Genomic DNA, 57,671 nt, shown 5'->3' with positions numbered 1-57,671 from the left:
GATCGTTTCCTTCCCACTCATCACAATCTAACAGTAAAACACTTCTATTTAATTGTGCTTCTCGTCGCCAAAGTAACATCAGATTATTTAAATCAGTGGTAATATTTGGAACTGCATTGGCAGATATTACTGCTATTTTTATTTCTGAAATGCTACAAGCAATTTGCGCGATCGCCCTTTTACTCCCCACTTCTTCGCCAATTAATTGTAAAATTGGCGAATTAGAAACGGAATTGTTTAATATACCAGCTAACTTTTCGGCTATTTGTTGTTGCGATGGTACCAAATATTCATTAGCTGATAACGGTTCGATTATTCCTCTAAGGCGATCGTCCAGGTAATCTACTCCTACTAAATAATGCAATATTCGCTCATCAATTCGCAAGGGGCTAGTCATCAGTGTTTTACCCCCACCAACTTCAATCAGTCGCCAGCGGCGTAACGGACTGTGCGGTGCGATCGCACTCCAATGCGCTTGCGGTAAAGCCGACATTGCTAAACTAAAAGTAGGATAGGTTAATTGCGGATCTCCTTGAGCATTAGCGCACAAACTGGCAAAACTCGCATCTAATTCCATACCAGCGCACAATAACAGTAAATCTCGTTCAAAACCCGATAAACCAAATCTACTACAAAGCTGCTCTAACGCAAATGAAGCGTTATCAATCTCTCCATACTCCCCTGCTCCCCCGCTCCCCCGCTCCCCTGCTCCCCTGCTCCCCTGCTCCCCTGCTCCCCCGCTCCCCCGCTCCCCTGCTCCCCCGCTCCGTGCTTCTAACGCCTGACGCACTAAGCTTAAAGCTGTAGAAAGGTAGTTCCAGTTAGCTGCTTGCCAATTAATACTTGCTGTAACATTCATGGAATCACCACCGTAGGGCCGATATACTGCTCATAAGTTGAACTTTCTCGATCGGTATCCACTCGCAAAAGACTTTCTGCACCATCCACCTGCACTCGCGCTAGATATTCTCCTGGTTTAACATCTAAAATTGCAAACACAATTAAATTGGTATCAATATTGCGGGGTTTGGCTGCAAAGATATAAGCTGCTGGGATGAGGAGCGATCGCTCATTCAAAAACAATAACACTCTCTGCTCTCTACCAACTGTTAAATCAATTTGTACTCTCATTTCTGCTGAGTACAATTCATCCCCATTATCCCTCACTCGCAAAACTTCTACATCTGCTGTAATTGTCGGACATAACACAAATGCTACTACATTAGAGCCGACGGCCCGATCGGGTTCAAATAATTTACGTTTTGGTATTGGATGTAACACTTGCAAACTATGTACACCAGCCCGTAAACTACCAGATTCTTCAGTTGATAGAGTTGCCAAATCTAGCCGAATTTCCCTTTCTGCAAGCTTTTGCGGTGTTAATTTAGCATCGCCAATCCTTATTTGAGTCGGTTCTCCCCGTAGCTGTTTACCACGAATAATTAAAGTGCTATTGGCTACTATTGGCTGATTCGCTCCGGCTTCTGTGGTGACTTGCTCGATCGCAGGTTGATTTGGCGTGGTGTAATAATCAATACTGCGAATCGGTAACGATCTGCCGCTAGTTCTTTGACCTTCAATCAATACCGTACTACCTTGGCAAGCAAAGGAAAGCACATAAGGACATTGAAAAAATACAGACCAAATTTTTGACAAATCTTCCGTTGTCATCGGTGTAGGAACAATTGTCACTCGCTCTACTTGTTCGGCAAGGCTAGAATCAGTCAAAAAGCTAAAAGTTGGATTATTTATCGTATCCCGAATCATTTCTGCGGTTAAGATTGGCTGGTCAACAATAGTTCGCACTGCGCTACCTAACAAACGTTGAGGTTCTAACTCTACTTCGTTGCCGTAAAAAGTCATGATGTAATAAAGGTCTAATCCTGCTTGTGCTTGCTTGATTAAATCTCCTTTGGGGCGACGGGTGCGTAAGTCGTTATTCCGCCAAGCTGGATTCGGGGTAGCTTGATATAAATATACGTTAACACCTACCTCTGGTGTCCCGGTTCCAGAAGAGTCGGGGCGAACTGTGGTGACTCTAGCACCAGGAACATCGATTTGGACAGCTGCTTGCAGGATTCTTTGCAGGGTTGCTGTGACAGTAGCGATCGCTAAGTAATTACTCATAATATTTCATTTTTACCCTTTATTTATGACTACCGACAGCCACATATAAATTTTTATTATGATTTTGCTTTCTTGTTAACAAGGATAAAAAAAATTTGATAGATCGGTCAAATTTATAAAATTACAGTTAAGTACAAACTGAGCTTTTTCTGCTCCAAAAGGGATTTTAACCTATCTCAGATAATTAAAAGTTTAACTTGAATATGTAATGACACTGAATAATTTTTGGGTTAGATTAGGGTTCTGAACTCAGATTTCCGAATCTCTCCGTACCCAGCTTAATTCCCAATATTAAGGAAAATTATCTATGGCGAGACTAGATTACTTTGCCCCTGGCGTGTATGTCGAAGAAATTGACAGGGGTAGTCGTCCGATCGAAGGTGTACAGACTAATATTGCTGGCTTTATCGGCTTTACCGAAGCAATACGTAACGGTGCCGAACTCGGCAAACCAATGTTAATCACCAGTTGGAATCAGTACATGGAATACTTTGCCAGGGAAAATTCCGATGGTTTCACAGATTTTAATGCTTATCTACCCTTTGCTGTCAATGGCTGGTTCTTAAACGGAGGGGCGAGGTGTTGGGTAGTTAGTATTGGCACTTCTCTGCCGAAAACAGCTGAGGAAACAATTCAACCTGGTACGGAATCAACTGCTCTGACCATCAGAACTAACGGTAAGCGGGAATCTTTGCAATTTATTCTCAAACCGGAAGAAGCCGAAAATGGGTCTGTTAGTGTAGAGATTCAGGCTTCCGAGCCTAAATCTGACCCAGAAGACCCAAATGTTCCCGCACCAGTACCAGCAGAATTTTTCTCTGTAGTTATCAAACGCGATGGGGAAGAATTGGAAAGGCACGAACACCTGACAATGGATCGGGAAGTTCAGTCAGTTGTGGGGGATTACGTAGTTACCAAGCTGGAAGAATCCCAGTATGTAATGGTAACAGACTTAACGCAAAAAGGTCTTCCTTTAGCCCGACGACCTCAAGATGGTCAGTTTGAAGTCAGTCCTCCCCCAACTTTGCCTACTCAAGAAAATTTAGCCCGGTATGTGCAGGGGGTGCGGGACGATCGCAGCGGTATCCAAGGACTTTTCGAGATTGACGAAGTAACAATGGTAGCTTGTCCCGACTTAATGCGGGCTTATCAAGCAGGCTTGCTCAACGAGGATCAAGTTCACGGTTTAATGGAGTTAATGGTGAGTTTGTGTGAAAATTCGGCTCCCAATCCTCCAAATCGCATGGTAGTTTTGGATACGCCGCCCGATCGTATTAAGCCTCAACAAGTAGTTAATTGGCTAGATGACGACTTCAGCCGTCGCTCCATGTTCGCCGCACTCTACTATCCTTGGATTAAAGTGCCAAATCCCCGCAATGCTGGCAAGCCGATTTTAGTACCTCCTTGCGGTCACATGATGGGCGTTTGGTCGCGCACTGACGAAACGCGGGGTGTCTACAAAGCACCAGCAAACGAAACTCCACGCGGCGTTATCGGTTTATCCTACGATTGCAACTTCCGGGAACAGGAATTATTAAACCCCAAAGGCATTAATTGTATTCGGACTTTCCCGAATCGAGGCATTAAAATTTGGGGAGCTAGAACTTTAGTAGAACCAGAAAAAACTGAGTGGCGTTATATTAGTGTACGCCGCTTGATGAGTTATATTGAAAAGTCGATCGAACTCGGCACACAATGGGTCGTATTCGAGCCAAACGATCAAGATTTATGGGCAAGAGTTCGTCGTACCGTCAGCAACTTTTTAGAAAGACTTTGGCGAGAAGGAGCTTTATTTGGAGCATCGCCCGAACAAGCATTTTTTGTTAAGTGCGATGAAACTCTCAACACTCCTGACACAATGATTCTAGGTCGATTGTATATCGAAGTAGGAGTTTGTCCAGTTCGACCAGCTGAATTTGTGATCTTCCGCATCAGTCAGTGGAATGGACAAGACGAACAATAACCCTATTATTTGCAAACACTAATTAATAGCAAAGAGGTTGAATAATGGCAGATGAATTACTAGTCAGTTGTAGATTTTACTTTGAAGCTGACGGTATAACAGACAAACAAATTCTTGAAGTTTCCGGCTTAAGTGCAGAAAACCCAGCCGCAGGCGGCGACAAAGTTTTAGGTTCAGGTAAAAACGCCATGAACTTACGTCAAGCTGCACCTACAAGAGTCAAATTTACAGCCGTTACTGTCAAAGTTGTAGCTACCACAAATAAAGACCTTTATAAGTGGTATGAAGACTGCAACAAAAATGACGGTGGTAAATCAGATTGGTCATCAAATCGTAAAGCTGCTTCGGTGACAGTTTACGATCAAGCAGGAGACATGAAAGCACGTTGGGAACTGTTAAATGCTTACCCGACAAAATATGAAGGGCCAAAGCTAGAAGCAGGAGCAAACGACGTAGCTAACGAAACTTTAACCTTAGTTCATGAAGGTATCAAACGAGTGCAATAACGACGGAAATAGGTTTGGGCGATCGGCTTATCTCAGATCTTGCACTTCTGGAGGTGGAACCTCCCAGATCCTCGTTCCCAGGTTCAACCTGGGAACGAGAAACAGAGGCTCCGCCTCTTGGTGCAAGATCTGAGTTATTAATCAAGAAATCCAGTAAATCTGTAAATCTTGTAAATCCTGGTTAAAATTCCCCTTTCCAATTACCAATTACCAAAAAGATAAAATGGCAAATTTAATTAACGACTTTCCCGAAATTCTCACAAATAGTCGTTTTTACATTGAACTAAAACTGGATGGTAGCACCGAACCTGTAGATGCTTACTTTCTTGAATGTAAAGGCTTTAAACGCACTCAAGATGTGGTAGAAGTTTGTGAGGTCACACCTCGACGATGGGGGGATGCTAAATCAGGTCAGGTCGTTCGCACAAAGGTTCCCGGAAATGTTAAAACTAACAATATAACTTTGCGTCGAGGCATGACTAAATCCTCAACTTTATGGCAGTGGTTTGAAGCAGTTCAAGAAGGAAATTGGGCTAAACAACGTCGAGATGGTTCTTTAACTATTTACGATCAAGCTGGGAATCCCCAAGCAATATTTCAATTTCAAGGAGCTTGGCCTGTTAGTTACATTGCTTCTGATTTGAATTCCAGTGGTGGGGAATTGCAAATTGAAGAAATGGAAGTAGCTGTTGAAGTATTTACACGGGAAAAGTAAGTTTAGATGTTTCAAACAGAATTTGAGTTTACTTTACCCAAAGGATACCTTGATTCGGAGGGAAATTTGCACCGTAAAGGTGTAATGCGTTTAGCCAGAGCAATGGATGAAATTGTTCCTTTGCGTGACCCTCGCGTGAAATCAAATCCTGCTTATGCTACGGTAATAATTCTTTCTCGCGTAATTACTAAGTTAGGGGCATTAGAAGAAGTTACTCCGGCAACAATTGAGGATCTTTTTGCTTGCGATCTTAACTATCTTCATCAGTTTTATCGGCAAATAAATGAATTAGAAGAGGAAAATGTAGAGTCAGATAAATCTATAAAACCCTCATAATTTATATGGAATACCTAAATGTTTGCTACAGATGCCTGATCCCCCCTAGCCCCCCTTCCCAAGGGGGGAACAAGAGTGAGTTTAAAGTCCCCCTTGGGATTTAAGGGGATCTCCGATTTGTTGCATCCTTTTTTCTATTTGACATTAATGGGTAACTGAAAAAGATAATTACTAATGGGGAGGAATTAGGGTGAAGCTCACCGATTTAGTTAATTCTGTTGGAATCCGCGTCAGGGAGGTGACAAATTTTGTTCGTTACCCGGTGGAAAATGTCTCTCGAATTGCTATGCGCCGCTTCCAAGATGTGTATGAAAACATAGAAGTTGGTCGGGATAAAAAGGAGCAAAATCAAGATATTTCAGGACAATCAACTAATGGTAAACGGTTAGATAATTCTGTAAAATTTAGCGAACCACAGGAGAAAAGCGAACCTAGAGAAACTACAAATGCTATGAAAATAGCGATCGCAGAACGGTTAGCTAAAAGACAAACTTACCGTGTAGATATCGCCCCAATTTTACCAAAAAATCAAGAGATTCGCGGCGGTCGGAGAGGAAGATATCGAATAGATAGTTTGCTCAAAGATGGGGAAAGGGTGCGGTTATATAGTGGAGTGCAAATTGTTAATAATAAGCCAGTTATTATTAAGGAATGTTTGTTACCCGATCGCGAATTCAATAAAAAAGAAGCTAAGGAACGTAAGGAAAGGTTTGAGCAGGTTGCGAGGTTAAATTTAAAGAATGGAGGTGGACAAGATTTTCGGTTGATTAGTCCTTGGGATGCGATCGCTTCTGGTAATGAAAAAGTTTGCTATTTAATCTTTGAGCAAACTATTAGTAATAGCGTAACATTAAGAGATTATTTGGCAAATCATGGCGCAATGTCTGGTAAACAGGTGCGTCAAGTTCTCTATCAAGTGTTGCAAACTCTTTGGTTTCTCCACAGTCAAAAATTGCGTTTTTCTGCGGATGAAATACAGCAAGGTTTACCTCATGGTAATTTAACTTTGGATAGTTTGCTGATTGTGACGAGTAATCAGAATGCGATCGACGATCCCCGGTTTTTTATTTACGTATCAGACTTAGCTTTATGGGAAGATTTGTTTAAACCGCCTACTACTAAAATAGCCAATCATTCACCAGAAAAAGATTTACAAGATTTGGGATATATTAGTTTTTATCTACTATCAGGGGGAACTGTAGATGGTGTTTTTGGTCAACCCCTCGATCCGACAATTGAGCAACATTGGCCCCCTGTTAAAGATGTACCTCTCAAAAGATTTATTCACCGTCTTTTAGGAATAGATAAGCGGTTTGCTAGTGCTTACGAAGCTCGTCAAGCACTGTTACAATTACCACCTGAAGAACAATTTGAGGAACAAAATGCTGCATTAATAGAAAGTTATGAAAAAGCAGAAAACAATAATTGGCAAGTTTTAAAAACGCTATTAATTGCTCTTTTATTAGCATTATTGGCAGGTTTTTTAGGAAGAATTATTTGGCTAACATGGCGTAATTCTGATGAACTTCAGTTACCTCTGATTGGTTCTTCTTCTCAAACTTGCTGTTTTGCTAAGGTGGATAAAGTTCCTAATGGAGAGGTTAGATACGCGACTGAAACTGACGGCACATGGAGTTATATTCTGAATAATGCCAGTTTGAGTTCTTATACTAAAACTTTGGCACAAGAATTGATAAATCGGGAACCGAGATTACAAAATTATAGACAGAGTAATTCAACTGGGGATTTAATTGAGGATGTGCGATCGGGAACAGTAGATTTTGCACTTACTACTTATGTCGATAAATTACCTGATGATTTACAACAGCAAGTAGTAGCTTATGATGGATTACTGGTTTTTGTAGCTTTTAGTAATAGCAAAAGAAAGGAAAATATTCCTAATACTTTAGATGGAAAAATTACCTTAGAACAATTGCGAGAAGTTTACAAAAAGGGTGGAGTTTCTAATTGGTCGCCACCTAAAGGATTTGATAAGATAAAACTTTATCTACCACTTGATAATCCCACAACGATCAAACTAATCGATAAGTTATTTACTGAAGGTGAGTCTTCGCCAGAATTGGAACAATTGAAAGAGAGCAATAGAAATGAAGAAAAGCAAATTAAAGAGAATAGAATGTTTGAGAAAAGAGCGGAAATCGATAAACGCTATTCAATAGGATCTAAGAGGTGGAAGCAAGAAATTGCAGCAATAACTCAAAAAGTGAGCGATCGCAAGAATGATGAAGCTTATATATTGGAGCAAATTTTAAATGACTTTGAAAATAGGAAAACAATTGGAATAGGTTTTGGTCTACTGAGCAGAATTTTTGGTCAATGTTCAGTTTATCCTTTAGCATTGGGAACAAAAGGTCAGGAAATTCAACCGTTAGTTCAACAAATACAAAATAATGTCAAACCTATAGAACCAACAACAGATTTGTGTAATGATAAAGGAAGTTACTGGCCTAACGTTAAAGCTTTCGAGTCAGGAAGTTATCCTTTAATGTATAAGCTGGTAGTAATTTATCCCAAAGATAAAAATCGTTCTGAAGCGGGAAAAAAATTCGCTGAGTTATTAAAAACCGAAGAAGGTCAACTTTTATTACTGGAAGCTGGATTGGTACCATTAGAAAGTAGTTTAATAGATAAAAGATGAATAAAAGTAACAAATCAGAAATTTCTCAATTAGTGGAAAAAGTGATGCTCGATCCGATATTACTAAGGAGATTGAGCAACCGAGTTTATGAATTGATGTTAGAAGATTTACGCAATCAACGCGATCGATCTTGCAACTATAAGGGGTTACTTTAATGTCTAAAAATGGTGTAGTTACTCACGAACTCAACTATGTAACAGCAAATCGCTTTTATGTAGAAATGGAAAGTAATATTACTGCTTCTTTCAGTGAGTGTTCGGGTTTAGGAGTAAAAATCAAACGAGAAGCTCATTTTGAAGGTGGCGTTAACGATCAACAGCGAATAATATTAGGTCAAGCTGAATATACAGATGTAACGCTAAAACGTGGAATAACTGACGATTTTGTATTTTGGGATTGGGTAACAAATATCTTGAGTGGTTCTAAAAAAGAACGTCGAAACGTTAATATTTTATTGTTTAATCAAGCAGGAGAAACTATGCAATGTTGGACTCTGCTTGCTGCGGTTCCTGTTGGTTGGAAAGCACCAGCATTGCAAGCAAATTCCAACACAGTTGCGATCGAAGAATTAACTCTAGCTTATGAAGGATTAAAGATAGCTAAATCTCAAGGTGGTGGTGCTACTAAACTTAATTCAGGTCGCCACGCTTCAGGATATTTCCTCTAAATAATACGGAGAAAATAACCCATGTCTTTAAAACCTCTGGGTTTGCAAAACCCTTTACTTTCACCTAGTTCTTTAGGAGCAAATTTTCAACCATTACAACCGTTGCGTCCTTTGGGTCAGAATTTAAAACCATTAAGTCAGTTTCTCCAATTTTCATTGTTAGAAAGTTCCTATCTTGGTGAAGATGTTGATATGGGAAATTGGGGAGATGAAAAGTTACCATATTTAGCTAATAATCCTTCTGAAACTCAATTGACTGAATCTGCGGGAATTGGCGATCATCGCATCCCATCTACAAAATCAAACTTGCCAGAATCATCAACTAAAAATCTTACCCAAACAAGTGTTAGGCGATCGGAAACTAACAAAAATCAACAATCAAATTCTAATTTACAAGCAACTTCTTTAGAAAGTTCAACAGAAAATATAGCCAATCTTAAACCTTTAGGATTATCGAAACCTTTAGTTCAACAATCAGATTTTATTATTTCTCCTTCTGTAACTGAATCATTAGAAAAACAGCAGACAAATGTTGAAGAAATATCCAATACAGAAGTAGTGAGAGGAAGTTGGCAAAATTTGGATGTGAGTGATGATGTTGGGAATGATGTGAATGATGTGAATGATGTGCGATCGTCCTCAACTTTGCCAACAACCAATCTAACAACATCAACAACCAAAGATACAACTTTGGGAGAAAATCAAGAGAACATTTCTCTGACATCTCTCACCACTAACCAATCAGTCAACGAAAATGCAACTTCACAATCAAATCTAGTTTCACCAAAGTTAGAAACAACAACCACTGAAGATGCAACTTTGGGAAAAAATCAAGAAAACATTTCCCTGACATCTCCCACCACTAACCAATCAGTCAACGAAAATGCAACTTCACAATTAAATCTGCTTTCACCTCAATTAGAAACAGCAACTAATCTAACAACATCAACCACCGAAGATACAACTTTGGGAGAAAATAAAGAAAACATTTCTTTGACATCTCCAATCACTAAACAATCAGTCAACAAAGATGCAACTTCTCCATCAAATCTAGTTTCACCAAAGTTAGAAACAACAACCACCGAAGATACAACTTCGGGAGAAAATCAAGAAAACATTTCCCTGATATCTCTCACCACTAACCAATCAGTCAACGAAAATGCAACTTCACAATCAAATCTGGTTTCAGCAAAGTTAGAAACAACAACCACTGAAGATACAACTTTGGGAGAAAATCAAGAAAACATTTCCCTGACATCTCTCACCACTAACCAATCAGTCAACGAAGATGTAACTTCCCCATCAAATCTGGTTTTACCAAAGTTAGAAACAGCAACCACCGAAGATGCAACTTCGGGAGAAAATCAAGAGAACATTTCTCTGACATCTCCAATCACTAACCAATCAGTCAATGAAGATGTAACTTCACAATCAAATCTGGTTTCACCAAAGTTAGAAACAACAACCACCGAAGATACAACTTTGGGAAAAAATCAAGAGAACATTTCCCTGACATCTCCAATCACTAACCAATCAGTCAACGAAAATGCAACTTCACAATCAAATCTGGTTTCATCAAAGTTAGAAACAACAACAAATCTAACAACATCAACCACCGAAGATGCAACTTCGGGAGAAAATCAAGAAAACATTTCCTTGACATCTCCCACCACTAACCAATCAGTCAACGAAGATGTAACTTCACAATCAAATCTGGTTTCACCAAAGTTAGAAACAACAACCACCGAAGATACAACTTCGGGAGAAAATCAAGAAAACATTTCCCTGACATCTCCCATCACTAAACAATCAGTCAACGAAGATGCAACTTCACAATCAAATCTGGTTTCATCAAAGTTAGAAACAACAACAAATCTAACAACATCAACCACCGAAGATGCAACTTCGGGAGAAAATCAAGAAAACATTTCCTTGACATCTCCCACCACTAACCAATCAGTCAACGAAGATGTAACTTCACAATCAAATCTGGTTTCACCAAAGTTAGAAACAACAACCACCGAAGATACAACTTCGGGAGAAAATCAAGAAAACATTTCCCTGACATCTCCCACCACTAAACAATCAGTCAACGAAAATGCAACTTCTCCATCAAATCTGGTTTCACCAAAGTTAGAAACAACAACCACTGAAGATGCAACTTTGGGAGAAAATCAAGAAAACATTTCCCTGACATCTCCCACCACTAACCAATCAGTCAACGAAAATGCAACTTCTCCATCAAATCTGGTTTCACCAAAGTTAGAAACAACAACCACTGAAGATGCAACTTTGGGAGAAAATCAAGAAAACATTTCCCTGACATCTCCCACCACTAAACAATCAGTCAACGAAAATGCAACTTCTCCATCAAATCTGGTTTCACCAAAGTTAGAAACAACAACCACCGAAGATACAACTTCGGGAGAAAATCAAGAAAACATTTCCCTGACATCTCCAATCACTAAACAATCAGTCAACAAAGATGCAACTTCGGGAGAAAATCAAGAAAACATTTCCTTGACATCTCCCACCACTAACCAATCAGTCAACGAAGATGTAACTTCACAATCAAATCTGGTTTCACCAAAGTTAGAAACAACAACCACCGAAGATGCAACTTCGGGAAAAAATCAAGAGAACATTTCCCTGATATCTCTCACCACTAACCAATCAGTCAACGAAAATGCAACTTCCCCATCAAATCTGGTTTCATCAAAGTTAGAAACAGCAACCAATCTAACAACATCAACCACTGAAGATACAACTTTGGGAGAAAATCAAGAGAACATTTCCCTGACATCTCCAATCACTAACCAATCAGTCAACGAAAATGCAACTTCCCCATCAAATCTGGTTTCACCAAAGTTAGAAACAGCAAATTTTGCATCAGAAATTATTGAGACTACATCAAAAACTACTAATAATATACCCGATTCATGGTCAAACATTTCAGAATTAATCGGTGAAAATACAGATGATAATAGCGAAAATTTGCCACCTCTTAACCCTTTAGGTTATGGTAAACCTCTCAGCAACACAAATAAATTTATATTGCCAAAATTGAGCCTAACTTCTGAAACAGAAGAACAGTCTAATAATACTCAAAAGACTTCGCCAACAGAGAATTTTAACTTTGCTAACGATGTACCAAACTCATGGTCAAACATATCTGAATTATTAGGCGAAAATTTTATAAAACCACCAGAAAGCAACTTGACGGAAGATGAATTTGCACTTGAAACAAATGAACCATACTATACCCTTTCTTCCACCAATATTTCTAACTCTGACTATTCTGAAATTGCCAATACTTCCCTATCAGCAGATCGTCAAGAAACTAACCAACAGCTAACAGCAAACATTTACAGCAAAGATTCATCTATTTCTGAAGAAAAATTAGAAATTCTTGCTCAAAAAGTTTACACATTATTACGACAAAGGTTAGAAATAGAACAGGAGCGTTATGGTAAAAGCTGTGTAGGCTATCCAATTTGGTTAGGCAATCTTACCTCATCATTTGGAACTTCTGCTAAAGTCAAATTAGCTCAAAAATCAACTCCCCGATCGCGCACAGCAGACGAAACTGGTGAAGTCTCCGCAGTCGATAATAAATTACAGACCCTTACCAGAGAAGTCTATTATTTAATTCGACAGAAATTAGAGATAGAAAGAGAACGTCAAGGACGCTACTATGTAGGACGATTAAATAGGTAAAATTTACACAATGTTTTAGGAGAATATATGTTACCAACCAAAACAACACCAATATCAGATAAATCCGGTAATCTCGTCAAAGCAACACTGATTTCAAATGATGGTGTACCAGCGATCGAATTTATGTTCAACCCCAGCGAATTAGTTTTTGAAGGTGTAGTAGAAACCGCCGAAAGTCCCGGAGCACGCACCCAAGAAAAAGGACAACCTAAAGTTAGTTTTTCTCATGTCAAAGCCTACAAAGTTACAATTAATAAAATTTTATTCGACACTTATGAAGAAGGAGAAGACGTTGTTAATAAATACATCAATAGTTTCCGAACAGCAGTTGAATTTGTTAAAGGCAAAGAACGTCCACCCATTTATCAATTTATGTGGGGTAAACAAGTTTACTTGCGGCGTTGCTTTGTAGAAAAACTCAACTACAAACTAACCATGTTTTTGCCTGATGGAACACCAGTACGTGCTGTTATTGATAGCTTAACCCTTAAAGAAGCTGACGAACCCAAAGAAAATGGACCACTAGGCGCTAAACCTCAAGCAAAAACCGATCGCCAAACAGATAGTATGAAAAATCGCAAAATGTCACAATCAAACAATTCCCGACGTTCCATACCTAATTAAACACCAAACAAAAACTAACAGCTTATGACCGGAGTTCATTACCGCGCCCTACCAACATTAGAAATAGATGGCAAAAAAGCGCCTCCTAACTTAATGGAGGACATTTTGGAAATATATGTAGAAGAAAGCTTGCATCAGCCAGCAATGTTTATTTTGGCAATTCAAAACGATTATTTTCCAGGTAGAGCCCAAGATCAAAAATGGCGCTATCAAGATTTATTACAAATTGGTAAACCCGTCAAAATTGGTTTTACTTCCAGTACCACCGAATCAAAAGACTATAACAAAAACAACGAAAATAACCTTATAGAAGCCGAAATTACCGGAATTGAAACCTTTTTTAGCGAAAAATCTCAAGCTCCAGTAATAGTTAAAGGTTACGATGTTAGTCATCGCTTACATCGAGGACGCTACAACCGTTCTTTTCAAAACATGACAGATAGCGACATCGTGAAAAAAATCATTCAAGAAGTAGGCATAAAACCAGGTACAATTGATGCCAGTGGTGTCGCCCATGACTACGCTTTTCAAGAAAATCAAACTAATATGGAATTCATGCGACAACGAGCCGCTAGAATTGGATTTGAACTATTTGTAAAAGATAATAAATTAAACTTTCGTAAACCCAAAGCAGAATCAGAAAAAATCACCTTAAAATGGTTGACAGATTTGCACAGTTTCCGAATTCGAGTTAGTAGTTCCGAGCAAGTTAAATCCGTTGAAGTTCGAGCCTGGGATTACAGCGAAAAAAGAGCAGTTGTATCTACTAAAAACCAAGAACAAGTAATCACCAAAACTCAAAACGGCAAAGGCAGCGATACCAGCAATAAATTCAAAGGACAACCGCCTACACCGAAAATGATTTTGGTCGATCGACCCCTCTTTAACCCCGAAGAAGCTGATACTATGGCACAAGCTTTATGCGATGAATTAGGAGGACAATTTATCTACGCCGATGCCAAAGCAGAAGGAAATACCCAAATTAGACCAGGGCGTGTAGTTCAATTAGAAGACATGGGACAACACAGTGGCGAATACTACGTCACCGAAACTCGTCACTCCTACCAAGAGCGAGTTTACACCACAGAATTCTGCGTGCGTGGTTTGCGAGGAGGTAACTTTTTAACAACACTTTCTCCTCAATCTCATTTACAACCAGGACAAACTTTACTAGTAGGAATTGTCACCGATAATGAAGATCCAAAAGGTTGGGGACGAGTCAAAGTTAAGTTTCCTACACTAACAGAAGAACACGCTAGTAATTGGGCGAGAGTAGTAGCAATTGGCATCGGAAATCAGCGAGGATTTGATTGTTTACCAGAAATAAATGATGAAGTATTAGTAGCATTTGAACATGGCGATATTCATCGTCCTTATGTCATTGGCGCAGTTTGGAATGGTAAAGACGCACCACCAAATTCGGTAGAAAATAACGTTCAAGATGGCAAGGTGCGATTGCGAACATTTCAAACCCGCACCGGACACAAAATGCAGTTTGTAGAAGAAGATAAAAGCTCTAGTAAAGCTGGAGTTTATATTGAAACAAAAGGCGGTCATAAATTACGTATTAATGACAGCGAAAAGTTTGTAGAAATTGAGACATTAGGAGGTCATAAATTACGATTGAATGACAGTGATGGTAGTATTACAATGAGTTCAACTGGCAGTATAAGAATACAAGCTCAAAGCAATATTGATATCACTGCTAATGGCATGATTAATGTCAGAGGTAGCATGATTAAACTTAACTAAAATTACGGAAAATTTATTATGAGTAAACCAGCAGCTAGAATTACCGATCGCGTAGCCCACCCTCTCCCACCCGTCTTGACCGGAGGGCCGGGTAGCCCTACCGTACTAATAGGCGGTTTACCAGCTTGGCGAGGCATACCAGCAGCGGGAGCAGCAGTAATCTTATCAGCAAAAAAAGTCAGCGACGCAGCAATTACCGCAGCAGAAGCAGCCACACTTGCAGCCGCAGGCACGCCAGGACTGCCAGCCGCAAAAACCGCAGAAGAAACCGCAAAATCCACAGCCGCAGCCAGTATGAGCAGTACAATTACTACTAGTGCTGGTGGCGCAGACATTCATAATTGTGCTACTCCTTTACCTATCCCACCACACGGCCCAGGCGTTGTAATTGATGGTAGCAGGACGGTATTAATTAACGGGCTTCCTGCTTGTCGAATGGGAGATACTATTGTTGAAGCACTTGGCCCCCCAAATAAAATTGCAATGGGTTGTTCTACGGTACTGATTGGCGGATAAAAAAGTCTTCTTATACTAGAGAAAGCTGAGAGGAATTAGGCAATGAGCGACAGAGTACAAGTTCAGAAAAACTCATCTGCGCCATCTCAAATGGTATCATCGTCCCAATTTCAAGAACGACCTTTTAGTGATGAGAGATATCAAACTGTCGCTACTGCTGGAACTATTACAGCAGATTCGCCACCACAACCAAACACTATCCGTCCTAGTTTTAATTTGCTGAATATGCCAATATTTGCTCCTTCGTCAGAAGCGAATATGCAGCAAGGAAATATTCAGCGTCAAGAGGAAGAACAAGAGAAACTTCAGCCGCCAGAAAATTCTGATTTTGCTTCTCTAACAGGCAAAAAGGAAGATGATGAAAACCAAGAAGTTCAATTAAAAGAAGAATCAAATAAACCTCTTCCCGGTGCAGAAGAAAAAGAGGAAAATCAAGATGTTCAGTTAAAAGAAGAATCAAATCATTCTTTTTCAGCGGAAACGCCACAAGAAGACACTGAGTTAAAGCCGATTCAAACTAAACTTACTGTTGGTAAACCTGGGGATAAATACGAACACGAAGCTGATAGTATGGCGGCGAAAGTGATGACTATGCCAGACTCAGCGATTCAGCGACAAACGGATAGTCAGGCGGATGAAGTAAAAGAGGAAGATCAGTCTTCTTTGCTAAGTAATTCTATTTCTCGGTTGGTGCAGCGTCAGACAGGAGAAGATTCTGAAGAGTTACAAATGAAGTTGGGATTACAACGATCGCCCAACAGCACAACCCAATCTTCAGCCAGCATAGAAAACCACCTCGCCAATAGCAAGGGGGGAGGTAGTCCGTTACCGGAAGAAGTGCGATCGTTCATGGAACCCCGCTTTGGTGCAGATTTTAGCTCAGTCCGGGTGCATACCGACTCCACTGCCGTCCAAATGAACAAAGATTTGGGGGCGCAAGCATTTGCTCATGGTAGCGATATTTACTTCGGAGCAGGTAAATCTCCGGGTAAAGATGAGTTGACAGCCCATGAGTTGACGCACACAATACAGCAGACAGGTGGGATTCGGCTGAATAAGGAGGTGCTACGCAAGCCTACCCAACACGAAGAAGAGAAAGAACCACTTCAGGCGAAGGAACTTCCCGGTAACACCAGTGAAGTTACTCAAAATAAGCAACAGGAGGTAAGCCCAGGTATAGGGGGGCGTATCCAAGCTAAAGCCGACCCCGGTCAGATTCTAGAACAGCTGAAAAATACACCACCAACCAGTGCGCCTGCGGCATACGGACAAGCGCAAGCTACTTCACCTGGAGCACTAGAGGCACAAAAACAACAACTCCAGCAAAGCTTACCCAAAATTCCCGCACCAACAGGGTTGCCCGCTCAGAAATCTGGGTCTAAAGAAACTAAAGCCAATGGAAAGGCTGTTGCTGGAAATAAGGAAATGCCTGCTGCGGGAGCGAGTAAACAGAAATCTGGTCAAGCTGCAAAGGGGTCTAAAATCCAGGTCAAAGAAGCACCGCCACCTCGACCCATCAAACCTACGCGACTAGCTGGCGGGGATAGTGGAAAACCTGAGCAAGCTGCCAAATCTGACCCGCAGTTGGCTCAGAGCGCTCAAAATGAACTTGCAGGCGTTCGATTGGACAGCGGTCAAATTAGCACGAAGCTAGGGCAGGCTCCAAAGGTTGATATGACGGGTGAGGCTGACCCTTCACAAATGGATGGGGAGCAACGTCAATCCAACGAGCAAGTAAGCAAGAAAAAGGCTGAAGCTGCTAAAGAAATTAACCAAGACTTTGGTGAGAATAATATTTTCCCTGAAGACAGCAAGGAAACACTTCAAGCGAGTAAAGGACTCTCAGCCGCAAAGACTCCTGCGGGCAACAAAGGCAAAGTACCCGCAGTTCCTGGTGAGGTGGCGGGGAATCTCAATCAATCCCTCGCTCCAGCACTGAAAGAACGTATCGGCGCAGAACAGCAAAAATACGCCGTCGGCAAGCAGAAGTTTGATAAGGACACAGCCAAAGCCAAGACAGATTCGGATAAGGAAATTGCCAAGCTGAATCAAGAAACCAGCCAAAAACAACTGAAAGAACAGCAGCTGGCGAAGTCTGAGGTGCAAGCCTCGAAACAGGAGTGGCAGACAGAACTCGGCAAGGCAGAGAAGGATTATCAGGATAAAGCAGGAAAGGCAACTCAAGACCAAAAGAAAAAAATTGACCAGGAGAAACACAAAGGAGAACAAGAAGCTTCCAAGCACGTAGCAGAAGCGGAAAAGAAAGCCGAACAAGAAAAACACAAAGCTGAAAAAGAAGCTGACCAGAAAAAGGGAGAAGCCGAAAAAGAGTCAGGCGGCTTCTCGGGCTGGGTCAAATCGGCAGCTAGCGCTGTCATTGATGGTCTCAAAAAAGCTGTCAACTTTATCTACGATAATCTCCGCAAGGCGGTCAAATTTATCTTCGAGCAAGCGATAAAATTGGCAACGGCTGTTATCGACCTGGCACGTAAGGCAATTGTTGGGTTAATTCAGGGTCTGGGAACGATTCTCAAAGGGCTGGTTAATGTCGTTTTTGCTGCTTTCCCGGAAATAGCTAAGAAAATCAACAGCAAAATTGATAAAGCCATCAAAGCAGCTGTGAAGGCGGTTAACACTGCCGCAGATTTGTTGAAGAAAGGTGTTACCGCTGCTCTGAATTTCCTGGCGAAGGCGTTGGATACGTTGCTGGCAGGTATCCAAGCACTCTACAATGCTGCTTTCGATGCCATTGGCAAAGTTATTGAAGCTCTCAAGAAACTCTTGGAGGGGTTGGCTAACTTGGTGGCGGCGGCGAAGCAGATGCCTGGTAATTTCATGGGGCAATTATCCGAGGAAGTCTTGGGGATGAATCTTACGGAGCCATTGCCTTTTGAGCGTTCTAAGGAAGACTGTGCCAAGTGCAACGCGCCAACTACAGCCAAGGGCGGTGAGGCGGAGGCAAAGGGTGGTGACGACAAGGCAGCACTGTTGAATAAGACTCAGTTTGCAGAAGATGACTTCGCTGTAGACTCTGTTGCAAACTTTGATGTAAACCCTGAACTCGTCGCCTCGCTGAATCTTCAGGAGGGTGAGGAAGTCGAGTTTGGCGAGTCAAACGACCCCGTGAACTCAATGGAGGCAATTAAAGCAGAACTGGCTGGGGGAGAGACAGTGGGCAAGGTACCTGCTGGTGCTGCCCTTGGAAATGAAAAGGCTGGCGGCGGGTGTTGCGATGACGAGCAAACTGCCGAGGCGAAACTCCAAGAATTGATGGCGCAGAAGCCTGAAGGTGCTGAGGCAACCCAGAAACAAGGTAAGCCAGCCCAGCAGGGAGACATCCCCGCCAACATGAAGACCATCGGGCCGCTTTCGGTGGGTCAGCGAGCCAAGTATATGTCCCACCAGATGATACAAGGTGTCAAGCAGTGGTTCTCTGCTAACTGGCCGAAGTTACTGGCAGGTGCCATTGCGGCGCTGGCGGCGTTTATCGGTCTCAATATCCTGACAGGCGGTGCAATTATGGCAGCACTACCAGCGCTCATGCAGGTGGTTGCTGTCGTGATGGGCGGCGTGGCGTTGGCAAATATTGCGGGGCATATCGGCAATTACTTGAGCCAGGGTTGGGCGGGTAACATTGGTGGGGCTGCCAAGAGTCTGGCTCGTGGTTTGGCTGCTGGTGCGGTTGAGTTAGTCTTCGCCCTGCTATTTAATGCTGGTGCTGTCATCAAAGCGCTCAAGAGTGGTTTCAGGGGAACTGTGAAGGCTGCGGCAGGAGCAGTCAAGAACACGGTCAAGACGACTGTCAAGAGTGTCAGGGAGTTGGGTCAGATTGGTCTCAAGGGAGCGAAGACGGCTCTCAAGAATGGCAAAATTATGCTCCAAGGACTTAAAGGCGGCTTCGCCAAGGGTGCGAAGTCACTGGATGACTTGGCAAGGCAGCTTGTGGGCAAGTTACGTTTCAAGAAATTTTCAATTACGAAATCTGGCAAACGAATCCAGCTTTGGGGACACATCAACCCTAAAATCCTGCTGGCTGATGGTACCATCGTCGATGAGGCAGTAGCTCCAGGGTTTCAAGGGGCGAAGTTCGCCGATGCAGTCGTAACAGCATCGGGCAAAAAGGGCATACTCTTATCGGATGACGCTATTACCAGCACAGCACACCTGCCCAATCCCCCCGTTCCAACTACGCGGAGCCTGAAAGATATCAAGAAGTTGCGTGGTAAGGCTCGATGGGAAGCTGGTGAGCAGTTCGTTGAAGAGCTTTACCAGGGTCAAAAACAGCATTTCCGGTTTGAAAATACAGGAGGTCGTCACGTTGATGTCGTACCTAGTAAAACAGGACAAACACATCTGAAAGTTGAGGTAAAGACATACCAGAAGTACCTTGGCAAGGGACAGGTGAACGAAGTTCCTCTCAGCAGCCATATTCAGGAGCAAATCTTAAAAGATGCTTACTTACAAGCAGTAGATCCCCAAAACTATCATCCTAAATGGATATTTACCGATGCTGGTCCCTCTCAGGAGCTTGCAAAAACGCTGGACGATTTTGGTATTCCATATACAGTGTATGACCTAAGTTCGATAAAGTAAGACTCTGAAAAAAATGTGTGATTTATTCCCGAAGCCTGTAGAAAAGAGCCATGCCTTTGGCATCAGGTCGAACTCAGGCGTGTATGAATAGTGTTCGACTGTGGTTTCATTTAAAACAGGAGAGTGTAATGTGCGCGAACTGACTGCGGAAGAAGTTGAGATCAGGACAAAGAGACGAAAGGCTTTCCGAAGCTTTGTAGCTGATATTAAGCCAGCAATCCTAGAATTTGCTGATCTTGCTGGTGTAGAAAATCCACAGACTGCGGTTGAACAGCCAGAAAAATTTCTTAAAGTATTAGAGGCGTTTTTAAAGGCAGAAGATATCAGTGAACTTGAGCAGAAGGATAAGGAATGGTTACATCTCAGGCTCATGTATTTTATCGGGCAGTTATTTCTTCATCGCTACGGTGGAATTTGGTTTTTAAATGAAAACCCAGAGGCAAAGTCATTCCTACGATACGTTGTAGGTTACTTCGAGAGGGGGTCTGTGCCAAAAAATTTATCAGTAGATCTTTTCAGCGTGGTGGAAGATTTTCTTGCACAGCCACCAGAACGTAGTCTGATATTGACTATCAAAGAAGTTGAAGAAGAGATGGGACTCCAACAGAACAGGGAACTGTAGTGCTGATAGGTAATATCATTTATCACTGGACTCAAAGTAGCCAGTTAGAAACTTTAAAGATATGCCAGAACAGGGTTGGAGGCTTAGTTTTGTACCTTTATAAGAGAGTGCTATCGGAAACATGAGTGCAAAAACTGAACGTTATCACCTGGACAGCGAACTGACCCTACACGATCGCACCCACTCCCCCCTAACCGTTCGCGCAGTATCTCTGTCTCTAATAAAGCAAGACGACGAAGTAATTGAGTGCCGTCTCACCTTCCAGGTAAGCCCACAACTCTACCAGCGCATCGAAACCGAGGCATTGTTCAATCTCAAGCCAGAAGTGCGCCGTCCTCTCACGGGTGGCAACTTCCTGCCCTCACCCGACATCGAAATCGAAATCGGTCTACAGCCCAATTTGCTGCCACAACCGATAGAACGCGCCGTAGATGCTAACGAAGCTGCAACCTATATCCTGAATCTGAATCAAGAACAACCCGACAACCCACTGCTATCCACCGAGAGTTGGTTGGCACTATCCGTCAAGCAACAACAGGAGTCCGGCGAGACAGGCTACCGCACCCTCTGGGCTGATATTACTGCATCAGCTTTTGTCCAATCCGCCACTTCCGGTTCCAGCGACCAGATGAATAATGCTCTAGCCAACTTCTTCAAAGAGTCGATAGAAGCCAATCTGCCTGCTGTGACACAAGAAGCCACTTCCCAGATAGTTGAGGAAATGACCAATTACTTCAAACAAGTGGCTGATACCAGTCTGGACGGGTTGACGAAGAGCGTACCAAGCATCTTGCAAGAGGCACTAGAGGCGGGTTTGAAATCCACCCCTACAGAGGGACAATTTTTTGAGGAAATCGTCAATTTTTTTGAAGAGGACGACTGGCCTTTCGTCCAGATTGAAGGAGAACCACTCTTGCAGATGGTTTTCCAAGGCGAGAATGGCAAATGGACTTGCTACGCCAAGGCTAGAGATGACCAGGAGCAATTTGTCTTTTACTCAATTTGCCCCGTCAACGCCCCAGAAAACAAGCGACTAGCTGTAGCAGAATTTCTGACTAGAGCCAATTCTGGCATGATTATCGGCAACTTTGAAATGGATTTTGAAGACGGAGAAATTCGCTATAAAACTAGCATTGATGTAGAAGGCGATCGGCTCAGTTTTGCTTTAATCAAAAGGTTGGTTTATGCCAATGTTACCATGATGGATGAATATTTGCCGGGGATTATGTCTGTTATTTATGGGGAAGCAGAAGCGGGAGAGGCGATCGCCAAAATAGAAACCTAACTCTTCCTTTTTCACCTAAAGTAAATGATAAAATATAAAACCTGCCAAAATAACTAATATGCCCGAAGAATATTATTATCAACAAAACAATTACATCGGTTCAGGATTGGCATTCCCTCTACAAATAAATGTACAGGGTGGCATCCAACTTAGTTCCAACACTCCAAATATTGAAGAATCTATAATCATTATCCTCCGAACTGATTTAGGAGAGCGAGTTTATAGACCAAACTTTGGTTCGCGCCTCTCAGAATTGGTGTTTGAACCAATGAACGTTCAAACTCTCCTATTAATTCGTTTATATGTAGAAGAAGCTTTGGAAATGTGGGAACCGCGTATTACATTAAAAGAGGTAAGGGCCGATCCTGACCCCATTCGAGGTAAAGTAGATATTATTATTGAATATCAACCCAAAGATAGCCCTGATATTCGTAGTTTGGTTTATCCCTTTTATCTATCGCCTGTAGGGGAAAATATCCGTGAATTTTGATTTTTTACCAGAATTACCTAAATCAAATCTGGACGATCGAACTTTTAACGACTTAGTAGAAGAATGTATTCTTCGCATTCCTCGCTATTGTCCAGAATGGACGAATCATAACCCAGGAGATCCGGGAATTACTTTGATTGAATTGTTTGCTTGGTTAACCGACCAAATGTTTATGAGATTCAATCAAGTTCCCCGACGAAATTATGTCGCTTTTTTAGAATTGCTGGGAATTCGTCTCTTACCACCTGCACCTGCTTGGTGCGAACTAACTTTTTATCTCAGCAAAGCTCAGTCTCAAGCAATTGTAATTCCTTATTCAACGGAAGTTGCTACAGTACGGACGGAAACCCAAGAAGCGGTGATATTTAGTACCGATCGCGAATTAATCATTGGCAATCCGAAAATTAGGCATTTTCTCACAGCTATAACTGAAGAAAATATACCACAAAATTTAAGCGATCGCACTCCTTTAAACAATCAATGGTGGAACCTCGAAGAAACACTTTTGTTCGAGCAATCTAGTCCTAGTAATTGTTTTTATTTAATTTTAACAGAAGAAGATTTAGAAAGTCCAATTATTGGAAATGTCATAGCTATTACTTTTAAAGGAGAAGCAGCTAGAACTACAGGAATTAACCCAGAAGATCCGCCTCTAAAATGGGAAGCTTGGAATGGTAGTAATTGGCAATCAACAATTTTGCGCCAGAGAGAAGATGATAAAACTAGAGGTTTTAGTTTTGACAGATTAGCACAACAAGGAACTAATTCCTTGAATGATGGAGCCGATGTCGTGCTACACTTACCCCAACTATGGCCGATCGCAGATTTTGGCACAGGTTATAGCGGTCATTGGATACGCTGCATCTACACATATCCGCGAGAATTACAACCAAGTTATAGCAGTTCTCCCAGTATAATTGGTTTAGCTGTTCGTTCTATTGGAGCAGCAGTTAATGCTAGTGAATGTGTGCGAATTGAAAACGAACTTTTAGGCGTAAGTGATGGTAAACCGGGACAAGCATTTGAATTGCAAGGAAAACCAGTTTTAGAACGTAAAGAAGGCGAATGTATTGCGATTAAACCAATTAATGGCGAACTGGAAATTTGGACAGAAGTTTCCGATTTTGCTGACTCTACTCCTGACGATCGACACTATACCATTGATTCCCAAACTGGTGTAATTCAATTTGGCCCATTGATTCGAGAACCAGCACAAATTAAACAACAAACACAACAGCGATCGCAAATTCAACCAGTAGGAAGAATCGTCAGGCGAGATAATAGCGAAACGCGAAATTTAGCGATCGTACAACCATCATCTTTAACCAGCGAAGCATTAGAACGACAATATGGCAAAGTTCCCCCTCCCGGCGCAGAAATTTATATGGTTGCTTACCGCACCGGAGGCGGTAGTCGTGGTAATGTTCAAGCGGAAAAACTTACCGTTGTTAAACAAGCAATTCCTTACATTAAAAACGTCATCAATTATGAATCAGCAAAGGGAGGAATTGATGCCGAATCATTAGATGAAGCTGTGATCCGAGTACCGCAAATATTGCGAACTCGTGAATGTGCTGTCACTCCCGAAGACTTTGAAAACGTAGCAAAAACAGCATCTAGAACTGTAGCTCGCGCTCACTGTTTGACCGATCCAACTAACGCTATACCAGGAATTGTCCAATTACTAATTATCCCAAAAGTTAGCACTGAAACATTTGATTTTCGGCGCGGGATGAACCCCGATGAATACTTTACGCTTAACAGGGAATTAGAAACAAAAATTCTTGAATATATGCAAGACCGCAAACCTTTAGGAGTACAGGTAAAATTACAAGAACCTGAATATGTGGGAGTAAGTGTTAGAACTGAAGTTACCATAGATCCAAAATATAATAATCCTCGCGCTCAACAAGAAATTCGATCGGCATTGTTAGTTAATTTATACCGCTTTTTAAATCCTCTCACTGGTGGCGTTGATGGCAAAGGTTGGGATTTAGGTCGCCCCTTGTATACTTCCGATATTGTTGCCTTATGTCAAAAAATTTCTGGAGTTAATTATTTAGGATCTGTAGAACTTTTTGAAATCCGTAAGTATGGAGCAAATTGGTTTCTTACAGATGAACCACAATCAATAATTAATCCAGGTTCTTTAGGATTGATTTGTTCTTGGGCAGATGAAGACGATACGCCTAACAACACACTTCGTCAACGACTACAATCTGGTCATGTTATTGAATTATATTAATTAGGTAGTGAGTGAGTAGTGGGTAGTGGGTAATAGGCAAGTCTACCCCAACGACCAACTACCAACGACCAACTACCAACGACCAATTAACAATGACTCAAACAAATTACCGTCCAACTTTAGCTTTAAAACTTGCCTCAATGCAAACCCCCGATGCAGTTGAAACTTCAGCATTGGCAAGTTTTGGGGGAAATAATCAAGAAGAAGCGATCGCTCAAAACCTACTTTTACATCCTGGTGAGCCAGGGGAAATGTTAGTCCAATTAGAAAACCTGGGTTCCCATCCATTAAGATGGAAATTAGTAATTGAGGGAGACTTTCCCGGAACTTGGTGTAATTGGTATCAAGAAGAAGCAGAAGAAATTGCCCCCAACCAAAAAGTAGACAAAGAACTTTCCTTTCAAATTCCAGAAGACTTTTTTGAAAATCAGTTTAGTTTGATGGGTAGGAAAGCACGATTACAAATTAACTATGAAGCTCAAGTTTATGTATATGCAGAAGGAGAAATTCAACAGCAATTAATTGGTTATCGAGTTTTTAATATTTGTGTTCGCCCTCATCATTCTTACCTAAATTTCTTACCTGCGATTTATCGAGAAATAGATTTTATGGGGCGATTTCTGACTATTTTCGAGCAGGCATTCGATCCCGCAGTTCAAACAATAGACGTACTCTGGGCATATTTAGACCCTTTAACAGCACCAGAAGCAATGCTTCCCTTTCTGGCACATTGGGTAGCTTGGAATATGGAACAACGTTGGGATTCTAAACAGCAACGTCGTTTAATTCGCAATGCCGTAACTCTTTATCGTTGGCATGGAACGCGCAGAGGTTTGCGTTATTACTTACATCTTTATACAGGTTTACCTTTAGATGAACATCTTCCCGAATCAGAAAAACATATAAGTATAGAAGAAATTTTTAGCCAAGGTTTCGTTTTAGGAAAAACTCTTATGGGTGAGGATTCTATGTTAGGAGGTGCGCGTCCTTTTCACTTTATTGTAAGGTTGCGTACCAATAATTCAGAGCCAATAGATGAACAATTAGTAAGGGATATTATTGAACGAGAAAAACCAGCTTTCTGTACCTACGATCTTGAGCTTAGAACGTGATTCAACGCGAGTTCGACAAATAAAAAACAGCAAGAGGTAATTTTGCCAGATTCAATATGGTAAAAAAGTCTGAAATAAGCGATCGGATATTACCATCTCAAATTACTTCCCATCGCCCACTCTTTCCAAATTGGTACTTACTCAAAACTTCTAAAATTTCGATTCAACTACTATTATTTTACTTGAATATACTCATCACCTGTTAAATCTTTCGTTCCCAGGTTGAACCTGGGAACGAGTTTTGAGAGGTTCTACCTCCTCTGCCCCAAAAACCTCTAGAACATCGATTCAGTATTGTCGTCGGCGATGAGAAACCGGGTTTCTTTCGCTCGCACAGTCAATATTTCGTTACCCCAAGTCAAAGAAACCCGGTTTCTGGGATTACTGAATTGGTGTTCTAGAACCCTTACGCTTCTCTCAAAGCTTTACGGGCTGCTGAAGAGAATAAAATTATCCATAAACCATCAAAAATCAGGTTAATACCTAACAGTATGCCAACTGCCCAAGTAGAATTTTCCGGCCATTGATGCCAAATCAAAATACCGAGAATAATTCCCAAAATGCCACTCAAAAGCACCCAATCCCAGTGACGTGCCGGACGCAATTCAAAGGCTAAAATTACTTGGAAAATGCTAGAAACCAAAATCGAAATACCCACTACTAAGGTTAAAGCAATCAAACTTGGTAGGGGATTGAACATAATTAACAAACCACCAACAGAATAGATCAAACCACCGAGAAATTTCAGCCAAAAATTCCCGCGAATATTAGTTTGAAAAGCGTAGATTATTTGAAAAATTCCGTTAAGTAACAATAATAGTCCCAAGAAAAGAGTTGCTGCTACAGTAGCAAAAAAAGGACGAGCGATCGCAACTCCGCCCAGAATAATCAAGAAAATACCTAGAGCGATCGTAAAACCCAAAGCTGCTTTCAAACCCCGATCGATTTCCCCACTTGTATCATTCGTCATATTTTTACACCTTAATTTCGCATGGTAGACGACTAGAGATTATCTTACAATTGTTGCTTTTGAACAAGAGGTCAACTAACCAAAAGAAAGAAAAAATCTCCTCTTTCAACTGAGCCTAGAGATCTTGTATACTCAAAGTCAAACTTTTAAAAGCTAAATTAATTTACATTCACCCTATTTTCACAACATTTTAGTAATTTCGATAAAAGACAAATTTATCAGATTTTGTAACTGATCCAGTACAGCAAAATTAAGTATAATGTTTCTCTTGTCCGATCGGGTACGCCAAGTTCCCTTTCTCCCCCTTCTGCTTAATTACAAATAAATGGTAAACATAAGAAAATGAAATAAAGATGAAATTTGCGCCAACATAAGCCAGAACAGGCGAATTATACAAGAGAAAATTTTCTCATTTTCCAGTATGAATTCGCCAAGCTGTATCAGAATCTACTAAAAAGGTATGGTAAATGAGTTATTGTCATTCCAATAGATAATGTGATTCAGGCTACATCATTAACCATGCGCCTAGAGCAATTACAGGCATTTTTGGCGATCGCAGAAACGGGCAGTTTTCAGCAAGCAGCACGAAAATGTAACGTTACCCAATCTACCATCAGTCGCCAGATCCAATCTTTAGAATCAGACTTGGGTGTATCCTTGTTCCACAGGAGTAACCAAGCAAAGTTGACATTAGGCGGAGAAAAACTATTACCCCATGCCACAAAAATCTGCCAAGAATGGCAAAATGCCACTCAAGAATTAGCAGAATTACTAACAGGAAAGCAGCCTGAGCTTTGTGTAGCAGCTATTCCTTCAATATGTGCTTATAATTTACCCCCAGTTTTGCAAAAGTTTTGCCAGGACTACCCAGCGGTACAATTGCGAGTAACTTCTTTAGGAAGCGATCGGGCTTTAAAAGTACTCAAAGATGGTTTAGTAGATGTAGCAATTGTCATGAATAACCGCTTTTTAACTGCTAGTCCAGAATTAATTGTAGATGCACTTTACACCGAACCAATAGAAGTATTAATGGCAGCAGATCATCCCTTAGCCCAATACTCAGAAATACCTTGGCAAGAAATTACTAATTATCCTCAAATAGTATTCAAAATTGGCTATGGAATGCAACGCTTAATCCAAGATCAATTTCAGCGGTTAGATGCTAACTTAAATGCAGTTTTAGAGTTAAATACTTTGGATGCTTTTCGGGGAATGGTACGCCAAGGAAATGCGATCGCCCTCTTGCCAAAAACTGCCCTTTTCGACGCTCACTACGACCCTACATTAGCAGTTAGACCGACCAGCGAACCAACATTAAACCGCCAAGTAGTTTTAGTCACGACTTGCGATCGATTACAAATTCCTCCCATTGCCCATTTTCGCAGTTTAGTTCACAAATTAATTGGCATAGACTCAGCAAATACATTGACACAGGTAGCTTCTTCTAAAACTAAAAATCCCCTGTCTCATGCGATCGCCATATAAGCACAAAAAAACACAATAAAGGCAAAAGACAGAAGGTGTTAATATGATTTTAATTCATGGTTATAAGTCAAAACTTAAACAAATGACCAATGACCAATAACAAATAACAAATAACAATTATGAGTAAAGCTTTTAGAGAACTGTTAAAAAAAATAGGAAGCGGCAATCATACCGGGGAAAATTTAACTCGTGAAGAAGCAGCAGCAGCTACAAAAATGATGCTGTTAGCGGAAGCAACACCAGCACAAATTGGCGCATTTATGATCGCCCACCGCATCAAACGCCCCACAGGAGAAGAACTTGCAGGAATGTTGGATGCTTATGAAGAATTAGGGCCAAAATTACAACCAAAAAAAGGCAGTAATTCCTCAGTAAAAGTACTGGGAATACCGTATGATGGTCGATCGCGCACCGCACCAATCAACTCAATCACCGCCTTAATTTTAACTGCTGCTGGAGTGCCAGTGATTCAGCACGGGGGCGATCGAATGCCCACCAAAGAAGGCATACCATTAATCGAAATTTGGCAAGGTTTAGGAGTAGATTGGACAAAACTTTCCCTAACAGAAACCCAGCAAATATTTGAAAGTACTGGATTAGGATTTATTTACTTACCTAACCATTTTCCCCTAGCAGCTGGATTAGTTCCTTACCGCGATCAAATTGGCAAACGTCCACCTTTTGCCACAATGGAATTAATCTGGTGTCCTTATAATGGAGATGCTCATATTATCTCTGGTTTTGTCCATCCTCCCACCGAAAATATGTTTCGTGGTGCATTGGAAACTAGAGGATTTCCCCAATATTTAACTACAATTAAAGGTTTAGAAGGTAGCTGCGATCTACCGCGCGATCGCACAGCCATTATCGGTATAATTAAACAAAACACAGAATTAGAACGCCTACATTTATCCCACAACGACTACGGTTTTAGTAACATTAACCCTCCACTTTTTCCCACCACCAACGAATTAATTAATCAAATAGAATCAGTATTAAAAGGCGAACCATCAGAAATGATGCAATCTGCTATTTGGAACGGTGGTTTTTACCTTTGGCATTGCGGAATTTGTCCAACAATGGAAGCAGGAATTGCCGTCACAAAAGAAATTATAACTAACAAAAATGCTGCTCAAAAGTTAGAGGAAATTCGCGGTGCGATCGCAGCATTACAACTAGCCTATAAAACCTGAAAAAATATTTTATTCAGCTTCAGGGGGTATTTTACATTGGATATTTCAGCATTAATTTTAGCAGGTGGTCGCAGTAGCAGAATGGGTGAAGATAAAGCACTCATACCTTGGGATGGCATACCCTTATTAACCAGAGTTTCCCAAGTTGCAACCCAATGCTGTCAGCAAGTTTATATTCTCACACCTTGGGCGGAAAAATACCAAAAAATAGTGCCAGAAAATTGTCAATTTATAACAGAAACTCACACCGGACAAGGGCCATTATTAAGTTTAGCGGAAGGACTAGAAAAAATCTCCTCAGAATGGGTATTACTTTTAGGTTGTGACTTACCTTTACTGCAATCTAACATCCTGCAAAATTGGATGGAAAATTTAACGCAAATTCCTGATGAAATTTTAGCTGTAGTACCCCATCAACAAGCGAGATGGGAACCTTTGTGCGCTTTTTATCGCCGTTCTGCTTTACCGAATTTACAGCAGTTCATTCAACAAGGTGGTAACTCATTCCAAAAATGGTTAGAACAGACAAATGTGGCAACTATTCCTGTTAGTCAAGCTTGCCAAGAAATGTTGTGGAATTGCAATACACCAATGGATTTAAAGTTTGAAAAATCTTAATTATTTTTGCCCCCTAGAACGCCGATTCAGTATTGTAGTCGGGGATGAGAAACCGGGTTTCTTTCCCTAGAGCGCCAGTCCAGTAAAAGAGGTTGACAAAAAGGCAGTGATATGGTGTGGTAGAAAAATCGTCCGGCTCAACACCCATCTAGCTATGAGACCACCAATCTGGAATCCGCCCATAGAACTGTCAGTTGAAGAACAAAAAGTGGCTAAACGTATCCGAAAAGCCAAACTGTTCTTATTTCTGAGGCAAAACCGCCACATCCTATTCGATGCTGACTTCCAAGAAAAACTGGCTAATTTGTTGTATAAAGACAGCTCTTCGGGGGAAATGTCCGGTTGCACCAGCACAACTGGCATTGTGCATAATTCTACAAGCGTACACAGGAGTATCTGATGATGAAGCAATCGAAGCAATAGTGATGGATAGAAGATGGCAATTAGTACTTGACTGTCTCGATTGTGAACAAGCACCATTTGGCAAAGGAACATTAGTCAGATTTAGAGCCGGGTTAATTGCTGGTGGTGGCGATCAATCTTTAATAGAAAGAACCATTGAAATAGCTTCAAAAACCCAAGAATATAACGAGCGTTCCTTGAGAGTAGCCTTAGATTCGAGTCCCTTATGGGGAGCAGCTAGAGTGGAAGATACCTATAATTTATTAGGTCATGCCTTGCGAAAAGCCTTATTAATAATTGCCAAAAATACCAACCAAGATTTAGGAGTAGTAGCGCAAGAAGTACCAGCAGAAATTGTCACCAAATCTAGTCTAAAAGCCGCCTTAGATAAAGATTGGGATGACCCAAATGCCAGAGGAGAAGCATTAACCACAATTTTAGAAACACTTAATCAAGTAGAAACTTGGATAACCGAACAATCAGACCTAGATGAATCAACCAAAGAGTTAGTCGAAAAAAATTTGGCTACCGCTAGACTAATCGAAGCACAAGATGTAGAAATCGCAGCAGATGGCAGTCCAAAGTTACGTCAAGGGGTAGCAGTAAACCGCCAAATTTCGATTGAAGACGACCAAATGCGACAAAGAATTATCTATTATTTGTAAATCTTGGCCAGTACGCAATGGTAACTATTTCGATAAAACGGCTTTTAATCTGGACTGGTCAAATCATTTAATTCGCTGCCCTAATGGAATAAGTATCCCCTTTGTTGAAGGAAAAACTGTTCGCTTTCCCCAACAACAATGTCAGATTTGTCCCCTGTATTCTCAATGTACAACTAGTCCTAAAGGTCGCAGTGTTTCGATTCATCCAGAAGAATCTTTCTTACAAGAATTACGCCAACGTCAAACAACTGCTCAAGGCCGGAAAAAATTAAGAGAGCGGGTGAGTGTGGAACATACTTTAGCTCATATTGGTCAGTGGCAAGGTAAAAAAGCTCGTTACTTAGGACAAAGGAAAAATCTCTTCGACTTGCGGCGTATGGCAGTGGTTCATAATCTCCATATTTTGGCACAACTTTTAATTCAATCTCCCCGAATGGTTGTCTAAATAAAACTTTATTTTCTCTGATTTAAATTCAATATTTAATTATAGTTATAGCCTTTTTTAATCTGAAAGAGGCTGATATTTTATCGGTTAATATTAATCCAGCCCTATATTATTTGTCTGCTCATTTGTTGAGCCGGACGATTTTTCTACCACACCATATCACTGCCTTTTTGTCAACCTCTTTTACTGGACTGGCGCTCTAGAGAAGCAGGAGATATTTTGTTACCCCAAGCCAAAGAAACCCGGTTTCTGGGATTACTGAATTGGTGTTCTAGACTAAAGTCCAGGGCTATACAAACAAAACCTGCCTCCGCAGGTTAAGAGTCCGCGCAGGCGGACTTTGTTTGTGTAGCTGCGATTTCAATCGCCCTGCTATTTCAATGATATTCAAACTATCACCGAATCTTTAAATAATTCATTTCCATAACGACGCACTTCTAAAACGCGGTTATTTTCATCTACCATCACCACAGTAGGATAGTAATTTTTTAACTCTTCCTCAGTAAATTGGGCATAAGTCATAATAATTAATCGATCGCCCTTAACACCCAATCTAGCCGCTGCCCCATTTAATTCGATCGCCCCAGAATTAGCTGGCGCACTAATAGCATAGGTAATAAACCTTTCCCCATTCGCAATATTAACCACTTGCACCTGTTCGTAAGGCAAGATTCCCGCAGCATCCAACAGCGTTCGATCGATACTAATACTACCCATATAATCAAGATTTGCTGCTGTCAGAGTGCAATTATGAATTTTGGCTAAAAGAAGCGATCGCTGCATCGATTTAGATTATCTCATTGGTCATTGGTCATTGGTCATTGGTCATTGGTTGTTGGGAAAACTTCTTTCCCAGTCCCTAGTCCCCAGTCCCCAACCCCCAATGACCATTTTATTTACTTCTTATAGGCTTGGACACACTTTTCAACTAAAGGCATTACTTGATCGATGTCTTGCCAACCTAAGATTTGCACAGCTTTCTTTTCTAGATTTTTGTAGGTTTTGAAAAACTCAGCAATCTCATCCAAACGGTGTGGTTGAATATCTTTGAGTGATTTTACATTAACGTAACGGGGGTCTTTCTCTGGTACACAGAGAATTTTTTCATCACGATCGCCACCATCAGTCATTTCTAACATCCCGATCGGTCGCGCCGCAATCACACAACCAGGAAAAGTCGGCTGATCCATAATTACCACACCATCCAGCGGATCGCCATCATCAGCCAGAGTATTTGGCACAAAACCATAATCGTAGGGATACTGAACCGAAGAATACAATACCCGATCCAAAGCAAACGCTTCTAGATCCTTATCAAACTCGTACTTATTCTTACTTCCAGCAGGAATTTCAATCAAAACGTTAATCAAACCAGGTTTCGGTTGGGCGGGAATACGCGATAAGTCCACTGTGTAAAGTCCTCTAAACTACAGCAATTACAGGGGAAGAGATTTGTAACCTAAATCTTAGGATCTCACTCCCCCGTGTAGCATTTTAGGGGAATACCGACACCAGATCTCATCTTCGGTGTATTCCCCTAAATTTTAATCATTAACAGGTTTACTCAAGGGGGCATCTCTGATATCATTCCCTCTGGTTAGGTAATGGATATGTAATTTGCTGCAAAACCTCAACACTGTCTGAAGAGTAGTGTGCAATTACAAAGAAAGGTAAAGTCAGGGTGACTAAAGCAATGACTGTTCCCACAATATCTGCCAACCGTTGAGGCGGTCGTTCAGGGGAAGGAGCAGGGTCACTAGAATTCATAAAGTAATATGTGAACTGAGTTTGTTGGTCAATTCAACTGAAACAATAAGAGAGAAAGTAGAGGAATATAATTCCCCATCTACATTTTACCTAATCTTCACAATCAGGTTGTCTTTTAGGAAACAATCTGCAATTAAATCATGCTTAAGGTTTAAGTTAGATAACTCTCTAATCCCTTTAATACTCAGACTTCTGGTAAAACTCATTCGATTTTAGATTTTCCGATCTTAGATTTCCGATTTCAGACTTGGGGTAGAGACGTTGTATACAACGTCTCTACAAAAAAAATTTGTTTCTAGGTTTTTATACTCAGTAAAATTTACCGACTTGAGTAAGCGGCTAAAGGTTCCTTGATAAATCGAATGTAAAAATGTTTAAAGGTAGACTTGAGGACGCGAGGTAAGCCAAAATCGATCGGCATCATGCGATCGGGCAACCTCCAATCTAGCACCTTTAGATCCTGGGGTTGTAATAGGGGAAAATCGATCGCTGCCAAATTAGAACATAGACCCAAACGCATAGAAGCGGCAAGTGTAGGCACCAGCAAAGGATCGACATTGACAATTTCTGCGATCGCCCGATCCAAAGCAAAAACATCAGAAGAAGCAGCTAAAACCCCCAACTGACGAGGTTCCCCACCACTAGGCCCATTACCTTCATGACCGATAATTCCATCCAAAATCGTTAATTTAGGATTAATAATTCTAGCAGTTTCTACCAACATTTGTCCAAATCTAGCACTATCCTTGCCAGCTTCGGTATGCCACCAAGCTTTCATTTTTCCCGGTACACAACCGAACAAATTTTTTACTCCCATCGTCATAGTTAATTGCACATGAGATTTTAACTTAGGCAAGTTAATTATCACATCTGCATTCATTGCTTCGGGAGAAAGTAACAAGTGATTAAACTGTTCGCTAACAGTTTGGTAACGCTTTCCACTAAATTCAGTAATTGGTAAATTTAGTTCTTCAAGTAATGGCAAATAACCATTAGCTTTTGCCACTCCCAAAGCACTACCAAAAGCGGGACTATCACCTAAAAAAGGTTCGCCTCCTGCTTCGCGTACCATTTGAACTACACAATAAACAATTTCGGGACGAGTTACGCATTCTTTAGTGGGACGAGAACCTGTGAGTAAATTAGGTTTGAGCAAAACGCGATCGCCCTTTTTAACAAAACTCCTCATTCCTCCCAAAGGTTCTAACAGCGCTTCTAACGACTCCCGCAAATTTTTTAAATCATAAGAATTAGCCCTAATTAAACTTACCGTTGGTTGCATAATCACTCCAAAGAAAGGCGAGGGGACTGGGGACTGGGGACTGGGGACTGGGGATTGGGGACTGGGGATTGGGGACAAGGGGACAAGGGGAATTAATTAACTCAAAACTTTCTTCTTGCCTTCTACCTTTCCCAGTCCCCAATCCCTAATCCCTAATCCCCAATCCCTGCATTTTAACGTGCTCCTCTGTTAAGTGCAGTCACCCGTTCGCTATTGGCGAAAATGCCTTCTCCTTGAAGTTGAGACAGAGGTGGTTTAATTTCCACTTTCATAATTTGCGAAGTACTAATCACAACTGTTTGATCGCGTAAATGGAAAATTAACCAAGGTTTAGCTAACAAACCTTCTAATTGTTGTTGAAATTCTTGGGAAGATATCGGTAATTTGAAAGATTCGGAATGACCATCTCGAAACAGAAAATTTACTTGTATAGAACTATCCTGACTGTGCATTTTTTAACTCTCCTACTAAGTCTAAACTGGGACATTTGGGTGAGGGAAAGGAACAGGGAACAGGGAATAGAATTGGCTATCTATTACTTACGGCGATCGTAAACTTGATTAATCTCTGAAAAGCTTAATGTGTAAGTAATCCCAGTCCCCAGTCCCCAGTCCCTAGTCCCCAAAACTTTTAATCAGAACTGTTAGCTGGCATAGCACTCATTTTTTCTAAATCTAATACTTGCGCTAACTCTTCTGCACTCATTAAACCTCGTTCTAAGACAATTTGGCGCAAAGATTTTCCAGTTTCTAAAGATTCTTTAGCGACAGCAGCGGCGTTGAGATAACCGATGTGGGTATTTAAAGCGGTGACTAAAGCTAAACTGCCTTCAGCGTAAGCGAGACATCGATCGCTATTTGCCGTAATCCCCACTAAACATTGTTGCGTCAAAGCGGAAATTGCATTACCCAAAATTTCGATGCTGTGAATCAAATCGTAGGCAATTAACGGCATCATCACATTTAATTCTAATTGTCCAGCTTGGGCAGCAAAAGCGATCGCCGTATCATAACCCATCACCTGAAAACAAACCATCGAAATCATTTCCGCCATCACCGGATTATATTTCCCCGGCATAATCGAAGAACCCGGTTGTACAGGAGGTAATTGAATTTCTTTAAAACCCGTTTTTGGCCCCGAATCCATTAACCTTAAATCATGCGAAATTTTCACCAAATCTTGAGCTAAATTCCGCAATGACCCAGAAACATTAACAAAAGGTGCCATACTTTGCATTGCTGCCATTAAGTGTGGCGCAGTCCTTAAGGGAATATCAATCAACTCCGAGAGAATTTCTGCTACGCGAAACCGATATTGAGAATGAGTATTTAATCCCGTACCCGCTGCACTTCCGCCTAAACCTAGCAAAGCTAAATCTCCTGAAGCAGTTTCGATGCGAACTAAATGATCTGCCAAAATTTGTGCCCAAGCGCGGAAATTTTCTCCCAACCGCACGGGAACCGCATCTTGCAGGTGAGTTCTGCCAGATTTTACTATATCTTGGAATTGTTCGGCTTTGGTGTCCAATGCTGCGATCGCATCTGCCAAAGCAGGAAACAGGATTTTTTCCAATGCCAAAAGTCCGCCAATTCTAATTGCCGTCGGAATCACATCATTGGTAGACTGACCGTAATTCACATGATCGTTAGGACTAATGCGTTTGTAATTACCCTTTTCGTCGCCCAAAAGTTCTAACGCTCGATTTGCCAGCACTTCGTTAATATTCATGTGATGGGAAGTACCTGCACCAGCTTGGTAAATATCCACGACAAACTGATCCCGTAATTTCCCTGATAAAACCTCATCAGCAGCTTGCACGATCGCTTGACTAATTTCCTTTGGTATGCAATTGAGTTCACCATTTGCGATCGCTGTTGCCTTCTTAATGAACACCCCAGCATCGACATAAGTCGCCAAAGGTTTAATTCTGCTAATCGGGAAATTTTCCGTCGCCCGAAGAGTTTGAATTCCATAGTAAGCATCAGCCGGAATTTGCCGTTCCCCCATAGAATCCTTTTCTATGCGATAAGCTGCATTATCTATTTCTGTCATCTTAACTTTGCTGTAAATCCGATTTTTCCACAATACTGCTTTTGAAGGGACTGGGGACTGGGGACTGGGGACTGGGGACTGGACTGGGGACTGGGGGAAGTTTTGAGTTATCACCTTGTCACCTTGTCCCCTTGTCACCTTGTCCCCTTGTCACCTCTGCCTTCCTGCCTCAGTATCGGTGAGATATCTAAGTTAAATCAAGGATTAAACTGGAAAATTCTCTTCAGTATTAATTGGTTTTTCTTGGTTTGGTTGTTGATTCCCCAGCTGTTTTTGGGCATTCTAGAAAAAACAAGCAAATCTGTCGGAAGAGTGATGACAAGTTTTATGAGCCAAACAACCAAACTGGAAGCCCAATTCTTTTTTCAACATGGGTTACGTCTAAGCGAGCAAAGAAACTATGAAGAGGCACTGATTAGCTTTGATACTGCCTTAAGCATAGAGTCTGACTATCATAGCGCACTTTGCCAACGAGGATTTGCGCTAGGAAACTTAGGTCGCCATGAAGAAGCACTAATCAGCTTTAATAGTGCTTTAGCCATTAAACCTGATACTTCTTGGGTATGGCATAACCGGGGGATAGCGCTAGGAAAATTGAATCGTCATGAAGAAGCTTTGAACAGTTTCGACATTGCTTTAGAGTTTAACCCAGATTCAGCTAATACTTGGCATAATCGCGGGATTACCTTGAGCGATCTGGGCAATTATGGAAAAGCTATTATTAGTTTCGAGCAATCTGTGAAATTACAACCGCAAGCTTATTGGGCTTGGTACAATTTAGGGATTGCTTTGGGTAAAGTTGGTCGCTATGAAGAAGCGTTGAATAGCTTCGATCGAGCTTTGGAATTTAATCCCGATGATTTTAATTGTTGGTATAACCGAGGCATTACCTTAAGTCATTTCGGCTACCATGAAAAAGCGATCGTCAGTTTTGATAAAGCTTTGCAAATTAAACCTGATGCTAATCCAGCTTGGTACAACCGAGGTGTAGCTTGTTGGAGAATTGGGAATCATCAAGAAGCAATGGCTTCTTTTGATAAAACTTTTGAGACTCAATTCGATGATTATAAAGCTTGGTTTAATCGAGGTCTGACTTTAGCACAAACAGGTTTATTGGAAGAAGCGATCGCAGCTTACAACAAAGTCCTCGAATTTAAACCTGACGAACACAAAGCTTTATATAACAAAGCTTGCTGTTACGCTCAACAAGGCAAAGTAGAACTAGCAATTGAAAACTTGTTAGCAGCTATGGAATTAAGTTCCGAAGAATATAAAATTAAAGCTCAAGAAGACCCGGACTTTAACAATATTCGCCACGATCGACGTTTTGCAGCGTTAGTGAATACATAATGAAATACTGGAAAAATTTATCCCAAGGATTGCTAGATTTATTTCTACAATCCCAATGTCCCTTATGTGAGCGTCCCACTTCAACCGATTTTTGTACATATTGTGAAAAACAGTTAAACCGCTGTCAAATAACCCAACCCGAAAAGTTTTGGGGAAATGATTTCCCCGTTTTTCCTTGGGGAACTTACAGCGGTTCCCTAAAACGAGCTTTGTGGACTCTAAAATATGAGAAACAACCAAAAATAGCTCAACCTTTGGGTTTTTGGTTAGGGGAAACTTGGTTAAAAACTCGGTTAAAGTCAGCGAAAAATTTGATTGTTGTACCCATTCCCTTACATCCTAATAAATTGCGTAGTCGTGGCTTTAACCAAGCAGAATTATTAGCAGCAAGTTTCTGTCAGGTAACTAATTTACGTTTAGAAAAAGATGGCTTAGAACGGATCTCAGAAACTGAAGCTTTACACAGTAAATTGGCAAATGAAAGAAGAGAAAGTTTACGAGGAGCTTTTCAAATTGGGAAAGCTTTTCGCCAGCGACATCCGAAAGCGGAAGTGTTGTTGTTAGATGATATTTATACGACAGGAGCTACAGCAATAGAAGCAGCTGATACTCTTGGTAAATTTGATATTAAAGTTTGTGGGATTGTGGCGATCGCTACCTCAGCAACCGCTAAACCGCAAAATTTCCATCTCAAATAGAGATATTATGTCACAATTGACAAGCTTATGCTTTTTTCACAAGGTTACTGCGCTTCATCATGATGCAGAATTCTTTAGCTCGTTTTAGCTGCTTTCTAGTCCTACCTGCAACTTTGCTGATTCTGGCAAGTACTGCTCTGACTGTCAAAGCTCAAAAGCAACTTTACAATCCCATTCCTCTACCAGCTAATGGCGAAGTTTCAGATTCCCTCTCCGAAAAAGATATTCCTACAGGGACAGGTGGATTTGCTAGAGACTATAGTCTAGAGTTGAAAGCTGGAGATAACATTGCGATCGATCTTAACTCCGAAAATTTCGACACCATAGTAACCCTAATGAAAAATGGTGTAACTGTGGTAGAAAATGATGATGGCCCCGATGGAACCACTAACTCACTGTTATTTACTCGCATAAAAGATTCAGGAACTTACATCATTCGCGTGCGTGCCTTTGGTGAAACAGCTGGAGGTAGTTTTAAATTAACCGTAACCCGCCTCAAACCAATTTAATTGATATTGGTAAAGCGTTTGATGAGCAACAACTGATTCAAGTTTGGGGAAAGTGCCAAACTGTAAGGAAGCAGCGATTCGAGAAAATCTAAGAGGTTAAGACTATGACTATCTCCAGTGAAAATGTTACTCAAAAGAAAGTCTGGACAGATGCAGAGTTTATGGCATTGTCTAAGGATGGGCATCGCTACGAATTAGTGAATGGTGAGGTTCTGGATATGGGTAATTCAGGAATGGAGCATGGCTATGTTGCTTGTATTTTGACTATTGTGTTAGGGGGGTATATTCGGGCTAATAAACTTGGAGCTATTTGTGACTCCAGCACAGCATTTACCCTCAAAAAGGGAAATAAACGTTCTCCTGATTTTTCCTTTATTGCAAAGAACCGTTTACAGGGGTTAAGTCGTCCTCCTCGTGGTTTTTTCCAAGGTTCTCCCGATCTAGCTGTAGAAATTCTTTCCCCTAGCAACACAATTGAAGAAATCCACGACAAGATTGTGGAATATTTCGAGAATGAAACGCGCTTAGTTTGGGCGATCCATCCTGACGAAAAATATGTGTTAATTTATCATTCTCCCGAACCCGATCGCTTTTTGCGTCCTACCGATCGTCTGGATGGCGAAGAGGTAGTACCGGGGTTTTCAATGGCGGTATCAGAATTGTTTGAAGAATGGGATTTTTAGCAAGAATCCATGCTTGGCAACTTGAGAAAAAAGTTGTTTAGCGATCCATCAGGATTGTTGCTCTAATTCAGCTTCTACTAGAGAGAGGGCGATCGTGGGGCGTTGTCGCCGATCGTGAATCATTTGCCAGAACTCCGAGGAAAGTTGCAGTTTCCATTGTTCTGGGTCAATATTTTCTAATCCTAGTAAAAGGGCGATCGGTTTGCCATTTTGAGTAATCAGAATTTGTTCCTGCTGGGCTGATTGCACATAATCGTGTAGTTGTTCTGAAAGTTGTTCTAGCGTAAGTCGTTTCATCCCACAATATCCTCAGTTGTTTGTCCAGGCGCTTTGTAACGAACCGCTCGAATATAAACGATTTTCTCCTCTTCATCTACATCATAAAAGATGCGATAGTCCCCAACTCGCAACTCCCAAATGGGAGGCACTACTTCAAAATCAGGCACTAAAGGCTCAAGCAGCTTACGATTACGAGTAACAACAGTAGGTTCATAAGTCAGTTGTTGGCGAATAGCTTCTAGGATTGGACGGCGATCGAAGGTACGCAACTCTCTCAATTCTTCAACCGCAAGGTCGGTTACTTCGATAGCATAGTCAGTCATGAAAACAACCTGAAGGAATTTTGCTTTCTAGCGCTGAATTGGATTGGTTAAGCGGGCGGCGGGAATCGAACCCGCATTAATAGCTTGGAAGGCTATAGTTTTACCACTAAACTACGCCCGCATTGGGACTGCTAACTTATCGCTCTAGCTAGGATAACACAATTTTCAGTAACTACACAATTTATCTTCACCTTTTCCCTTTACGCTTTCTTCCGTTCTGTTTTATCCACTACGAAGGTCAATACAGTTTCATCTACACCTTTAAGTTGTAGGGAGCTACCTTTAGTAATTTCGGCTTCATCTAAATAATCGGCGACTGCGGCTGAGACTAAGATGGTATTGGGTTGGGCTAAAGCTTGCAAACGGGAGGCGATGTTCACAGTCGGGCCGATCGCAGTATAATCGGCTCGTTCTTGACTACCAAACATTCCCACTACTGCTGTTCCCTGATGAATGCCGCAACGGAATTGAATTTCGGGGATACCTTGTTCTCGCCAACGTTGGTTAAGTTCACCCAAATAGCGGTGCATTTGTCTGGCGGTAGCGATCGCCCGTTGCACCTGTTCGTTCGGTGTCAACTCTTCTGGCGCACCATACATCGCCAATACTGCATCACCCATAAACTTATCTACAGTACCACCATTGGCGAACACTGCCCTAGTCATATAATCTAAATATTCATTTAATAATTCAGCAACGCGCCGACTCCGTAAAGTATTAGAAAGTTGGGTAAAACCGACAATATCGCTAAATAAAATTGTTACTAATTTTGGTTCGGGACGTAAATCTAAAGACAGTTCTCCTGTTGCTGCTTTATTGACTAAAGTTGGTGGCAAAAAGCGTTTTAATACTGATTCTGTGAGATATTTATTTAACTCTTGCAACTTTTGTTCGTTGACTTTTAGGGCTAATAAATTTCGTACTGCTGCTAAAAGTTCGCGATCGTTAAAAGGTTTAGCTAAATAAATATCTGCGCCTTGTTCTGTGCCTTCAATTCTGGTATCTTCATCAACTTTCGCCGTTAATAAAATAATTGGTGTTGCCTTAATTTCTGGCAAATCTCGAATCCGCCGAATCATATCTAAACCAGAGACGATCGGCATCATTAAATCTGTCACAATTAGTTCGGGATGCCTTTCTATCGTGATACTTAAACCTTCGGCACCATGCCTAGCAGTTAATACTTGAAAACCAGAAGAGCGTAACACTTCCGAAACATAAGACCTTAAATCTGGATTATCATCTACTACTAAGATCGTTGGGGCGGAAAAATTTTCAGGAGAAGCAGGAGAACTTTCTTCTGTTAATTGTTCTGAGCTATTTACTAATCCCTCTGGAGCCTCTAAAATTTCTAAATCTGCTAATTCCACAGCAGCACGACTAGCTTGAATTTGTGTTGGTACTTCTAATACTTGATCTAAAGGTAAATGGGCTGTTCCTGTTTGTAACCAAACTGTAAAAGTACTTCCCGCACCATAAATTGATTCTACAGAAATTTGTCCGCCGTGAAGTTCTACTAACTCTTTAACCAAAGCTAAACCTAAACCGCTACCTTCATAAGAACGGTTAACGGAACCTTCAGCTTGGCGGAAACGTTCAAATAAATGGGGAATTTGTTCGGTGCGAATGCCAATTCCTGTATCTTTTACTTGAATGCGAACATGATCGCCAGCTGGTTCTACTTTAATGGCGATCGCACCACCACCATCAGTAAACTTCATGGCATTAGACAACAGATTATAAATTACTTTATCAAATCTTTCTGGGTCTAAATAAACTTTAGGACAGGAATTAAATTCTGTCACTAACCGCAAAGATTTTTTATCACAATAAGGACGAAAAGATTCAACTATTTGACTTACCATCATTACCACATCGCAGGGACGAAAACTCGCTTGCATTCTTCCGGCATCAATTCTTTGAATATCCAATAATTGATTAACTAAACGCAGTAAACGGCGGGTATTTCTTAAAGCAATGACTGCTTGTTGGTGTGACAGGTCGCTTTTTTGAGCTACTGCTGATTCTAATGGCCCCATCATTAAAGTTAGCGGAGTCCGAAATTCATGGGAAATATTTTGGAAAAACTCGGTTTTTTGTCGGTCTAATTCTAATAATCTTTCTGCTTGTTGACGGGTTTTTTGATATAACCGAGAATGTTGAACTGCGATCGCTGCTTGTGCTGCCACAGCTAACGCTAAATCAATTTCTAGTTGTTGCCATTTTCTGGGAGAGTTTGCTTCCCGAAGAGTAATACTACCAATTAATTGTCCATCACAAATCAAAGGTACCATCATTAACGCCTTTGCCGAAGCCCGTAAAGGCAAATCGAAACCTTGCATTTCCGGCAAGGATTCCAAATTATCAATTACTACAGGTTGTTGAGTTTGAATTAACCGCTGTAATACGGGATTGGCAGCAATTGGTACTACAGATTGCGGCAGTTGAGATGTAGATTTAAAGGTTGATTTTGAGTTATTATAAATTGGGAATTGGGGACTGGGAACTGGGGACTGGGAAGTATGTAATTCTCCGTTTCTTTCCCAATTTTCTATTCCCTTGCTTTGCCTTTTACTGAAATTATTTTCTTCTAATTCGCCAAATTCCACATCGAATACTTGTACCAAATCACCAGCATCATATAATCCGACACATTGAACATATTCATCATCTGGTGTCCAGAGAGAAAGGGCACAACCATCAACATTTAAAGCTTCGCCAAGTTGTTTAGTAATGGCGGAAAAAATATCTTTAGGATCGAGACTATAACGAATGGCATTAGTAATAGTATTGACCAAAGCTTCTCGTTTAGCCATTGCGATCGATCTTTCATAAGCGAGTGCTTGCGCGATCGCCAAAGCAGCTTGATCTGCCACCATAAAAACTAGTTGTACTTCATCATCTTGCCAACGCCGATTTTCTGTACACTGATGCAGCGCCAAAACCGCAGTCAATTCCAATTGACAAATTAATGGTACTACCAAAGAAGAACGAATTCCCGCTTGGGCAAAAGCTGCTGCTCTTTGTTGTTTTTCTGGGTCGTCACCTTGAATCAACTCATCTATTGCCACATCCTCAATGACGTGGACATCAAAAGTTTCCCAGACTGTTTGTGTCAAACTATCCTCTGAAAAGGTAGTGGGTGATGCACCGTTATTATCTGGTGGTTTTTCTCCTACACCTCGCTTGCGATAGACGAAGCATTCATCAGCGATCGCATTATCATGACAAGGACGAATAATACAAATATCTGTCTCCAACATATGTCCAACTGTATTCACAATTGTTTGGAGGATTTGCCGATGATCGGTGCGAGAACGAATAGTATTAGTAACAGTATTAAGTAAAGACTCCTGACGCAGAGTCCGGCACAATTCTTGAGTTCGCGTCTTCAAAACATTATGAGTATCCAAAGCTTGGCGCACTACTATTTGTAACGCCTCCGATTCCCAAGGTTTAGTGACATACTTAAAAACTTTACCGCTATTAATAGCTTCCACCAAATCTTCAACATCAGTATAACCAGTCAAAATAATGCGGATTGTATCTGGATACTGAGTAGCTGTTAAACTCAAAAACTCAGTACCACTCATTCCCGGCATCCGTTGATCGGAAATGATGACTGCCACATCTGCTTCTTTAGCTAAAATTTCCAAAGCCGCTGTCCCTGATGTTGCCTTGAGTACTTTGTAGTCGCGATAAAAGGTGCGATACAGCAGGTCGAGATTATCTGGTTCATCATCAACAACCAGAAGTTTTGGTTTATTTGTGTTTTGGGACTTCATATAATCCTCTCCTGCCACGCAAGACATCCCAGAAGAAAACGGTTTCATCACAGGGTCATTAACTGGTGAAAAATTTTAAAAGCAGCAAATAGCAATTCTGTTTTATTTTTCCCTTCATTAACTCCAATTCACTACTCATCACCAAATATTTTACGATTCATGTAGTGTAAGCACAGTTTCCGTAGAAATACGCTTTACAGAATCGAGTATCCTGACTCAGTTATGAGGTGTCAAGAGTATTTCCTGAAACCGAAAGCCTGAGAATGGAACTTTTTACGAACTATTACCTAAATATTAAGGAGAAAACACATTAACACTGGTAAGCGTTAGGCTATTTTAAAGAAATGCCAAGTTTAGCATTGCTAAGCTCAACTTAGCTTTAAGTGATACACCCTTATGTACGATCCTAATGCAGTTGGCAGTGACAATCACTAATCGTAGTTTATCCAACTTGGGATTGTCAGTGATTAAATTGGCTCTCAGGTACTTGTGGTGGAAAGGAATGCAAGGGGTAGGGGCAATACATGAATTGCCTCTACTGGTGACTGGAATTACTGATAAATCAAGCATTCTATTAGTCAGTCAGGTTTACTTACCACTTTATGTATGTAAGAGCATTAAACTTAAGCATAACCTGTTCCTTGTTAAGAGTTCCCTTCTTGTGCCAAAATGTCCTGCTCGCTTACCGATCGCCAAACGTCAAATAGTAAATCGTTGTGAAGCTCTTGTTCTGGTTCCTCAAAAACTCTCAGCAAGAACCGGAGGTAATTTTGTCTGGTTCTTCTCCTTTCCAAATCCGTGCGGCTAAAACCGAAGATTTAAGCTATTTAGCGGAAATCCTGGCTAATAGCTTTCATTCTCAGGGAGGCATTACTGGTTGGTTTTATCCCCTGTTTCGCTTGGGGATTTATGAAGATTTGCGCCATCGCTTGCAGTCTAGTTCGTCGCGTTATGTTTGTCTGGTGGGGGTCTACAAAGATTCTCGATGCGGCGATAATCAAGACCGACTCTGGGTTGGGCAAGAAGTACGAGGGGATTGTGTGGTGGGAACGGTGGAAATGTCGTTGCGATCGACTAATCCTTGGCAGTTCTATAATTCCTCTGGCTATCCCTATCTGTCTAATTTGGCTGTACAGACTGAGTACCGTCGTCGGGGTGTGGCGAGGCAATTATTGCTCAATTGCGAGCAAATTGCTTTAAATTGGGGCTATCAAGACCTCTATTTGCACGTACTAGAAAACAACCACAAGGCAAGAGGGCTTTATACTCAGTTGGGCTATCGGTTACACCAAATAGATTCTAATTGGGCTTGTTTGTTGTTGAAAAAACCTCGACAATTGTTGCTACATAAGCGTTTAACTGGTGTGGAGGGGCAGAGGAATCTTGAGACAAGGGGACAAGGGGACAAGGGGACAAGGAGACAAGGGGACAAGGGGACAAGGGGATAGGGAGAAGTTTATTAACTTGAAACTTTTTCTTTAACTCTGTACGGGCAATTCCCTAGTCCTCAGTCCCTAAAACCAGGATTTTTCACCCCAAGTGTTGGAGAGCCATTTATCCTTTCTTCTTTCGGTTTTCTGGTGCTAGTACAACTCAGATCTGGCACCAAGAGGCAGAGCCTCTATTTTCGTTCCCAGGTTGAACCTGGGAACGAGGATCTGGGAGGTTCTACCTCCCCTGTGCCAGATCTGAGACAAGACGATCGAGATTATGCTAAAAATTAACTATTGACGGTTGAGCAAATAGGTGATATGGCTGAGGAATACGAAAATCTCACGGCTGCTGAAATTACGGAGCATTTGCAAAATGGTAGCTTACTGACGATTAATCGTTGTAAGCGGAATGGTTTAATCATCTATAAACCTCATCATGCAGAGTTTGCTGGGCCTGGGGCTGCTGTTGGTGGTAATTGTGATTTAGACTGCCAAAGAGTAATTCCTGTGGGCAATCTTTCTTTGATTGTTCCTGAAAATTTTGACGATCGCCAAACTGCTTATAAAATTCGCATTCAATGGCTCCGATTAATGAAAAAGTCTACAGAATATGACGATCCTCTACAACGGGCTGAAAAGTTAATGTTTCAGTTTGAAAACTTTTTTGATTCCCAAACTTTGGAACAATTACCGGATCAAGCTTTTGCTCTGTTGGTAGGTGTTTTCCCTCAGACTATTAGAACAGCGAGGTCTAAGGATAGTTAGGTAAGAGGCAGAGGAGATAATTTAAGATTGAGAGTTTTTTGTTAATTCAAATCTTAAAATTCAAAACTTTCTAAGGTGGTTTTTAGTCTTTGGATCGATCGCTGATTCTCTTCTGGTGTACCTACGGTAATTCGTAATCCTCCGCTAATTTGTCTGATCAAGGTTCCTTGAGATTTTAGTTTCTGAGTTAATGCTGTTAACTTAGCAGTTTGATCTTTGTTAGTTGGAGTGAGGCGGAGATAAATAAAATTAGCAGCACTAGGCCAAATTTTTAAGGCTGGATGTCCTGATAAACTGTTAATTAGTTGTTCTCTTTCTGCCAATATTTGCTCAATTGATGCGAGTATTTCTTGGCGATAATTCAGGGCAAATAAGGCGGCTGCTTGAGAAAAACTGGGCAAATTGTAGGGTAAACGAACTTTTTCTAAAGCGGCTGTTAGTTGGGGATGAGCGATCGCATAACCAACGCGATGAGTTGCTAATCGAAAGGCTTTCGAGAAGGTTCTCAAAATCATCCAATTGGGATGTTTTGCTAATTGAGGCGCGACTGTATTTCGACTAAATTCAAAATAAGCTTCGTCTATTACTACTAATATATTTTCTGGTAAATTCTGCAACCAATCTAATTCTTTTGCTGTTAAAGGATTAGCGGTAGGTGAGTTAGGATGAACGACAAAAATAAGGCGAATCGGTGGGTTTTGGGTTTGCTCAATTGCTTGTTGTGCTGCGTGTAAATCTATTTCAAAGTTAGTCTCGGAACGTCCGACTGTGACTACAGGAATCCCCAATGTTTGAGATATAATTCCATACATGGAAAAGGTAGGATTGGCGATTAAAACTGTACCTTCTCCTTTTAAACAGGTGGCGATTAAAACTGAGCGAATCAGTTCGTCTGAACCGTTGCCAACAGAAATATTATCTAAGGTAATGTCAGAGATTTGGGCGGATTCGTTGACATATTCAGCGCTCGCGTTTTTTAATGCAATATAACTCCCATCAGGATAGCGATTATTCTCAATTACTTGCTGATATGTCCAACTCAGTTTTTCCTTTAATTCGCTAGGCAAATCAAAGGGGCTTTCGTTAGAATCTAAGCGATCTAAGGTAATATCTGATTTGACTGGTTCGCCAGATGTGCCTCCTGGGTGGGGTTGATAAGCAACTAGTTCAGCGAAATCGGAACGAATAAAGCTAAGCATGGAGACTGGAAATTAGAGTTTAGGTTTAAATTTTACCTCTAAACATTGTTCAGTTGGCAGAATGTGGAAATTTCTTGCCAAATTTCTGGTAAAACGTTGGCGAGGGAATGATCGCTGTCTAGTTCAATTAATTTTACCCAAGGGCGGGAGGCGGCGAAGTCTCTACTGGCTTGAATTGGGATAACTTCATCTTTGATACCGTGAATAATTAAGGTAGGAATTTGTCGTTGAATTTTGGTTTCTGGGTATTGATATAAGTCAGTTACAAAGTCGTAACTTAAGGGGAGCGATCGCTTTTCCCCATAATGATAAACTGATAAAAATTTTTGCGATCGCCAATTAGTAACTGTTTGTTCGCCTAAAATAGAAAGCCACAGAGAAAGAAAAGTAAAAGCTGGTGCTAACAGGACTAATTTTTGACATTGTAGTTCAGTTTCGCCTAACCAAGCTGATGCCAATCCCCCAAAACTAGAACCAATTAAAGTTACTGGTGTTGGTGCGGGAGGAAAAGTTGCTACTACTTGACGCAGTTGGCGCGTCATAGTTAAATGAGTAAAGTCGGATTGATTTAAGTCAGGAATTGTTAAGGGAATTTGGATTTGGGAAAAGCGATCGCGCAAGTAATTAGCTTTGACTGAATTAGGACTAGAAGCAAAACCATGTAGGTAAATGTATTCCGAATTCATTTAATTTCAGATTAAGAGAATTAAGAAAAGGAAGCATTAACTCAGTGTAGCAAGAGGCTCCAGCCTCTTTCTTTCGTTCTCAGGTAAACCTGGGAACGAGATTAGGAGATTTGGGAGGTTCTACCTCCCTGGTGACTGCATTTCTGGAAAACCATAATTACGATTTTTCCGCATTTTGATTCGATTTTGTAAATTTTGCGCTACCTGACGACGTTGTTCTGGATTTAATACTTCGCGCATCTCTAAGATACTTTCAAAGCGTAAATTTCCCACTTTTTGTTTTAAGGCTTCAACTTGGCGATGTTTTTGCCGCAAGCTGTCTATGGTAGCATCGCTTCCTAGCATTTGACCTAACTCAAATTGAGCTTGGCGCAAAGCTTTTGTAGATTCAACAATTTGGTTTTTATATTTATCACTAATTGTCTGCATTCTTTGAGCTTGTTCTGCTGTGAGATTCAGTTTTTGAATCCATTTGGGAACATCTTGATTAGAAGAGTTATTAGGTAGGTTGGGATTTGGGGAATTAGTTTGAGAAAGCCAAGGTTTAGGGTGAGCAATGGCAACCGCGCTAATTGATAAGGTTAAAAATGCGATCGCAGAAACACGGCTAAATAACATTATTTTCTATCTCCTTGTAGTAACTAAATTTGTCGCCCTAGTTGGGTAATAAGCCTTTGATTTAGCCAGAGTTAAGTACTCATTTTGCATAGTTTCCACTGTCGTTTCTGACAAATTATTAGTAACGACACCACTCCAATTATTTTCTAAAAAACTTTCTATTTTTACAAGTTCTTTGTGATTTGGTCTTTGAGTTTCATCGGGGAAATAATTGTATTTACTAGCCAAATTATTATTAGGTGATACAGTAGCAGAAGTACTAGTCAAAGGGCTTCTTTCTCGCAAATAATTGCCAGCAAACATTAAGGCTAAACTAGCAGCAATAGCGGGAGGAACTAACCATAATTGACGATGACGAGAAGTATTTTTTGGGGAATGATGATGCAGTTGGGGGGTAGGAGAAGAAGCGATCGCTTGAAAAAGTTTTTCTTCCAATTCTGGATCGGAAGGGGGAATTTCTGGGCGATTTTGCCGCAAAAAATTTACTAAGCGTTGGTCATCATTTGGTAAGTTACTCATAGCTGAACTCCTTGTTTCTGGAGAAATTGCCGCATGGCAGCACGGGCATGAAATAGGCGAGATTTAACAGTTCCCACCGGAATACCCAAGATTTGGGCTACTTCTTTTTGCGGAACTTCCTCTAGGTCATGTAAAACTATGACAGCCCGATGTTCTAAACTTAGCTGTTCTAGGGCACGTCGTACTAAATCCTGGTAATGTAATTGCATCAGGTCAGGCGCTGGCGATTGTGATTGTTTTGGGTCTTGAGTTTCTAATTTGGTATTAAAATTGCGCTGTTGAGCAAATTGCCGTCGCTGATCGCAGGCTACATTCCAAGTAATCCGATAGATCCAGGTCGAAAATTGGGCTGTCTGACGTAGTTGCGGCAGACCTTTCCACGCTCGCAGGAACACTTCTTGCACTAAGTCATCGAGCATGGATGTTCCGCAAAGTTGATAAAGAGTGGATCTGACTCGCTGGTGATAGCGCCGATAAAGTTGGCGAAAGCTTTGTTCATCGCCTTGTAAGCACTTTTCTGTTAAATCCGAGTCGGATATGTCTTCTGTTGGCACACCTACACCTGGCACAAGATAGACCAATGGTTTCTCCCTCACCCGCTTTCATCCTCAGTTTAGACTGAGTAGATGCGATCGAGGTTCAACTGTGGGGGTTGGGGACTGGGGACTGGGGACTGGGGACAAGGGGAGGGAAGAATTTAACACTTAAAGCTGTTCCCTGTTTCCGTTCTTTCGTTCCCAGGTTGAACCTGGGAACGAGATTTGGGAGGTTCTACCTCCTTAACTCTGCAAGATCTGAAGTTATCGCAAAGTTACGAATTCTTCGGCTGTGGAAGGGTGAATTCCTACTGTGGCATCGAAGTCTTTTTTCGTTGCTCCCATTTTAACTGCGATCGCTACACCTTGAATAATTTCAGCAGCATTTTCGCCAACTATATGAGCACCTAAAACTTTGTCGGTACTGCTATCAACTACTAATTTCACCAGAACTTTTTCATCTTTTCCGGTAAAACTATGGTACATGGGACGGAATTGTGCCCGATAAACTTTTACCGCATCTCCATATTTGGCTTTAGCTTCTAATTCATTTAAGCCAACTGTTGCGGCTTCTGGTTGAGAAAATATTGCAGAGGCAACAGTTTCATGGCTAAAAATTCGGGGATTATTGCCAAATTCAGTATCAGCAAAAGCTCGACCTTCGTTAATCGCAACTGGAGTTAAATTAATTCGGTTGGTGCAATCTCCCACTGCGAAAATGTTTGGTTCTGTGGTGCGGCTATATTCGTCAACTCCGATCGCACAATTGACTGTGTAACCATGCAAATTAGGCAAAGTAGGATCGTCACATTGGACTACTTCCACATTCGTATTTTCTAATCCGAGATGTGCTAAATTAGGCGCACGCCCAATGGCAATTAACACGGCATCTACGGTGATTTTTTCTTCAGTATTTTTGGCTTTGTCCAAATAGGTTATTTCTAAACCATCTGACACTTTTTCAATTTTGGGAATATAGGTATTGGTGACAATATTAATTCCATGTTTGGTCATGGCATCCTGAACACCGCTGCGGATTTCTTCATCGAAACCTCTTAAAATGCGATCGGTGCGAATAAACTGAGTCACTTGGCTACCGAGTGCATTCATAATGCAGGAAAATTCTACCCCAATATAACCTGCTCCGATCGCAGCAAACCGCTTTGGTTGTTCCGGCAAAAGAAATATTTCGCGAGAGGTAATACCGTATTCTTTAGCTCCCGGAATATCAAATTTAATTGCTTCTCCACCCACCGCAATTAAAATTTTATCAGCAGTTACTTTGCGTTCACCTATTTCTATGGTATGAGGATCTAATAAGGTGGCATCCCCTTGAATTAATTCAACCCCTGCTTTTTCTAGGAAACTAATGTGTAATTTACTCAGTCTTTTAACTTCGTTATCCACACTGGTGACAAGTTTTTTCCAATCAAAGCTAGGTTGTACTTCACTCCAACCGTAACCAACTGCATCTTCGTAATAATGAGCAAATTTGGAGGCGTAAACCATGAGTTTTTTAGGTACACAACCGCGAATCACGCAGGTACCACCGACGAGATCTCGTTCAGCTATGGCTACTTTTGCACCGTAACTAGCTGCACGTTTGGAAGCTGCTAATCCCCCAGAACCAGCACCAATGACAAAAAGATCGTAATCGTATGACATAAATTGTTATGCTCCCTAAATGAACATTTGTACGAGTTATGATTATGAGTTGGCTAATTGAGTTTAACTTGAGAAAAATGAAATCTCTGAAGATAATTACCCTAAGCTTTATTTTAGGTTGTGTTTTGTCTGTAATGCCTGTTTTTGCCCAACAAAATTCTACTGCTCCTGTTACTCTTGATGGACGACAGTTATTTAAGCTTAGCCAATTAAATGAGTTTGATGCAGAATTACGAGCAAATAATGCTAATCAAATCCTAAATCAGGCTGTGGAATCAGGCAACCCAGCCCAGGTAAAGGTGGAGAAAATCAATAACTTTCCTGTAATTCGGGTAAATGGTACTAATTTAGTTACAGTTACGGATAAAGATGTACCAGTTGGAGTTACCAAAGACGAGCAAGCGGAACGCTGGCAAAATATTTTACAAGCTGCGATTAACCAAGCGCAGAAAGAAAGAACACCGGAATATACTCGTTATGCAGCTTTAGTTTCTCTGGGTTCAATTTTGTTAGCAGTATTTTTAACTTTGTTGTTAGGTTGGTTGTGGAAATTTTGGTTAATTCCGTTATTTCCTGCGCCAGAAAGAGTGAGGGAAACTGCTGCTCCGCCAAAAGTTCATTTGTTAGCAAATCTAGTTTTAAGATTACTACAAATAGGAGTCTGGCTATATAGTTTGGTCTACATTGCTAATTTGTTTCCCAAAACAAGAGTGTGGGGTCAAAAACTCTCGAATATTATAACTTACACTTTAGCGGAACCGATCGTTAATTTAGGAAGTAATTCTTTTTCAGTTATTCAGATTGCTATTCTAATTGGGTTATTTTTGTGTCTTTTATCCTTGACAAAGGTTGTGCGGAATTTGTTGCGATCGCGAGTGCTTCATTTTACCGGAATGAACCAGGGGGATCAAGAGACGATCGCTACGATCGCCAACTACATTTTAGTTTGTTTTGGCACAATATTTTTGTTACAAATTTGGGGATTAGACCTTGGTTCATTAACCATTTTTGCTGGAGTTTTAGGCGTTGGTATTGGTTTAGGTTTACAAGGAATTGCTAGAGAATTTGTCAGTGGTTTAGTAATTATTTTTGAACGACCAATTCAAGTTGGAGATTTTATTAATGTCGGAGAATTTATGGGAACAGTAGAACGGATTAGCGTTAGAAGCACTGAAATTCTCACTTTAGAACGGCTTTCAATAATAGTTCCTAATTCTCATTTTCTAGAAAAAGAAGTAATAAATTGGAGTCATGGTAGCCCAGTTGCTTTAGTCAAATTACCTGTTAGGATTGCCTATAATTCTGATTTAAAAAAAGTTCGTCAAGCCTTACTTGATGCAGCCAAAGATCATCCAGAAGTAGTCTCCGAACCACCGCCAAACGTACTTTTCAAAAGTTACGGAGAAAATTATTTAAACTTAGATTTAATTGTTTGGATAACTGAACCGAGAAAACAGATTTTAATTAAAAGCGATATTTATTTTCGTATTGATGAAATTTTCCGAGAACGCAATATAGAAATTCCTTATCCTCAGCAAGAATTACATTTCCGTTCCGGTAATTTTCCAGTAGAACTTTCCCCAGAATTAGAAGCATCTTTAACTAAATTGTTCAATAACAAAGTTAATAGTTCCAATGAAGATGGAAAAATTTAAGTAAGCTAGAACCCCGACTTCTTTAAGAAGTCGGGGTTCTAGCTTACTAAGAAAAATATTTAAGTTCTAGGTAGTGGAGTTTGGCGAGGAGTAGGAGTAGGAGCAGTAGGAGTAGGATTAGTAAGAGGAGCGCATAAATTGGGTATTTGGGTACAGAAATTAGGACGAGGAGCGCATAAATTTGGAAGAGTACCACAAGGGTTTGGACGCAGGCGATCGCGTTGATTTTGTTGGTTCTGAACTTGAGAAATTTCTGTGTTAATTTGTCCTAAAGCTATAGCTGCACCTTTGCGAATTAAAGGATTTTTATGTTGCAATGCTTCTGTAAGTGCGGGTGTAGCGGTTGTACCAATTCCCCTTAAAGCTATACTGGCATTTAAGCGTATTTGTTCGTCATTATCTGAGAGCATTTCTATTAGTATAGGAATGGTTTGTTGAGCTTCTGCACCAATTCCCGCTAACGCAAAAGTTGCACCTTTCCGAACTAAAACATTCTCATCTTTTAATGCTTCAGTGAGTGCAGGAACCGCAGGCGAACCAATTCTTCTTAATGCTACAGCTGCATCTAATCTTACCTGTTCATCTTCATCTTTTAGCATGAAAATTAGTTGAGGAATTGCGGTTTTTGCTTCTGGTCCGATCGCGCCTAATGCAAAAGCTGCACCACCCCGAATTTGTTGTTCTTTCTCTTGTAATGCTGCTGTAAGTATGGGAATTGCAGGAACGCCGATTTTTCTCAATTCTCTGACAGTTTCTAAGCGTTTTACTTTGTCTGTATCCCTGAGTTTTTCCACATGAGAAATAATTTCAGAGTTGATGGTAGTTTGTGCTTTGACGTTTCCGATTAATGGCAGAATTACTGAAAGACAAATGAAAGCAATTTTAGGTGCGAGAATTAGTTTTTTGTGGGTATTGTTATTCATGAGAAGTCCTCTATTGTTTTAGATATAGACGAAGTATTTAACAAAAAGTTCTTTTGCAAGCTAGATCCCCGACTTCTTCAAGAAGTCGGAGATCTGTGTACGCTGTGATAAAATTCTTCGAGTGCTATTATAGGAGTTTTGTCGTTGTAAAGAGAGGTTTGGCGATGTTTAATTTTCTCGACAATCTTTTGTCTCCACTCTGATTGACAGCCTAATTTTACAGCTATTTGAATGTATTCGGTTGAATTGTTGGCAATTGTATCGGTAATTCCTAGCATTTTTAAAATGCCGTAAGTTTGACGCGATCGCATAAATTCACCTACGCAAGTAACTATTGGTAAGTTGCAAGCAATACTTTCTAATGTGGTGAGAAATCCAGTAAATCCAATTGTATCGAGAGAAATATCAGCTAATAAGTTAAGTTGGCGGTAATCTGGTTGATTTTGGCGGGGTAAAATTAGGCAATAATCGTCAAAATTCAAGTCAAATTTAGTAAATTCTTGTTGAATGCGTTGGCGAAATTGTTCGGTAATTTCATTTATGGGATGAGCAATAAAAACAAATTGCGATCGCCCTACATTTTGAGCAATAGTAGGAAAAATATAATCATATTGAGGTAGATATTTAAAAAGAGATTGGCAGGATAAGTAAATAATTGCATCTTCCCGCAATTGAAAGTCGGCGCGAGTCTTTGTAATTGCAGAAATTAGTGGTTTACTGTAGGAAATGCCAATGTTAGGTAAGCGAATTAATTGTTCGGAATAATGCTCTTGAGCATTTTCCGGTTCTAGTAAATCTGCCGATAAGTAATAATCAATTGTAGGCAATCCTGTTGTTACTGGATGTCCCCATGCTGCACATTGAATTGGTGCTAATCGCAATGTTGCAAGTTGTGTTATTTTGGGTGTCATGCCAATATCTAGAAATACGAGAATATGTAATTTATCTTCAGTAATCTGTTGGCAAGTAGCTTCTAAGTTATGAGGAATATGATGGAAGCGATCGCTAAATTTTTGGTATTCTTCTGTAATTTGGTCGATTTGATTGTTTATATAATAACAATAAACTTCAAAATCTCGTTTTTGATGATTTTTAATCCAATCTAAAAATACTGTGCCAACTGTATGCCAATGAAAACTATCAGAAACATAGCCAATACGAATTTTTTCAGCTTTTTCTAATGGGAGAATTCGTAGCTTTTTTGCCCAATGAGGGTAGTTAGCTGCCATTACTTGATGTACCAAATTTCCATAGATCTTTTGCAACTCTAAATCGTTGTAACCTTGATATTGTAAATAAAAGTTAGTGCGCCAACTAATAGCTTGTAGAGAATTTTCTTTTGATTCAATAGTGACTAAATTTATTGCTTGACATAACTCGGATAAACTTTGCACAAATCTTTGTCTATAGAATTGGATTTCCGATCGATCTTTATAGAGAATTGGCAAGATTCGCGCATTTTCTAATTTTAAAGTCAAATTATCAGGAAATAAGTTTAAAGCATCATTGATTAATTGAATTGCTTCTTGAGTTTTACCACATTCTTGTAAAGCAAGAGACAAGTGTAAGAAAAGATAAATTTCTCCTATTTCAGTATTGAGATAATTCCGAAAATGAATAATTGCTTGTTGATAATCTCCCTGATAATAAGCCGCATAACCAAAGTAAAAAGATGCTATCGCTGATTCATTTTTAGCGACAAAAGCAATAGCTAAATTATGCAAAATTAAATGGTCAAATGGTTTAAATTGTAAAGATGTTTGATAAGCGTTAATTGCTCTTTCAATCTGCTGCTGCATCATCAACAAATTACCCAAATATAAATAACTGAGATAATCATTTTTATCTAATTCTATTGTTTGCAAATATATAACTTCCGCTTGAGCAAAATTACCTGTTTCTGTGAGAAGTTTAGCTAAACTATGATAAGCTTCAATCCACTGAGGAGATAGTTCTATAACCTTTTGATAAGCTGCGATCGCTTCTTCAAGATAACCAATTTTTTCTAATACCAAACCTAAACTGTAATGTAATTTAGGGTTAACAGCATCAAAACTTAAAGCTTGAGATATAATTTCTAGTGCATCCTGATATTTCTCTTGATTAAAATACACCATTCCCAAACCATGCCAAGCTTCAGCACAGTCGCCATTTATCTGTAAAATCTCCTGATACTTTTCTCCTGCTTCCAGCAAATAACCAGCATTATAAAGTTCTGAAGCTTCTCTCAATATGGCATCTATAATAATCCTATTTGAGTTATCAACTCCTCCTTCTTTTCTCTCTGCGTTCTCTGCGTCTCTGCGGTTCATAAAAAATAAAATTACTTAGAAATAGGTATGTTGTTGCGCTTTAGCGCTCTTATTACTACTCTCGATAAGAGCGCTAAAGCGCAACAACTTACTAATGTTAATCTCAATTATTATAACTAGCAACTTGCGTTATTTAGTCTAAAATGTCAAGCTTTACCAACACCTGCTTCACTAGCAATTTTATCACGACGCTTTTCCAAACTTCGTTCGTACAACTTCATTAATGGTGTAGAACTAACACCGTGTAAAAGTACAGAAATTACGATCGTTATATAAGTAATCCAGGCAATTTGTTCCCCTAAATTATCTTTTAACCCTTCACCAAAAGCATAGCATAAATAATACAATGAACCAACGCCACGAATACCAAACCAGCCAAATAAGTAACGGGTGATTTGAGGATAACCACCTCCTATTGTACTAAGCCAAGCTCCTACAGGTCTAATCAGAAAAATTAACAGTGCTGCTACTAATAATCCTTGCCCAGCAAATTGTACAATTTGAGGTAATCTTAGGATGGAACCTAGTAATAAAATAGTCCCAACTTCCATCAATTTTTCAATTCTTTCTGTAAATTCTAATTGAGATAGGCGTTTTTCTGGATCTTGATAGCTACGTTGAGCAATAATTCCGGCAACAAATACGGCTAAAAATCCATATCCATTGACAATTTCTGTTAAGGAATATGTGAGTAAAATGATGCCAAGTGCTACAAAATCTTCCATTAATTCACCAACTGGGCGAAATTTTTGTAGTCGTTTGTCAATCCAAACTATTGCTTTTGGGACTAAAATACCCATAATAATACCAGCAGCAATTGCCCAAATTAAATCAATTGCTACCCACTGTTTAAACCAGTTTTCCCAATTACTATCTTTTAAAGAGTGAATACCAAAATAAACGAAAGGAAAAGCTAAAGCATCGT

Annotated in this window: 48 protein-coding genes, 1 tRNA gene and 1 pseudogene (2 of these 50 running past the window's edge); 28 read left to right on the top strand and 22 right to left on the bottom strand. The window is 40.6% G+C overall.

Annotation, left to right across the window (positions count from 1 at the left end; genetic code table 11):
- Together ACE1CA_RS30070 and ACE1CA_RS30065 are read right to left on the bottom strand one after the other, a co-directional pair.
- Positions 1 to 859, bottom strand: partial view of an ATP-binding protein gene (locus ACE1CA_RS30070; protein WP_486517589.1) — the 5' portion only. It extends 1,145 nt beyond the left edge of the window; 859 of the gene's 2,004 nt are visible here — the first part of the coding sequence; it begins with the start codon at positions 857 to 859; the stop codon falls past the left edge of the window.
- The gene (locus tag ACE1CA_RS30065; RefSeq protein WP_413278044.1) at positions 856 to 2,127 is read right to left on the bottom strand and encodes a Pvc16 family protein; all 1,272 of its coding nucleotides are present in this window, start codon (positions 2,125 to 2,127) and stop codon (positions 856 to 858) included. The genes ACE1CA_RS30070 and ACE1CA_RS30065 overlap by 4 nt, the downstream gene beginning before the upstream one ends.
- A gap of 307 nt (positions 2,128 to 2,434) precedes the next feature.
- Here ACE1CA_RS30065 and ACE1CA_RS30060 point away from each other — a divergent pair, with 307 nt between their 5' ends.
- The 17 genes from ACE1CA_RS30060 (at position 2,435) to ACE1CA_RS29980 (ending at position 25,929) form a co-directional block, all read left to right on the top strand.
- Positions 2,435 to 4,090 carry a phage tail sheath family protein gene (locus ACE1CA_RS30060; RefSeq protein WP_413278045.1) on the top strand — a complete coding sequence of 552 codons (1,656 nt, stop codon included), beginning with the start codon at positions 2,435 to 2,437 and terminating at the stop codon, positions 4,088 to 4,090.
- A gap of 44 nt (positions 4,091 to 4,134) precedes the next feature.
- Positions 4,135 to 4,596, top strand: a complete 462-nt coding sequence (locus ACE1CA_RS30055) for a phage tail protein (RefSeq protein WP_413278046.1) — start codon at positions 4,135 to 4,137, stop codon at positions 4,594 to 4,596.
- 223 nt (positions 4,597 to 4,819) lie between these two features.
- On the top strand, positions 4,820 to 5,311 hold the full coding sequence (locus tag ACE1CA_RS30050) for a phage tail protein (protein ID WP_413278047.1): 492 nt from the start codon (positions 4,820 to 4,822) through the stop codon (positions 5,309 to 5,311).
- Between the two features lie 6 nt (positions 5,312 to 5,317).
- A complete protein-coding gene (locus ACE1CA_RS30045) occupies positions 5,318 to 5,647 on the top strand; it encodes a hypothetical protein (protein ID WP_413278048.1) in 330 nt (109 codons plus the stop codon).
- 190 nt (positions 5,648 to 5,837) lie between these two features.
- Positions 5,838 to 8,306 (top strand): substrate-binding domain-containing protein, encoded by a 2,469-nt coding sequence (locus tag ACE1CA_RS30040; protein WP_413278049.1) that lies wholly within the window; start codon positions 5,838 to 5,840, stop codon positions 8,304 to 8,306.
- Positions 8,303 to 8,461 carry a hypothetical protein gene (locus ACE1CA_RS30035; protein ID WP_413270477.1) on the top strand — a complete coding sequence of 53 codons (159 nt, stop codon included), beginning with the start codon at positions 8,303 to 8,305 and terminating at the stop codon, positions 8,459 to 8,461. Before ACE1CA_RS30040 ends, ACE1CA_RS30035 begins: the two co-directional genes overlap by 4 nt.
- On the top strand, positions 8,461 to 8,973 hold the full coding sequence (locus tag ACE1CA_RS30030; RefSeq protein WP_413278050.1) for a phage tail protein: 513 nt from the start codon (positions 8,461 to 8,463) through the stop codon (positions 8,971 to 8,973). Before ACE1CA_RS30035 ends, ACE1CA_RS30030 begins: the two co-directional genes overlap by 1 nt.
- A gap of 21 nt (positions 8,974 to 8,994) precedes the next feature.
- Complete coding sequence (locus ACE1CA_RS30025; protein WP_486517588.1) at positions 8,995 to 12,690, top strand: hypothetical protein; 3,696 nt, start codon at positions 8,995 to 8,997, stop codon at positions 12,688 to 12,690.
- A gap of 27 nt (positions 12,691 to 12,717) precedes the next feature.
- Entirely contained in the window at positions 12,718 to 13,314 is a 597-nt protein-coding gene (locus ACE1CA_RS30020; RefSeq protein ID WP_413278052.1) for a CIS tube protein, read from the top strand.
- Between the two features lie 24 nt (positions 13,315 to 13,338).
- Entirely contained in the window at positions 13,339 to 15,066 is a 1,728-nt protein-coding gene (locus ACE1CA_RS30015; RefSeq protein ID WP_413278053.1) for a VgrG-related protein, read from the top strand.
- An 18-nt stretch (positions 15,067 to 15,084) separates the two neighbouring features.
- Positions 15,085 to 15,582: a PAAR domain-containing protein gene (locus ACE1CA_RS30010; RefSeq protein ID WP_413278054.1), complete on the top strand. Its 498-nt coding sequence runs from the start codon at positions 15,085 to 15,087 to the stop codon at positions 15,580 to 15,582.
- Between the two features lie 42 nt (positions 15,583 to 15,624).
- A complete protein-coding gene (locus ACE1CA_RS30005; protein WP_413278055.1) occupies positions 15,625 to 20,175 on the top strand; it encodes an eCIS core domain-containing protein in 4,551 nt (1,516 codons plus the stop codon).
- A gap of 130 nt (positions 20,176 to 20,305) precedes the next feature.
- A complete protein-coding gene (locus ACE1CA_RS30000) occupies positions 20,306 to 20,797 on the top strand; it encodes a hypothetical protein (protein ID WP_413278056.1) in 492 nt (163 codons plus the stop codon).
- A gap of 304 nt (positions 20,798 to 21,101) precedes the next feature.
- Complete coding sequence (locus tag ACE1CA_RS29995; protein ID WP_486517587.1) at positions 21,102 to 22,082, top strand: type III secretion system chaperone family protein; 981 nt, start codon at positions 21,102 to 21,104, stop codon at positions 22,080 to 22,082.
- Between the two features lie 58 nt (positions 22,083 to 22,140).
- A complete protein-coding gene (locus ACE1CA_RS29990) occupies positions 22,141 to 22,572 on the top strand; it encodes a GPW/gp25 family protein (protein ID WP_413278058.1) in 432 nt (143 codons plus the stop codon).
- Complete coding sequence (locus tag ACE1CA_RS29985; protein WP_413278059.1) at positions 22,562 to 24,817, top strand: putative baseplate assembly protein; 2,256 nt, start codon at positions 22,562 to 22,564, stop codon at positions 24,815 to 24,817. The genes ACE1CA_RS29990 and ACE1CA_RS29985 overlap by 11 nt, the downstream gene beginning before the upstream one ends.
- A 92-nt stretch (positions 24,818 to 24,909) precedes the next feature.
- Positions 24,910 to 25,929, top strand: a complete 1,020-nt coding sequence (locus ACE1CA_RS29980; RefSeq protein ID WP_413278060.1) for a phage tail protein — start codon at positions 24,910 to 24,912, stop codon at positions 25,927 to 25,929.
- Positions 25,930 to 26,335: 406 nt separating this feature from the next.
- Here ACE1CA_RS29980 and ACE1CA_RS29975 read toward each other — a convergent pair whose 3' ends face one another.
- Complete coding sequence (locus ACE1CA_RS29975) at positions 26,336 to 26,899, bottom strand: HdeD family acid-resistance protein (RefSeq protein ID WP_413276778.1); 564 nt, start codon at positions 26,897 to 26,899, stop codon at positions 26,336 to 26,338.
- A 519-nt stretch (positions 26,900 to 27,418) separates the two neighbouring features.
- Here ACE1CA_RS29975 and ACE1CA_RS29970 point away from each other — a divergent pair.
- The 4 genes and pseudogenes from ACE1CA_RS29970 (at position 27,419) to ACE1CA_RS29955 (ending at position 31,707) form a co-directional block, all read left to right on the top strand.
- On the top strand, positions 27,419 to 28,384 hold the full coding sequence (locus ACE1CA_RS29970; RefSeq protein WP_413276779.1) for a LysR family transcriptional regulator: 966 nt from the start codon (positions 27,419 to 27,421) through the stop codon (positions 28,382 to 28,384).
- Between the two features lie 119 nt (positions 28,385 to 28,503).
- Positions 28,504 to 29,577, top strand: coding sequence for an anthranilate phosphoribosyltransferase family protein (locus ACE1CA_RS29965; RefSeq protein WP_413276777.1), 1,074 nt, complete (start codon positions 28,504 to 28,506; stop codon positions 29,575 to 29,577).
- 36 nt (positions 29,578 to 29,613) lie between these two features.
- Positions 29,614 to 30,195 carry a molybdenum cofactor guanylyltransferase gene (locus ACE1CA_RS29960; RefSeq protein ID WP_413276776.1) on the top strand — a complete coding sequence of 194 codons (582 nt, stop codon included), beginning with the start codon at positions 29,614 to 29,616 and terminating at the stop codon, positions 30,193 to 30,195.
- 154 nt (positions 30,196 to 30,349) lie between these two features.
- Positions 30,350 to 31,707 (top strand): annotated as a pseudogene (locus ACE1CA_RS29955) (transposase).
- A 387-nt stretch (positions 31,708 to 32,094) separates the two neighbouring features.
- Here ACE1CA_RS29955 and panD read toward each other — a convergent pair.
- The 6 genes from panD to ACE1CA_RS29925 all read right to left on the bottom strand — a co-directional run bounded on the left by panD (position 32,095) and on the right by ACE1CA_RS29925 (position 36,808).
- Positions 32,095 to 32,490 carry an aspartate 1-decarboxylase gene (panD, locus tag ACE1CA_RS29950; RefSeq protein ID WP_413280216.1) on the bottom strand — a complete coding sequence of 132 codons (396 nt, stop codon included), beginning with the start codon at positions 32,488 to 32,490 and terminating at the stop codon, positions 32,095 to 32,097.
- Positions 32,491 to 32,603: 113 nt separating this feature from the next.
- Positions 32,604 to 33,116 carry an inorganic diphosphatase gene (locus tag ACE1CA_RS29945; protein WP_413280217.1) on the bottom strand — a complete coding sequence of 171 codons (513 nt, stop codon included), beginning with the start codon at positions 33,114 to 33,116 and terminating at the stop codon, positions 32,604 to 32,606.
- 175 nt (positions 33,117 to 33,291) lie between these two features.
- On the bottom strand, positions 33,292 to 33,474 hold the full coding sequence (locus ACE1CA_RS29940) for a TLTLP motif-containing protein (RefSeq protein ID WP_413280218.1): 183 nt from the start codon (positions 33,472 to 33,474) through the stop codon (positions 33,292 to 33,294).
- A gap of 319 nt (positions 33,475 to 33,793) precedes the next feature.
- Positions 33,794 to 34,756, bottom strand: a complete 963-nt coding sequence (locus tag ACE1CA_RS29935) for an Npun_F2552 family protein (RefSeq protein ID WP_413280219.1) — start codon at positions 34,754 to 34,756, stop codon at positions 33,794 to 33,796.
- A 173-nt stretch (positions 34,757 to 34,929) separates the two neighbouring features.
- Positions 34,930 to 35,208, bottom strand: a complete 279-nt coding sequence (locus ACE1CA_RS29930; RefSeq protein ID WP_413280220.1) for a hypothetical protein — start codon at positions 35,206 to 35,208, stop codon at positions 34,930 to 34,932.
- 178 nt (positions 35,209 to 35,386) lie between these two features.
- Positions 35,387 to 36,808 carry an aspartate ammonia-lyase gene (locus ACE1CA_RS29925; RefSeq protein ID WP_413280221.1) on the bottom strand — a complete coding sequence of 474 codons (1,422 nt, stop codon included), beginning with the start codon at positions 36,806 to 36,808 and terminating at the stop codon, positions 35,387 to 35,389.
- A gap of 327 nt (positions 36,809 to 37,135) precedes the next feature.
- Between ACE1CA_RS29925 and ACE1CA_RS29920 the strand changes: the two genes are divergently transcribed.
- The 4 genes from ACE1CA_RS29920 (at position 37,136) to ACE1CA_RS29905 (ending at position 40,048) form a co-directional block, all read left to right on the top strand.
- Positions 37,136 to 38,158, top strand: coding sequence for a tetratricopeptide repeat protein (locus ACE1CA_RS29920; protein WP_413280222.1), 1,023 nt, complete (start codon positions 37,136 to 37,138; stop codon positions 38,156 to 38,158).
- Positions 38,158 to 38,856, top strand: a complete 699-nt coding sequence (locus tag ACE1CA_RS29915) for a ComF family protein (RefSeq protein WP_413280223.1) — start codon at positions 38,158 to 38,160, stop codon at positions 38,854 to 38,856. Before ACE1CA_RS29920 ends, ACE1CA_RS29915 begins: the two co-directional genes overlap by 1 nt.
- Before the next feature lie 59 nt (positions 38,857 to 38,915).
- Complete coding sequence (locus ACE1CA_RS29910) at positions 38,916 to 39,365, top strand: PPC domain-containing protein (protein WP_413280224.1); 450 nt, start codon at positions 38,916 to 38,918, stop codon at positions 39,363 to 39,365.
- 104 nt (positions 39,366 to 39,469) lie between these two features.
- Positions 39,470 to 40,048, top strand: coding sequence for a Uma2 family endonuclease (locus ACE1CA_RS29905; protein WP_413280225.1), 579 nt, complete (start codon positions 39,470 to 39,472; stop codon positions 40,046 to 40,048).
- A gap of 48 nt (positions 40,049 to 40,096) precedes the next feature.
- On the opposite strand, the gene ACE1CA_RS29900 is transcribed toward ACE1CA_RS29905, so the two are convergent.
- The 4 genes from ACE1CA_RS29900 to ACE1CA_RS29885 all read right to left on the bottom strand — a co-directional run bounded on the left by ACE1CA_RS29900 (position 40,097) and on the right by ACE1CA_RS29885 (position 44,435).
- Positions 40,097 to 40,345 (bottom strand): type II toxin-antitoxin system Phd/YefM family antitoxin, encoded by a 249-nt coding sequence (locus tag ACE1CA_RS29900; RefSeq protein WP_413280226.1) that lies wholly within the window; start codon positions 40,343 to 40,345, stop codon positions 40,097 to 40,099.
- Positions 40,342 to 40,650, bottom strand: a complete 309-nt coding sequence (locus ACE1CA_RS29895; RefSeq protein ID WP_413280227.1) for a type II toxin-antitoxin system RelE family toxin — start codon at positions 40,648 to 40,650, stop codon at positions 40,342 to 40,344. The genes ACE1CA_RS29900 and ACE1CA_RS29895 overlap by 4 nt, the downstream gene beginning before the upstream one ends.
- 50 nt (positions 40,651 to 40,700) lie before the next feature.
- Positions 40,701 to 40,771 (bottom strand) — tRNA-Gly (locus ACE1CA_RS29890).
- Between the two features lie 79 nt (positions 40,772 to 40,850).
- The gene (locus ACE1CA_RS29885) at positions 40,851 to 44,435 is read right to left on the bottom strand and encodes a response regulator (RefSeq protein ID WP_413280228.1); all 3,585 of its coding nucleotides are present in this window, start codon (positions 44,433 to 44,435) and stop codon (positions 40,851 to 40,853) included.
- Between the two features lie 716 nt (positions 44,436 to 45,151).
- On the opposite strand from ACE1CA_RS29885, the gene ACE1CA_RS29880 reads away from it, so the two are divergent.
- The gene (locus ACE1CA_RS29880) at positions 45,152 to 45,883 is read left to right on the top strand and encodes a GNAT family N-acetyltransferase (RefSeq protein ID WP_413280229.1); all 732 of its coding nucleotides are present in this window, start codon (positions 45,152 to 45,154) and stop codon (positions 45,881 to 45,883) included.
- Positions 45,884 to 46,186: 303 nt separating this feature from the next.
- The gene (locus tag ACE1CA_RS29875; RefSeq protein WP_413280230.1) at positions 46,187 to 46,633 is read left to right on the top strand and encodes a hypothetical protein; all 447 of its coding nucleotides are present in this window, start codon (positions 46,187 to 46,189) and stop codon (positions 46,631 to 46,633) included.
- Between the two features lie 53 nt (positions 46,634 to 46,686).
- On the opposite strand, the gene ACE1CA_RS29870 is transcribed toward ACE1CA_RS29875, so the two are convergent.
- The 6 genes from ACE1CA_RS29870 to gor all read right to left on the bottom strand — a co-directional run bounded on the left by ACE1CA_RS29870 (position 46,687) and on the right by gor (position 51,856).
- Positions 46,687 to 47,832, bottom strand: a complete 1,146-nt coding sequence (locus ACE1CA_RS29870; protein WP_413280231.1) for a histidinol-phosphate transaminase — start codon at positions 47,830 to 47,832, stop codon at positions 46,687 to 46,689.
- 38 nt (positions 47,833 to 47,870) lie between these two features.
- A complete protein-coding gene (locus ACE1CA_RS29865; RefSeq protein WP_413280232.1) occupies positions 47,871 to 48,518 on the bottom strand; it encodes a YqiA/YcfP family alpha/beta fold hydrolase in 648 nt (215 codons plus the stop codon).
- Between the two features lie 120 nt (positions 48,519 to 48,638).
- Positions 48,639 to 49,136, bottom strand: coding sequence for a Spy/CpxP family protein refolding chaperone (locus ACE1CA_RS29860; protein WP_413280233.1), 498 nt, complete (start codon positions 49,134 to 49,136; stop codon positions 48,639 to 48,641).
- A 6-nt stretch (positions 49,137 to 49,142) separates the two neighbouring features.
- Entirely contained in the window at positions 49,143 to 49,655 is a 513-nt protein-coding gene (locus ACE1CA_RS29855; protein WP_413280234.1) for a hypothetical protein, read from the bottom strand.
- Positions 49,652 to 50,236: a sigma-70 family RNA polymerase sigma factor gene (locus ACE1CA_RS29850; protein ID WP_486517586.1), complete on the bottom strand. Its 585-nt coding sequence runs from the start codon at positions 50,234 to 50,236 to the stop codon at positions 49,652 to 49,654. The genes ACE1CA_RS29855 and ACE1CA_RS29850 overlap by 4 nt, the downstream gene beginning before the upstream one ends.
- A gap of 219 nt (positions 50,237 to 50,455) precedes the next feature.
- Positions 50,456 to 51,856, bottom strand: a complete 1,401-nt coding sequence (gor, locus tag ACE1CA_RS29845; RefSeq protein ID WP_413280236.1) for a glutathione-disulfide reductase — start codon at positions 51,854 to 51,856, stop codon at positions 50,456 to 50,458.
- Positions 51,857 to 51,900: 44 nt separating this feature from the next.
- Between gor and ACE1CA_RS29840 the strand changes: the two genes are divergently transcribed.
- Entirely contained in the window at positions 51,901 to 53,511 is a 1,611-nt protein-coding gene (locus ACE1CA_RS29840; protein WP_413280237.1) for a mechanosensitive ion channel family protein, read from the top strand.
- 59 nt (positions 53,512 to 53,570) lie between these two features.
- On the opposite strand, the gene ACE1CA_RS29835 is transcribed toward ACE1CA_RS29840, so the two are convergent.
- From ACE1CA_RS29835 to ACE1CA_RS29825, 3 genes are all read right to left on the bottom strand, one after another.
- The gene (locus ACE1CA_RS29835) at positions 53,571 to 54,434 is read right to left on the bottom strand and encodes a HEAT repeat domain-containing protein (protein ID WP_413280238.1); all 864 of its coding nucleotides are present in this window, start codon (positions 54,432 to 54,434) and stop codon (positions 53,571 to 53,573) included.
- A 77-nt stretch (positions 54,435 to 54,511) separates the two neighbouring features.
- On the bottom strand, positions 54,512 to 56,746 hold the full coding sequence (locus tag ACE1CA_RS29830; RefSeq protein ID WP_486517585.1) for a tetratricopeptide repeat protein: 2,235 nt from the start codon (positions 56,744 to 56,746) through the stop codon (positions 54,512 to 54,514).
- Positions 56,747 to 56,892: 146 nt separating this feature from the next.
- On the bottom strand, positions 56,893 to 57,671 hold the 3' portion of the coding sequence (locus ACE1CA_RS29825; protein WP_413279592.1) for a cation:proton antiporter. 484 nt of this gene lie beyond the right edge of the window; only the last 779 of its 1,263 coding nucleotides appear in the window; its start codon lies off the right edge, out of view — the gene reads right to left on this strand; its stop codon occupies positions 56,893 to 56,895.

This window comes from Floridaenema evergladense BLCC-F167, assembly GCF_041929205.2.
In the GTDB taxonomy this organism is placed as follows: Bacteria; Cyanobacteriota; Cyanobacteriia; order Cyanobacteriales; family Aerosakkonemataceae; genus Floridanema; species Floridanema evergladense.
The sequence above is the reverse complement of the archived record's forward strand: the minus strand, read 5'-3'. Positions and strand labels throughout refer to the sequence as shown.

What these genes read in the sequence shown, in the direction of transcription:
- ACE1CA_RS29980 (WP_413278060.1), top strand. Translation starts at nt 24,910, where the DNA reads ATGACTCAAACAAATTACCGTCCAACTTTAGCTTTAAAACTTGCCTCA.
- ACE1CA_RS30005 (WP_413278055.1), top strand. Translation starts at nt 15,625, where the DNA reads ATGAGCGACAGAGTACAAGTTCAGAAAAACTCATCTGCGCCATCTCAA.
- ACE1CA_RS29865 (WP_413280232.1), bottom strand. Translation starts at nt 48,518, where the DNA reads ATGAATTCGGAATACATTTACCTACATGGTTTTGCTTCTAGTCCTAAT.
- ACE1CA_RS29965 (WP_413276777.1), top strand. Translation starts at nt 28,504, where the DNA reads ATGAGTAAAGCTTTTAGAGAACTGTTAAAAAAAATAGGAAGCGGCAAT.
- ACE1CA_RS29935 (WP_413280219.1), bottom strand. Translation starts at nt 34,756, where the DNA reads ATGCAACCAACGGTAAGTTTAATTAGGGCTAATTCTTATGATTTAAAA.
- ACE1CA_RS29905 (WP_413280225.1), top strand. Translation starts at nt 39,470, where the DNA reads ATGACTATCTCCAGTGAAAATGTTACTCAAAAGAAAGTCTGGACAGAT.
- ACE1CA_RS30035 (WP_413270477.1), top strand. Translation starts at nt 8,303, where the DNA reads ATGAATAAAAGTAACAAATCAGAAATTTCTCAATTAGTGGAAAAAGTG.
- ACE1CA_RS29940 (WP_413280218.1), bottom strand. Translation starts at nt 33,474, where the DNA reads ATGAATTCTAGTGACCCTGCTCCTTCCCCTGAACGACCGCCTCAACGG.
- ACE1CA_RS29910 (WP_413280224.1), top strand. Translation starts at nt 38,916, where the DNA reads ATGATGCAGAATTCTTTAGCTCGTTTTAGCTGCTTTCTAGTCCTACCT.
- ACE1CA_RS29875 (WP_413280230.1), top strand. Translation starts at nt 46,187, where the DNA reads ATGGCTGAGGAATACGAAAATCTCACGGCTGCTGAAATTACGGAGCAT.
- ACE1CA_RS30050 (WP_413278047.1), top strand. Translation starts at nt 4,820, where the DNA reads ATGGCAAATTTAATTAACGACTTTCCCGAAATTCTCACAAATAGTCGT.
- panD (WP_413280216.1), bottom strand. Translation starts at nt 32,490, where the DNA reads ATGCAGCGATCGCTTCTTTTAGCCAAAATTCATAATTGCACTCTGACA.
- ACE1CA_RS29855 (WP_413280234.1), bottom strand. Translation starts at nt 49,655, where the DNA reads ATGAGTAACTTACCAAATGATGACCAACGCTTAGTAAATTTTTTGCGG.
- ACE1CA_RS30045 (WP_413278048.1), top strand. Translation starts at nt 5,318, where the DNA reads ATGTTTCAAACAGAATTTGAGTTTACTTTACCCAAAGGATACCTTGAT.
- ACE1CA_RS29920 (WP_413280222.1), top strand. Translation starts at nt 37,136, where the DNA reads ATGAGCCAAACAACCAAACTGGAAGCCCAATTCTTTTTTCAACATGGG.
- ACE1CA_RS30065 (WP_413278044.1), bottom strand. Translation starts at nt 2,127, where the DNA reads ATGAGTAATTACTTAGCGATCGCTACTGTCACAGCAACCCTGCAAAGA.
- ACE1CA_RS29885 (WP_413280228.1), bottom strand. Translation starts at nt 44,435, where the DNA reads ATGAAGTCCCAAAACACAAATAAACCAAAACTTCTGGTTGTTGATGAT.
- gor (WP_413280236.1), bottom strand. Translation starts at nt 51,856, where the DNA reads ATGTCATACGATTACGATCTTTTTGTCATTGGTGCTGGTTCTGGGGGA.
- ACE1CA_RS29915 (WP_413280223.1), top strand. Translation starts at nt 38,158, where the DNA reads ATGAAATACTGGAAAAATTTATCCCAAGGATTGCTAGATTTATTTCTA.
- ACE1CA_RS29970 (WP_413276779.1), top strand. Translation starts at nt 27,419, where the DNA reads ATGCGCCTAGAGCAATTACAGGCATTTTTGGCGATCGCAGAAACGGGC.
- ACE1CA_RS29830 (WP_486517585.1), bottom strand. Translation starts at nt 56,746, where the DNA reads ATGAACCGCAGAGACGCAGAGAACGCAGAGAGAAAAGAAGGAGGAGTT.
- ACE1CA_RS29925 (WP_413280221.1), bottom strand. Translation starts at nt 36,808, where the DNA reads ATGACAGAAATAGATAATGCAGCTTATCGCATAGAAAAGGATTCTATG.
- ACE1CA_RS29860 (WP_413280233.1), bottom strand. Translation starts at nt 49,136, where the DNA reads ATGTTATTTAGCCGTGTTTCTGCGATCGCATTTTTAACCTTATCAATT.
- ACE1CA_RS30015 (WP_413278053.1), top strand. Translation starts at nt 13,339, where the DNA reads ATGACCGGAGTTCATTACCGCGCCCTACCAACATTAGAAATAGATGGC.
- ACE1CA_RS29900 (WP_413280226.1), bottom strand. Translation starts at nt 40,345, where the DNA reads ATGAAACGACTTACGCTAGAACAACTTTCAGAACAACTACACGATTAT.
- ACE1CA_RS30060 (WP_413278045.1), top strand. Translation starts at nt 2,435, where the DNA reads ATGGCGAGACTAGATTACTTTGCCCCTGGCGTGTATGTCGAAGAAATT.
- ACE1CA_RS30030 (WP_413278050.1), top strand. Translation starts at nt 8,461, where the DNA reads ATGTCTAAAAATGGTGTAGTTACTCACGAACTCAACTATGTAACAGCA.
- ACE1CA_RS30055 (WP_413278046.1), top strand. Translation starts at nt 4,135, where the DNA reads ATGGCAGATGAATTACTAGTCAGTTGTAGATTTTACTTTGAAGCTGAC.
- ACE1CA_RS29975 (WP_413276778.1), bottom strand. Translation starts at nt 26,899, where the DNA reads ATGACGAATGATACAAGTGGGGAAATCGATCGGGGTTTGAAAGCAGCT.
- ACE1CA_RS30020 (WP_413278052.1), top strand. Translation starts at nt 12,718, where the DNA reads ATGTTACCAACCAAAACAACACCAATATCAGATAAATCCGGTAATCTC.
- ACE1CA_RS29840 (WP_413280237.1), top strand. Translation starts at nt 51,901, where the DNA reads ATGAGTTGGCTAATTGAGTTTAACTTGAGAAAAATGAAATCTCTGAAG.
- ACE1CA_RS29990 (WP_413278058.1), top strand. Translation starts at nt 22,141, where the DNA reads ATGCCCGAAGAATATTATTATCAACAAAACAATTACATCGGTTCAGGA.
- ACE1CA_RS29895 (WP_413280227.1), bottom strand. Translation starts at nt 40,650, where the DNA reads ATGACTGACTATGCTATCGAAGTAACCGACCTTGCGGTTGAAGAATTG.
- ACE1CA_RS29930 (WP_413280220.1), bottom strand. Translation starts at nt 35,208, where the DNA reads ATGCACAGTCAGGATAGTTCTATACAAGTAAATTTTCTGTTTCGAGAT.
- ACE1CA_RS30025 (WP_486517588.1), top strand. Translation starts at nt 8,995, where the DNA reads ATGTCTTTAAAACCTCTGGGTTTGCAAAACCCTTTACTTTCACCTAGT.
- ACE1CA_RS30010 (WP_413278054.1), top strand. Translation starts at nt 15,085, where the DNA reads ATGAGTAAACCAGCAGCTAGAATTACCGATCGCGTAGCCCACCCTCTC.
- ACE1CA_RS29870 (WP_413280231.1), bottom strand. Translation starts at nt 47,832, where the DNA reads ATGCTTAGCTTTATTCGTTCCGATTTCGCTGAACTAGTTGCTTATCAA.
- ACE1CA_RS29835 (WP_413280238.1), bottom strand. Translation starts at nt 54,434, where the DNA reads ATGAATAACAATACCCACAAAAAACTAATTCTCGCACCTAAAATTGCT.